We start from the raw sequence: 57,671 nt of genomic DNA on the forward strand, positions 1-57,671 counted from the left end.
TTGTATCTTTGCGAATCGCTACGGTTAACGCTCGAAATCGGAAGTTGCGAACTGCCCTTTATCAATCACTCAAATGCAATTATTTTACATATAAAGGATGGATAGTATGAAAGAACGAATTGAGTATTTATATGTGGGGATAGACCCGCACAAGCATCAGCATACCGCTGTAGGTATGAACTTTTACCGTGAGAAGCTGTTTGAGGTTACGTTTGCAAACAAGCCAGCGGATTTTCCGAAATTGCTTAAGGTCATTGAAAAACAGCGAACTAAAACGGAGTTTACCAAGATCATATTTGGTCTGGAGGATACAACGAACTACGGAAGAACGCTGACCGTGTTCCTCAAGAAAAAGCAATACATAGTCAAGGAAGTCAGCAGCAAGCTTTCGAGTGCCAAGCGTAAGAGTCAAAATACGGTTAAGAAGTCGGATTCATGGGATGCGCAGTGTATCGCTACAGTACTGATGGAGGACTTGGATCGTTTACCTGTTGCGAATCCAATTGACCATTACTGGGCGATCAAGCAATTGGTATCTAGGCGGAATGCGAGTATGAAGGGACAGGCATTTTCCATCAAAAAGCTTCATTCTCAGCTACAGCACCATTACCCTACATATCGCAAATTTTTCTCGGAATTGGATGGCAAGACGGCATTGGGCTTCTTTCACCGTTTCCCTTCACCGAGGCACTTGCAGAGCATTGAATTGGATGAGCTAACCCATTTCTTGCGAAAGTTGAGCAATTACGCGTGTTCTACGAAGAAAGCAGAACAAATAATGTCCCTGATTCAAAGCGATGGGCAGCAGGAGAATGATTTTCAGGACAAGCGTGATTTTATTGTGAAGAGTTTAGTGAAGGAAATTCGATTCCACAAGAAGGAAATCGCGCAGGTAGAGAGCGAAATCAAGCCATTAATGAAGGAATTAGGTTTTAAGCTGGAGAGCATGACGGGGATTGATTTAGTCAGTGCAGCAAATCTAGTGGCTGAAATAGGCGATATTCACCGCTTTGCTTCCGCCAATCAGCTTGCACGGTTCGCAGGAATAGCCCCTGTCGATATCGGCTCTGGGGGCAAAGTCAAGCATGCGAAGACGAGACAGGGCAATCGCGCCTTGCATGAGTTATTCTTTCAACTGGCGTGCCGTCAATTGGCGTTGTCCAGAAGACATCAAGAGCCGCGGAATCCGATCTTTCTGGAGTATTATAACAAGAAACAGGCGGAAGGCAAGACGAAAGGGCAGGCCATTGTTTGTATCATGCGAAAGTTGGTCAATATTGTGTATAAGATGATGAAGAATAAGACGGAATATGTTTTGATTGTTCCTAGAAAAGAAGAAGCTGTATAATATTGGATAGAGCAGCGGTGCAATCTTCTGGTTGCATCGTTTTTGTTTTGAATAGAGCGGTTTATTGACCAAGATACGAACGAGGGACAAGTCAATAATCCCTTAAGTTTGAATTTTTATACGTATGTGCAGAATAATCCTTTAAGATATGTTGACCCTAGTGGGCACGTAGCACAAGAAATGAATGAGGACACCAGTACTTGTGGTTGCATTAAAAATGTAAGGGATATGACACCAGAAGAACAAGCTTATTATCTGAACGATCCTAATACTCCTCCAGAAAGCCGTGCTCAGATAGCTCTATACATGTTTTTTAGCATAGTTTCTCCTGATAAGGGTGGGGCATCTACTGCAACAGAAGCTGCAAAAAATAGCAAAGGTGCATTAGCAGAAACTTGGGATCTTGTTAAAAACTTAGTAAATGGATGCAATTGCTTTGCCCCTGGAACTAAGATTCAAACGGACGAAGGGGAGAAAAATATCGAAGACATTCAAGTCGGAGATAAGGTTCTCTCGAAGGATGAAGAGACTGGCGAAGTAGCATACAAAGAGGTTACGGCTACGTTTAACCATGAGACGGATGAGATTTACAACATCCATGTGGGCGGTCAAACGATTGAAGCTACTTATAACCATCCGTTCTATGTAAAGGATAAAGGGTGGACGTTCGTCAAAGACCTTAAGCCTGGTGACTTGCTTGTTCAAAGTGATGAAAATACACTCAAGGTAGACAGCATCGAACTGGTACACAAGCACGTCACGGTTTACAACATGACAGTTGATGAGTTCCACACCTACTTTGTTAGTGACCTTGGCATTTGGGTGCATAATTCAAATTGTGATTGGAGTAGGGTCAACTGGAAAGGAGAAACTGCCAAAGAACACGTTATGCTTCATGGGCAGGATGACTTAACTAAACCACTTCATGGTGTATTTGCAGACGACCCAATAGCCACGGTTGAAAAAGCAATGGATTATGCAAAACAAAATAACATTCAGGCTGTATATGATAGCAGCAAAGGAAATTATAAGTATGTTATCCCTTATGCAGAAGCAGGACTAGAGGGCGGCTATAATGGCACAGGTGCGATTTTGAATAATATAACAGTTATAGTTGAGGATATCCAAACAAATAAAATTGTTACTGCATTTCCTTCAAATTAATTTTAGGGTGGTGAAAAGTTGGAAAAATATAATACAAAAGTTGACTGGTGTTCATATTGCAATCAAGGATGGATTCTGCTGGTTAAAGATACAACATCAAATGAATTGTTTTATAAGTGTAGTGAGTGTGATGTTGAGTTTGACAACTATGAAGATATTGATACAATTGCAAGACAACCCAGTCGTAATATAAACATCGAATTACCAACCGAAAAAGAAATAAGTGAAAAAGGACTTTCAGGCTTATTGATTGAACACTGGAAGGACAGAAAGTTAATTAACCGAAACGGAACTGTCGTGAAAATTTGGAACGATGAATTAAAGACTTATATAACCCCTTAAAATTTTCTTTCGTATCAAAATCTTTTCCCCAAGCGAGCTAACAACTCTCTTGGGGTTTCTTTTCGTCTGCCGCGGCATCGCTAACAACGAGAAGTACGGCGCAGCAAAGTGTATTTTCCACTGAACTCACAACCTCCCTTCTGTGGAATCTCTACGTTGTGTTGCTCAATCTCTACCGAATTAACTCCACAATGACAGAGATTCATTTTTACTCGTCAGGATTTCAGGGACTGACTATGCAGATGAATATTTTGCAAATATAATAATACATGGTATTATAAAAATAAAATATGTTAAAAGAGTTGATGTTCATGGCAAATGTCATCTATGAAGATCGAATGTTCAATGAAGAAATAAAACGAAAATTCATGATCCAGTATAATGAGGGTAGTCAAAAAGTCATACATCGTTTGTTTAAGGTAGCAGCTTCAATCGAATATACAATAAATCAAGACTTATACTCGTTCAATGAGAAGCAGCTTATCCCTTATTTCTCTCTGCTTATGCCAACTACCGAGCATTCGTCTAAGAACAATGTCCGGTGGATTGATTTGTATATACGGTGGTCAATTGCCATGGGATACTGGAAAGAAAACAATCCGCTTGATGGAGTTTCCACAGAATGGAAAGAACAATTTATCCTTCGACGTAACAAAACGCTTTGGACTGAGGATGAAATTGGTTCAATTATGAATCGATGTGTCAATGCACAGGATGCGGTCATTGTCTCTCTGATTTTCAACGGTGTATACGGGAAACAATACAGCGAAATATTAAATCTTACCAAGGACGATATCGATACGGAGAATAGTCAATTACATGTAGTAGACGACGCTGGAAACGAGTCGAGAATCGTGACTGTTTCAGAAAGTTGTATCCGCTTATGTGACAAGGCACTCCATGAAACTTGTTACGAAAAGAAAAACGGTAAAGCTGTCAATAGTAAGGCTCCTACAGCGCAATTAACTGAAAGTGATTATGTTGTAAGACCCGCAATTACGCAAACTAAAAATATGGATCGAGCGGATAAGCACACGGTTCATCGGAGAATTGCCATGCTTGCGGAAGACATTGGTGAGATGGACTTCATCCCACGAAATATTGCTTATTCGGGCATGCTGGCTATGCTACATAAGTTTTATTTACAGGAAGGCGCGGTTACGAAAAAAGCCTATCCTCATATTTTGAAGCAATTCGGCATTGCTGGAAAAGCTGGAGAAAATCAAACTCTGTTCCGACTCCGGCATGAATTTCTGAATGAAGAGAAGATGAAGGAGATGTACCCTATTTGATTCTTCTCCAAGACAATAAAATAAAAAAAGTTAAAAAATATCTTGACTTGTACATGCACAATTTGTTAGGATAAACTTACCAGCAGGGGGAAGTAAGAGAGGATGATAGGGAGATTAGTCGAAGGATACTCTTATGATTAAACGTAAAATATGTTAAATTTAAAAATAAAATAAGTTAATTTTTTGGAGTGATACATCGTACTCCCACGTCAAGTACAGTAAAAACATTGAAAGGAATGATGCTCTTGATTGTTCTTATAACATGCCGAATCTTTTCTCATTTTTTAGAATCTATCAAACTCTAGGAGGATGCCATTGTTCGATACCATAATTTTAAAAACGAATATCCCTATTGACCGTCAATTACTCTTTACATACGAAAATAAACCGATAACTTACTATGATCATGATACAGGTCTACATAAATCTACATACATCATTCATGACACATATCTGCCGTACATCGAATACAAAGAAAATATTCAACTGCTTAAAATTCAAATTTCCATCCCCAAGTTTCTCTACGGTAACAATGTAGCTCTCCTGAAAGAAAGCGATATCCCTCTTTTCTTCCAAAGGTTGCATCAAAGGTTACACGAATTGTTTGACATTCACGTTAGAACGGAGGACTGGTATTTAACACGAATTGACGTATGCTGGAATTTTCAAGTCCATGAACAAGTATCTGAATATGTGAAGCAGTTAAACGGGATTCAACTTCGCTTCATGAAGCCGCATATGGATGGCTATATGGAAACTGTAACTCATAAAAACAAAAGTAGACGCGTTACATTCTACAACAAACAAAAGGAATGTATCATACGTAAAGCACCGCGGGAAATCATCGAACAAGCTCATGGATTGCTCCGAATGGAAATCAGTCCAAGCTATAGGGAGATGAAGGAATATTCATCGAAAAGACGGGCTATAGACCTGCTGACCAAAGAATTTTTCGAACATACGACGAAGGGGACTTTGAAACATATTAAATTGCCCGAAACTTTAGAAGGTCTTACGATTAGCTGGCTGCAATCCCACTCGCATCAAATTAATCAAATTGAACGCATACTTGGGTTCAAAGTTCTTCACGCTCAGTTCAGTGAAACCGAGCTAAAACAAATTTATGCTACATCTACATACGCAAGCAAAAAGAGTCAGGCAAGGAAATTGCAATTCCCAAGCCAGACTCAGTTAAAACCGCTGTACATAGACTATTCAAAATTGAGTTAGAAGTCATCTACATACACCGTTTTGTTAGCGATACGATTGCGTTTTTAATTTCATCGAAAATGACCATAAAAGCAGCATTTATAAGGCTTTTTCGACTTAGCTTGAACATACATATGAATTGCAAGTAAACATAAGTAAACGTTTGGAATCAATAGTAAACACGAGTAAACAAACGATTTCTACGATTGTATGACCATTAAAATAATAATTTTATTTTCTAATGATAATCGGGGGTAATTTACATTGATTGAAGGCTTGAAAATGGCTGTATATTGCGTATCTGATGCTTACATTCATCGGTGTTAGTAATTGGAGCGATTCAGTTCCTAACAAATAAATTTTAGTATTCCCCTGCTGCACACGTTACTTTTTAAAATGGAAAATTTCACTGGCATCTTGTATCTCAAGGCATTCGGCAATTTTTTCAAGGTGTTCCCGATTAATTGAAGTTCTCTGATTGTTGCATATTTCACTAATGGCTGCTGGTCTAATTCCGGTAAGCTCTGAAAGTTGCTTTTGTGTCATACCGCGTTGCTTAAGAATGTCACTTAATTTAATAATCAGGTGCATCTACCGAGCCCTCCTTCTAACAGTTAATGATAGAGCAAATTAATTTATGGTGCAATAACGCAATGTTGACATTACGAAATAGCGGAATTATAATTGCATTATTACCAAATAACGTTATATCGTAACGAAAATCTCAATTTCTGTAACGGAGGGCAATTTCAATGAATGTCATCGGCTATATTCGAGTGTCTACAGCAGGACAAGCCAAGGATGGTTACAGCTTATCTTATCAGCAAGAAGAAATTGAATCCTATTGCCAGCAACAAGGCTGGAACCTGCTTCATGTATTCAGTGATGAAGGAATTAGCGGCGCAAAAGTAGATGAGGATACTTTGGAGGTTGATCGTCAGGGGTTCCAAGACATGCTATCCCTTATCGCTACTCAATCCGTTCATGCTGTAGTCGTTTTGAACACGAATCGCTTATGGCGTAGCGACATTGTTAAAGTTTTGGTTCATCGGGAGTTTAAGAAACATAACGTCGATGTAAAATCCATTGAGCAGCCAACCTACAGCATCTATAAGAAAGACCCTTCCGACTTCCTGATTAACGGCTTGATGGAATTGTTAGATGCCTACCAACGCTTAGAAATTGCAATGAAACTGGGCAGAGGACGTAACAAGAAAGCCAAGGAAGGCGGTTATGCAGGAGGCCGGGCAGCATTTGGCTATACGGCAAAGAAGGGTTCTAAAGTTATTGAGATTGACGAGAGACAAGCTGCTGTTGTACAACGTGTATTTGAATTAAAGGAATTATACCCGACATGGAGTTTGTCTGAAATTGCAAGTCAACTGAATCTTGAAAACTTAACCACCCGGCAAGGAAGTTCCTTTACCAAAGTCCAAGTCAAACGTATTCTTGACCGCAAAGATTTCTATAGCGGCATGTACCGTTATGCCAATGTTCAAGCGCTTGGCAAGCATCAAGCCATTATATGAAAGGCGGTCACAGGATGGAGGCTTTGGTTGAAAAGTATCGTCAATTAGTGCAGCAAGAAGATACCTATTCCAAGCAACTGAGAACCGCTGAAATGTGTACGTTGGCGATGTATGACCACATTTTTCAGTACGGAGAATATGTTGAAAAACTGTTGATGGAAGAAGTATTGCTTGCTGTTCATCAGATTGAAGCCAATGTGCGTTTGGAACTGCTTCATTTGCGAATGGAAAAAGCCTTTTTGGCTAGTGACATGAAAGCCAGTAGGTAGCTGAAAGATTCATGTGAGGGTTGGCATATTGCTGTAGTATCATTGCGCATCATGTAAGGAACATGGTGAACGCTTGTTTCCAAGTTGCGAATCCAACCTTCCACCTTGTTCTTTGACAATAAAATCCCTGTTGAGTGATTGCTAAAGGGTGGTATTGCTCTTGTATCTTTGCGAATCGCTACGGTTAACGCTCGAAATCGGAAGTTGCGAACTGCCCTTTATCAATCACTCAAATGCAATTATTTTACATATAAAGGATGGATAGGATGAAAGAACGAATTGAGTATTTATATGTGGGGATAGATCCGCACAAGCATCAGCATACCGCTGTAGGTATGAACTTTTACCGTGAGAAGCTGTTTGAAGTTACGTTTGCAAACAAGCCATCGGATTTTCCGAAATTGCTCAAGGTCATCGAAAAACAGCGAACTAAAACGGAGTTTACCAAGATCATATTTGGGCTGGAGGATACAACGAACTACGGAAGAACGCTGACCGTGTTCCTCAAGAAGAAGCAATACATAGTCAAAGAAGTCAGCAGCAAGCTATCGAGTGCCAAGCGTAAGAGTCAAAACACAGTTAAGAAGTCGGATTCATGGGATGCGCAATGTATCGCTACCGTGTTGATGGAGGACTTGGATCGTTTACCTGTTGCGAATCCAATTGACCATTACTGGGCGATCAAGCAATTGGTATCTAGGCGGAATGCGAGTATGAAGGGACAGGCATTTTCCATCAAAAAGCTTCATTCTCAGCTACAGCACCATTACCCTACATACCGCAAATTTTTCTCTGAATTGGATGGCAAGACGGCATTGGGCTTCTTTCACCGTTTCCCTTCGCCAAGGCACTTGCAGAGCATTGAATTGGATGAGCTAACCCATTTCTTGAGGAAATTGAGCAATTACGCATGTTCTACGAAGAAAGCAGAACAAATTATGTCCCTGATTCAAAGCGATGGGCAGCAGGAGAATGATTTTCAGGACAAGCGTGATTTCATCGTTAAAAGTTTAGTGAAGGAAATTCGATTCCACAAGAAGGAAATCGCGCAGGTAGAGAGCGAAATCAAGCCGTTGATGAAGGAATTAGGTTTTAAGCTGGAGAGCATGACAGGGATTGATTTAGTTAGTGCAGCAAATCTAGTGGCTGAAATAGGCGATATTCACCGCTTTGGTTCTGCCAATCAGCTTGCGCGGTTCGCAGGAATAGCTCCTGTTGATATCGGTTCTGGGGGCATAATCAAGCATGCGAAGACGAGACAGGGCAATCGCGCCTTGCATGAGTTGTTCTTTCAACTAGCTTGCCGCCAATTGGCGTTGTCCAGAAGACATCAAGAGCCGCGGAATCCGATCTTTTTGGAGTATTATAACAAGAAGCAGGCAGAAGGCAAGACGAAAGGGCAGGCCATCGTTTGTATCATGCGAAAGTTGGTCAATATCGTGTATAAGATGATGAAGAATAAGACGGAATATATCGCGCCTGTATCGAAACTGAATATAGGGTGATATAATATTGAAATAAGAACCATTCCAAGGGGGGAACTCCCACAATGCTGAAAAAGCTTGAAGGTAATCACGCAGAATTGTTTAAGGCGTGGATTGACGACAATGAGAATACGATTGTAGATATTGAAGGCAAACATTATTTGGTCAAGCCGTTGAAAAATATTGTCCAAGAGGACATTGAGAGCGATGAGGAACTGAAAGCTCTAATTATGCAAGCGAAACAGGATATCGCTAACGGCGAGGTATATTCTACTGAGGACATTATAGAGGCAATTGAAAAAGGGCAGTTATAATGAACATAAAATGGACACTTTCGGCAAGGAAGAGTTTAAAGCAAATCCAAAGCATCCATTTTACCCAAGAAGAAACGAAGCGTTATCAAGTTGATTTGGTTCGTAAGATTGAGCAAAAGATAGCTGTGTTATTGGAGGCTATTCCAGCAAATGAGCCATCTTGGCTAGGAACATACAGGATTTTGGTCGATAAATACAAAGTGTATTATTCGTTTTCGGAAGACAAACGTATTTGTTATATTGAAGCATTAAGACACCAACATCAGCATACAGAATGAATTTATGGGCGGGAGCAATCCCGCCTTAACTATTGGACATTCAAGCCTTATATTCCAAGATACGTATGAGGGGCAATTGGATAATCCGTTGAGTTTGAACCTCTATACGTATGTGCAAAATAATCCTTTGACAAGAATTGATCCAACTGGACACGATTTTTCTTTGCGTGAATTAGATTCTGATGCTGTCCAAATGGGGCAATTAGGTTACAATAGTGATCGCGCTCAAACGGCTGCACTTTATGGACTTTATGCAGGAGTGGTTATGAGAAGTAAAGCTAGTGAGTATGCCAAAGCCCATAACCCACAGTACTACAAAGGTACATTGATTACTTGGGATAACGAAGCTGATGCATACAGACATTTTGGCTGGAATTTCCAAATTTCAAATACTTATGGTGTGAAGGAAGCAGAAGCAATCACAGCAAATCATGAATTTTTAGCTACCGAAAATTATAAAATTATTAGTTCCACAGATGGAAAAGCTACAATTAGCGTACAAATTGCGACCTTAATGGACTTCTACAATAACAACGAGGGAAGATACTTAGGACAGCATTATAATAATTTAGATGAAGCTTTTAAATTTGCTTTAGATAATAAAGCAGTTATCACTTCCCTTGATCAAGTAGCAGATAAATTTGGATTTGATAAATCATTAATTTACACAGGTAGCGATGGAAAGTCATACGTAAATGCTGTTATGAATTTAGTAAACCCACAAGACGGGGTGACTATTGATGATTTTAAACAATATTCATCTTGGACGTATGTATCTAAATAATGGAGGTTAGGATGAAGCTCAGGGTAAAGTACACACTTATTTTTCTTGGTATTCCAATATTATTGATATTGCTGTGGTTCTTAAAAGGGTATTTTTTTGGTTATCAAATTAACGTTTGGTATAAAGACAGTATTTCGAAAGAGGAGGCAGAATCTCATATCGTGACTATTGGAAGTTCCAACCATAGTTGCGAAAAGGGGACGGCATTTCACACAAACAATTATATGTGTCTTATAAACATTAAAAGTAATCCAATTGCTGTTAGGAATTTATTGAATCAGCTAAAAAGTGATCCTCTTGTTTTAAGGGTAGATTTCTTAGATGATTTAATAAGCGAATTCAACGATTAAAAAGCGGGTTGAACCACCTTGCGACTAACCCTCGCAAGGTTTTTTTTCTGCCGCGGCATCGCTAATATATTTTAAGCATAGATTTCATTTGAATGTAAGACAAAGGTTAATGACTCACTTCTTAAACAACTAATCAAAGTTTGGCCTTAGAGAGCCTAATCGCTAGTTTATTGAAGGCAAATAAACTAAATTATGAGCAGACAAGAGCAGACAGAACAAATTGAAGGTATTATTTACTGGAAAAGAGACAAGAAAACAGAGCAGAAACTTCATGACAGGAGTGATGTCCATGATTGTTCTTATAACATGCCCGAATCAATTAGGGATTGCCCCCAACCACCCGGCCTTGATTGACATTTCCTTGTATTTTGTTTAAACTTTGTATAAACATTATTGGAGGCGAGATTTATGCTGCAGGTTCAAAAATGGGGCAATAGCTTGGGTATTCGTATCCCCAAAGCGCTGGCAGTCAAAGTGGGTCTTGAGGAAGGTTCTGAAGTCGATCTTGATATAGAAAATGGTCATCTTGTAATTAAGCCCAAGTCAAAAACGTTAGAAGAATTATTATCACAGGTTACCCCGGATAACATTCATCATGAAATCTCTACAGGTAATCCGGAAGGTCGAGAGTCATGGTAGAACGGTACATTCCAGATCGCGGCGATTTGGTATGGCTGCAGTTCAATCCGCAATTGGGGTATGAGCAAGCTGGAAAGCGACCTGCCTTAGTTATATCGCCAGCATCGTATAATGGGAAGGTCGGTTTATCTTTATTTTGTCCGGTAACTTCAAAGATCAAGGGTTATCCCTTTGAGGTAATCATTCCGCAGAACTTGCCGATCGAGGGGGTCATTCTATCCGACCAAGTGAAAAGTCTTGACTGGCAATCCCGTCAAGCCGCATTCATTTGTAAAGTACCGGAGGAGACCTTGGCCGAGGTCATTTCCAAAATTGAATTATTACTTTCGAAATAACTTCTCGAAGAGATGCTGCCATCTGCCGCTCCCTCAAAAAATATGGTATAATCTTACTATTTATTAAAGATGAACGAAAGGGGGCTTACCTGCAATTCAACTTATTTTAGAAACGTCCAAGACCGATAATTTCATTGAGGGGGAATATTTATATGACCAAGCAGTATGCCATCGACATTGCGAAGAAGCTTTTCAGAGAGAATAGCCAGTCGTACTTTGTCATCCAAGATCCCGCATCGAATGAGTTCAGAATTATAGATAAAGAGGAACGGGATGCAAAAAACTTGAATTATTTCGTTATTTTCAGTATTGAAACGGAGTGAAATGACATAGAGGAGTTAACAAGTGAGAACTGAAGCCCGAATTCGCCTACTTTCATTAGTCATAGTTTTATTGATTTCGATATCTCCACTTGTTATAAACTCAATCTATCTTTTTCAAACAGGCAATACTTCAAGTCATAACCCGGATTTTCAATTTATGTTCAGCATCGTATGGGAAGTGCTTTCGCTAGGATTGCTTTATGTTGTCCTGTACAAGCAAGGCAGAACTTTTAAAGATCTTGGTTTTGAATTTCGCAAAACGGATGTTTTACACGGGTTAGCGCTGTATTTCGGCATCTATATTGTTTACATAATTGCGCTCGTTATCTCTCCGGGCTTTTCTCAAGGGCCTCAAAACATTGATTTTCTAAAATCAAACATATCCATATTTTACTTCACATTCATATTGATCAATCCTTTTTTTGAAGAATTGATTGTCAGGGCCTACACAATAACCGAGTTGAAGTATTTGGCCAAAAAAGAAGAAGTAGCGGTCGTTGCAAGCACTCTGATTCAGATCTCATATCATCTATATCAAGGATTAATACCGGCTTTATATGTCGGGCTAAGTTTCTTTATTTTCTCCATTTATTTTGTCAAAAGCCGGAGGATCGTCCCTGTCATTATCGTGCATTTGTTTTTTGACCTTTTGGCCATGATGAATATTGGCAGTTAATTTCCACACTTATGAAGGCATCACGATGATCGTCGCTTCCGAAAATTTCTGCTCGCCCGAGCATGAACGTACCCAGGCATTTCTCAGCAAAATCTTATAGTCCTGTCCAATTAAAAAAGAAGCCTGTTCAAAACAGCGAAAAGAGCTGAAGTGAACAGGCTTTTTTGCTTTGGTACTTGCCACCTGCAGGGTGATATCGGTTCCGGAGGGCGAGGCCAGAGAGCGGCTTATGGCTGCAGCTTCGCATCCCTTGCCGTTACGTCGAAGTCTCGCCGGAATAGTATTCGTTCGCCGACTTTTAATACTGCGCTTAAACGGTTGACTCCTGATTTCAGCTCCTTATTCAGGGATATTTCATATAATCCCCGGTTGAAATCCAGCGAATACAGATACGCCTCCGATGCCGCAGCTTGCGGATCGTCGGGATTGCCGGAGTCACGGTCGTATACATACAGCACGGGTTTCAGCCGGTGCATGTTTTGATCCGGTCGGTCCTCATCGTAAAGCAGGGCGGACAGATGCAGGCGGTTTCCGTCCACGGCGCTCGGAAATTGGACCGATTCGGGTGTGTAGCCGTTAGCGCCGAGGAGGACTTCGCTGCCGCCTGCGGACACTTCGGTGAAAGCGCCGAAAAGGGTCCGCAAATCGTCGATGCGCAGAGCAGGGGGATTCCCTGCGCCTGCATCGGCGGAGGCGGCGGCCGGCGCGGCATGCAGAAGCACGGTGCGGCTGCTGCCGCCGTTCCATGAGGTCGTGACCTGGTTGTCGCCGGCTTTTAGCCTGAACGAATATCCCGCGCCGCTGTCAAAGGTCCACCAGCCCTTCGCATCGGGGCCTGTCACCGTGAATCGGTACATTTTCGCTAAAAAGCCGGAATCGAAATATATTTGATTGTCCTTCATAAATCCGGCTTTCTCGTTTCCAAATGTATAGATGCCGTCCTGGTTATAAATAGCTCCTTTGTAGCTATTTTGGACGATAAGCTGCATATTCTGCCCGCGGTCGGGGAGCACAATCCGGTCTTTATCCGGACGAATCGTGATCCAGGCCTGACCGAGGAAGGTCTCGATCCGGTACCAGCGAGTGTCGTTCGGATCGGTCCAGGCGGCCGCGGGGCGGACCTTTTGCGGTCCTATTTGGCCGTAATGCAGCAAAATCCCGGTCCCGGGGTAGCGGTATAATTGCGTAACATCCGCGTTCAGCCGGAGCTCGGCGGTTTCGGGCTTGGCATCTTCGGGATCGGCATAATGCCCGTTGATCCAGCCTTCGCCTTTATTCGTGGCGACATGATACCAAACGCTTTCCCTCATGTAAGGTTCGGGTTCCGCTTTTTCCAGCGCGGTTACGGTTTGCGGTTCGATCATGACAGGATCTTCCTGCCCGTAAGGCCACGGGTATGGATAAAGCGGCGTTCGGATGCGACGCGTGATCGTTTCGCTCGTTTTCGCAATAACCATGCCGGTTTCCCTTGTCCATTTCGGTCCGCTCCCGGTCTCTACCCGGTAGGTCGTACCTTCGGGAGAAATAAACTCGGCGGTTTGACGCAGGAATTGGGCAGTGTTCAAAGGGACATAATTCGTGTAGTCGGTTATCGGCGTTTCGAATACTTCCGCATATAAATAAAACGATTTCCGGTCTACGGGTCGAATGAGGCCTATCTTTTGGCGAGGTAATTGAATCCATTGGTCACCGAGCCATGTCGTGCTGATTTTCAGCCATTTCATTTCGCTGCCGATATAGGTTGAGCTGTAGAACCACTGTTTTTCCGCGCCGACAACGTTGACATCCTGAGGAGAAAGCGCTGCTGTCGGCTGCCCGGAGCTGTCCGGCTTGGCGTATAGGGGCGTGTTTTCAAGCAGCGTTACTGCGGCGGGAGGCGGTACGTCAATGCTGCTCGGAAAGGTCTTGACCCACCTGTCGCCGAAGGAGGTGCGGATTTTCCACCAATTTCCTGATTGCGCCCAATAGGGCTCTGCCTCTATGACTTCGACTTCCTGGGGGGCAAAAGTCCCTTCCGGTTGGTTAAGAGACACGTTGGGAATTTTGTAGTACGGCGTTTCTTCCAGCAAAGTCAACGTCTTAGGGACGCGCAAGCCGTCCGCCGGCTCCGACGGAGTGTCCGCATACTCCGAAGCCGTAACGGCAGCGGAGCATATCGCCAAATTAAGGATAATTCCCGATATGAACATAATAACGTTTTTTTTCAACATTGGTTGTTGCACCACCCTTTAACGAGTCGTTTCAAACTATTTTACCATATCATGGATACCGCGGGCCTGCAATCTCATCTTCTTCCGCAAAAAATGATATAGTTAATTAGAAGGCAAGCTAATCAAATGCGCGAAGGAGAAGTCCAAGATATGATACGATTTGCTATTATCGGCACCAACTGGATTACGGAGGAGTTCATTCAATCGGCCAGGCAGACGGGGGAGTTTGTGCTGGCTGCTTTATATTCACGTACGGAGGAGAAGGGGCGGGAGTTTGCCGAAAAGTACGAGGTTCCGCACGTGTTCACGGATCTGGCGGCGTTCGCGGGGAGCGGTGAGTTCGACGCGGTTTATATTGCCAGCCCGAATTCGTTTCATGCGGAGCAGGCCGTTTTGCTCATGAATCATGGCAAGCATGTGCTGGTCGAGAAGCCGGCTGCTTCCAATGCCGCCGAGCTGGCCTTAATAATTGAGGCTGCGCGCAAGAACAACGTCGTATTCATGGAAGCTCTCAAATCGACGCTGCTGCCGAATTTCCGGGCTATTCGGGACAACCTGCACAAGCTGGGGCCAATCCGCCGCTTTTTTGCAAGCTACTGCCAGTATTCCTCCCGTTATGACGCCTATAAGCAAGGTAAAGTGCTGAACGCTTTTAATCCCGCTTTTTCCAACGGCTCTTTGATGGACCTTGGCGTTTACTGCATTTATCCGTTGGCTGTTCTGTTCGGCAAGCCTGAGCGCGTTCAGGCGAGCGGACTGCTGCTGGAATCCGGTGTCGACGGAGAGGGAAGCCTCCTCCTGAGCTATAAGGATATGGACGCGGTGCTCATGCATTCGAAAATTAGCAGTTCGTATGCCCCTGTAGAAATTCAAGGGGAGGACGGGACGATGATCATTGATCAGATCAACACCCCCGGCAAGGTGGAAATCCGCTATCGGAACGGAAGCGTGGAGGAGTTGACGCAGGCGCAAACCGGCAAAGCGATGATGTACGAAGCTGCGGAATTTATCGGCCTGATCCGAAGCGGCAGGCTGGAATCCGCTACGAATTCCCATGCGAATTCTTTAATCACTTTGGAAATTATGGACGAGGCCAGGAGGCAAATAGGGCTTGTGTTTCCGGCGGACAACAGCATACATGCATGAGCGTTGCTTTGAGACTGACAACTGCATAAAAAGGACCCCGGGGAGCAAATGAGGCTCCGGGGTTTTTTGTCTTTTTGCAAGCGCTGTTTTGACATGATTTGATGACGAATTTATACGGTTTTTTACATGTCTGTCTTCCAGTATGATGAATACATACATAGCGGAGGCTTGAGAAAAGCGGGCCGCACAACCAGGGGGAGGGAAGTTTATGAAAACGCTGCCTGCCGATCGGGAACTGCTTCTTGCGGGGCGAAAGCCGTCTTCGCGGTTTTTTCGGAAAATGGTTCAGCAGCGGTATTTGTACATGATGTCCGTGCCTTTCGTCATATGGATCGTCATATTCAGCTACGTCCCTTTGTGGGGCTGGCTGATGGCTTTTCAAAAATTTAAACCGGGCAAGCCGATTCTCAACCAGCAGTGGGTGGGGCTCGACAACTTCAAGGAGCTGTTTGCCGACGAGCGCTTTTATCTTGTGCTGCGCAACACGCTGGGCATGAGCGTCATGGGGCTGATCGTAAGCTTTACGGTTCCGATCGTATTTGCGGTCATTTTGAACGAGCTTCGCAGCCAGTTGTTCAAGCGTTCGATGCAAACGATTTCGTATTTGCCGCACTTCGTATCGTGGGCGGTCGTCGCGAGCATCGTCACGAAGATGCTTGCCGTCGAGAACGGAGCGATCAACGAATTGTTGATGGCGCTGCATGTGATCGACCAGCCGATTCAGTTTATGGCCAAGCCGACCTGGTTCTGGGGCATCGTTACCGCTTCGGACATGTGGAAGGAAACGGGCTGGAACTCGATCATTTTCCTTGCGGCGATGGCGGGAATCGATCAGGAGCAGTACGAAGCGGCTACGGTGGACGGCGCCGGCCGTTTCCGGCGGATTTGGCATATTACGCTGCCGGGCATCCGCGCTACGTTCATGGTGGTGTTCATTCTCTCGATCGGCAATCTGATCAGCATCGGCTTTGAAAAGCAGTTTCAGCTGCAAAACTCGCTCGTTACCGACTATTCGGAAGTGCTCGAATTGTACGCGCTGAATTACGGGATCAAGCTCAGCCGCTTCTCTTACGGCACGGCGATCGGCATTTTCAGCTCCGTGGTCAGTATCGTTTTGGTGCTGACGGCCAATACGATTTACAAAAAAGTGACCAAAGAAACGATTATTTAGGAGGTACGCTCATGCCAGTGCGCGTAGGGAGAAGCAAAACCGAATCGGCCTTCGATCTGCTTCTCTACGTCATCATGCTGTTAGCGGCCGCCGCCACCTTGTACCCTTTTCTCAATGTGCTGGCGATCTCGCTCAACGACTCCTCGGATACGGTAAAAGGCGGCATCCACATATGGCCCCGCGAGTTTACCTTGCAAAACTATGAGCAAATTTTCCGCTTCCCGGGACTTATAATCGGCTTTCAGAACTCGGTGCTGCGCACGATCCTGGGCTCGATCCTGGGCGTAGCAAGCGCTTCGATGGTTGCTTTCGTGCTGTCGCGCACGGACTTTCAGGCGCGCAGGCCGATGTCGATGCTGTTTGCGCTCACCCTTTACTTTTCCGGCGGGCTGATTCCCGTCTACATGCTGATGCGCAACCTTCATTTGCTCAATTCTTTCTGGGTGTACATCATTCCAGGGCTGCTCGGCGTCTGGAACGTATTCGTCATCCGCTCCTATATGGACGGCCTGCCTTATGCGCTTCAGGAGTCGGCCAAGCTCGACGGGGCCAACGATTGGACGATTTTCTGGAAAATCATTTTGCCGCTGTGCAAGCCCGTGTTGGCGACGATTGCTTTATTTATCGCGGTCGCGCATTGGAATTCGTGGTTTGACACGTTTTTGTACAACAGCACGAACATCAAATTGACGACGCTGCAATATGAGTTGACGAAGGTGATTCAAAGCACGCAGACGGGCAATGAATCCCGCAATCCGAACGCCTCGCAAAGCATTGCCAAAGTTTCGCCCGAGTCGGTTCGCATGGCGATAACGATGGTCGTGACTTTTCCGATTTTGATCGTGTACCCGTTCCTGCAAAAATATTTTGTCAAAGGCGTCACGTTGGGAGCCGTAAAAAGCTGACGTAACTTGGAAAAATCGAGAAAACCACAATAGAGGGAGGATTTTTGTTCATGAAGAAAGCGTTAAAAACTACGACGGCACTGTTTGCCGCAGTAATGCTGTTCGCAGCAGGCTGCTCCAAGGACGCTTCGCCGTCCTCATCGGGCGCGCCGGAGGGCAGCTCCACGCCGAACAGTACGGCGGCAGGAGCGAAAGGGGCGGCTCCTATTACTTTCACGATGTTCGCCGCGGATCAGAACCCGGACTGGGACGATATGCAGAGCCGGGTCGGCAAGGTGATTAAAGAAAAAACGGGCGTCACGCTGAAAGTGGAATTTCCGGTGGGAGCAGCCGATCAGAAAATCGCCCTGATGGCATCCAGCGGGGAATACCCGGATCTCATTATGGGCAAAGGCGACACGCAAAAGCTGATCGATGCCGGAGCCATGGTCGACCTCGCGCCGCTAATCGACAAATACGGCCCGAATTTGAAAAAGGTGTATGGCGACTACATGAAACGTCTGCGCTACAGCCAAAACGACCATGCGATTTACGTACTGCCGTTCGTCGGGGTGAATCAGAAATATTTTGACTCGGAAGGCGGCTTCGAGCTGCAGCATCGCCTGCTCAAAGAGCTTGGATATCCGAAAATCAGAACGGTTCAGGATTATGAAAACGCCATCAAAGCTTATAAGGATAAGCATCCGATGATGGACGGCCAGCCGACGATCGGCTTGTCCCTGAATGCGGACGATTGGCACATGCTCATCTCAGTGACGAACCCTGCATTTTACGCTACGGGGGCGCCGGACGACGGGGAGTTTTATATCGATCAGAGCACGTACGAAGCCAAGTTCCATTACCAGAGACCGGAGGAAAAGGAATATTTCAGGTGGTTGAACCACATGAACAGCATCGGACTCATCGATCCCGAAAGCTTCGTGCAAAAATACGACCAATATAAAGCCAAAATCGCCTCCGGCCGCGTGCTCGGTCTGATCGATCAGAAATGGGATTACGTTGAAGGGGAGAACGTGCTGAAAAAGGACGGCAAGTTCGATCAAACTTACGCGCATTTTCCGGTAACGATGAACGAAAATATAAAGGATCACGCCTTCCAGGACACCGGTTATATGGCCGGATGGGGGACCGGGATTACGACCAAATGCAAGGACCCGGTTCGGGCGATTCAATTTCTGGATTGGCTCGCTTCCGGCGAAGGCCAGGTGCTGGTCAACTGGGGAGTCGAAGGCATCGACTACAAAATGGACAACGGCAAACGCATCGCCACTGTGGAAACGCAAAACAGACAGACCAACGATCCGAGCGGTTACAAAAAGGACATCGGCATCGGCAACTATTGGATCTCCGCCCGTTATGGCGACGGCGTGAAGGATCCGACGGGCAACTACTATACGAAGAACTTCACGGAACAGTACCTGAAAAACTATTCACAATCGGACCATGACACGCTTAAGGCGTACAATGCGATCACTTATTTGGACCTGTGGCCGAAGCCGGAAGAATTCCCGGTGCGCAAATACGGCGCGGCATGGGGCATTCAAATGGAAACAGGCTCGGACGTGCAGGTCACGTACCAAAAATGCCAGGACATTATGAAAAAGCGCATTCCGGAAGCGGTTCTCGCCAAACCGGAAAATTTCGATAAAGTGTGGGATGCGTTCATGGCCGACCTCGACAAAGCCGGCGTGAAAAAAATGAACGAGCAATGGACACAGCTTGTCAAAGACAGAGTGAAGCTCTGGAACGAGTAGTGTGGGGCACGCCCCGCCAGTGTATCTCTGGCGGGGCTGGAGAAACCGCGCCCCGCCGGCTTAGCTTGGCGGTGCTAAGAAAGCATTACGCCCGTCGGCTAGGCCTTGGCGGTGCTGAGAAAGCATTACGCCCGTCGGCTAGGCCTTGGCGGTGCTGAGAAAGCCTACGCCCGTCGGCGTCCCCCCCTCCCTGACGATGCGAGGAAAGCCTTCCGCGCCGGCAATTCTTTGGCCACGCAAGGAAAACCTGCAAAAGGCTTTGCTGCTAGCACTTAGGGCTCAGGCCCCCTCGTGAAGGGGAATTCCTGCAGCACTTGCAGGCATTTTTCGCCAAATGGGCCGTTTCCAGCGGAAAGCCTGCATTTTTCAGCTTCTCAAGAAACTTGTCCGCCAGGAGATAGCACTTCTGCATGGCAAGGGGGAAAAACCTGCAAAAGTACAGTTTTTTGCCCGCAGACACGCTTGCTTCGAAATATTCCTGCAAAACTGCAGGTTTTTTCGCCAAAACTCACGCTTGGTGCCACAATGACTGGAAATTCCTGCACAATCGCAGGCTTTTCGCCAAAACGAGTCACTTTCGCGGAAAAAGCCTGCACTTTCGCAGGTTTTGTCGGGCGCCAGGTACGGGTCGTCTATGAAACGGTCCTAACAGCGTGTGGAGACTTTTTCAACGTTGTGACTTTTGCAGGCTTGCGGGCTGACGAGCGGTCGAGCCGCTTCACGAACGGCTGCGCCGTCCTTCGCTGCAAAGCCGAACCCGCGGCTTCGCTTCGGGGCAAAAAAACAGAGTGCCGAGATTTTCTCGACACTCTGTTCGCGCGTCTGCGCGCTGCTGCCTGCAGGCTGACGGCGTCAGGCCAGCTTCAGCAGCACTGCGCCGTGCGGCGGCACAGTCCGGGCGATGGCGCCGCCGAAGCTGCCGAGATCCTCGCGCTTCCACAGGTCGCGCGCCTGGACCGGGCCGGACAGCCCGAGCTGCTCCGGCGTCACCTGTACGTCCGCAGGCTCGTCGCCTGCGTTGAACAGCGCGACGTAGACGCCGCCCTGCCGGTCTTGCGCGGTCCAGGCGATGCGGTCGCCGTCTCGGTAGAGCGGCTTGCCGCCGAAGCTGTCGCGGTGAACGGCCAACACTTCGTCGTTGGTCAGCAGCGACAGCGTCCAGTCGTCATTGTCGCGCAGCTCGCCGCCGAACATGAGCGGGGAGCGGAAGATGGACCACAGGGTCATCATCGTGACCTGCTCATCCCGCGTGAAGCGAGTGAAGCGGTCGCTGCCGCCCCCGTCCACGGAGCGGATGCCGAGATGGCCGAGCGGCAGCATGTCGCAATCCGGCCAATGGCCGGGTCCGACATGCGGGTACCATTTTTCGCAGCGCTCGAACATGTTGTACAGCAGCGGCCACAGGTCCCAGTAGTCGTCCGTCATCCGCCACATGTTGGCGTTGGCCGTCAAATGCTCCGCGTGTTCCAGCGGAGCGGGGCCAGGCGACAGGCTCAGCACCATGTCGCGGCCGCATTTATCGATGGCGTTGCGGATCAGCGTGATTTCTTCCGGGTGGATGTGGTACAGACGGGAAGCGGCGATATCGTCCACCTTGACGAAATCGACGCCCCACTCCGCGTACAGCTGGAACAAGGAATCATAGTAAGCTTGCGCGCCTTCCTTGGAGGCATCCACCCCATACATGTCCGTGTTCCACGGACAGATGGAATTCGGATGCGCGATTTCGCGCGCGGTCCGGTCCGTGCCCAGGAGCGGGGTATCGGCATGGACGGCCTGGCGCGGAATGCCGCGCATGATGTGAATGCCGAATTTTAGGCCGAGCGCGTGGATTTGCTCGCCCAGCGGCTTGAAGCCTTGTCCGTCCCGGGCGGACGGAAACCGGTTGACCGCCGGAATGAGCCGCGAGTACGCGTCCATTTCGAGCGGTGCGAAGTTCCGGTAACGGGAAGAATTGGCTCCCGGTTCGTACCATTGGATGTCGACGACAACATATTCCCATCCATACTGTTTTAAATGTTCGGCCATATAGCGGGCATTGCCGAGCACTTCTTCCTCGGTGACGCTGGCGCCGTAGCAGTCCCAGCTGTTCCAGCCCATTGGCGGAGTCTGTGCGGTCCGGTGATGCTGCATAGGATCAGTTCCTTTCATTGGCGAGAGATAGGCGAAATAAGCGAGCTTCGCAAAATAAGCGTGTTCTCTCGTATGATAAAAGAACCCGGCGCATTCATCCACAATAATGTTTTGCTGCCGATTGTAAAATATTGCTGTCTCGGCGCTGCCCTAACGGTTTCCCGACGTTGCCCTAACAGCTCTCGGCGGCGCTCCAACGGCTCCCCGGTCTGCATGCCGGACACACCTGCCGCGCTTTGCCTGTTCAGTCGAACTGCAGGCGGCTGACGGCGGCGAATTCGGACCTCGTGCGGAACTCGCCCGGCGAGGAGCCGACCCATTCCCGAAACACTTTGATCATATAGCTGCCGCTTGCGTAGCCGATCATTTGCGCAATCTGCTCCACGCTGTGCGTAGTACTGTGCAGAAGTTCTACGGCTTTTTGCATGCGGATTTTAGTCAAATAGGCAATCGGCGTGTAACCGGTCAAAACATGGAACGAACGCGTAAAATGATACTTCGACAAGCCGGCCACATGCGCGATTTCCTCCAGGCTTTGCAGCGAGGCGTAGCGGGTTTCGATCGCTTCTATCGCCAGCCGGATGCCGTCCGGCCAGGCCGACTTTTCTTTTTTGGCGGCGCGGTTATGTCTGGACAGCTCCATCATAAATTGATACACCAGGGATGATGCCTGAAAAGCGTCGGCGATCCGGTCTTTCCTGGCTGTGTGGTACATATCCCGCAGCGTGCGGATAACGGGGCTTTCGGGCGGGATTTGCGGCACGAAGCCGTGGCTTTGGACGAAATCGGACCAGTGCTTTTCCAAATGAAACGGGCGGATTTGCACAAAATAAAATTCCCAATGCGAGCTATGCTCAGGGAGATAGTATTTGTGCTTGCTTGGAATTTCCACCATCAGCGCGTGTCCGGGCCCGACGTCGAAGCTGCGGCCGTCCATATCCAGGCAGCCGCAGCCGGACACGGTATATTGAAACAGAAAAAGCGGGCCGTCGATCCGCTCCATGCCGTCCCATTCGTAGGACTGCTCTGCGGAGACATACTGGCAGCCCACGGCATAGAGCTGGTGCAGAGCGCCCTCAAGCGGATCGGAGAACCGGTAGCCGTAGACGCCGTAAGGGGATGCGCCATTCATGACGTTTCCGCTCCTTTGCTTGTGAATGCTCTCCGGTATTCCGTCGGTGTCATGCTTTTGAGCGCTTTGAACGTTTTAATAAAATAACTCGGACTTTCAAAGCCGGCCTCGCTGGCGACGTCGATAATTTTGAGATGCGGGTTTTCCAGGCATTTCATCGCTTTCTCCACCCTGAGGAAATTTAAATATTCGACAGGCGTCTTTTTCACGATCGATTTGAAAAAGCGGCAAAAGTGCCCTTCGCTCATCGGAATCAGGGAAGCGAGGTCCTGAATGAGAATACGCTCCCGGCAGTGGTCGTGCATGTATTGCAGGACGGGTTTGATCCGCTCGATTTTGTCGGAATCCGAGGAGCTGCGGGGCAGGTCGGAAGACCGCTCGCCGTGCGGCAGGAGTTCTGCGAAGAACGCCAGCAAATCCGCTTTTATTTTCAGCTCGAAGCCCCTCGGCCTTGCCTTGTACTGTTCGATGATATCGCTCAGAAAGAACAGCACGCGCTGCTCCCAAGGGCTGGACGGACGGAAAATGTCCGGCAGAACAAGCCTGCGCTCCAGCCAGGGCTCGATGTATTTGCTCTGGATGGCGTCATAGACGCCGCTGCCGAGAAGCTGCGGATCAAAGACGACGGCGTGAAAATAGGCGGGCCGTTCATCCAGCGGATAGCTCGCATGCAGCTGGCCGCTCGGAATGAGCAGAGCTTCGCCCTGCCGCAGTTCCACGGCGGAAGCTCCGATATGGAACAGGGCGCTGCCCTCCGTCATGTAAATCAGTTCGATTTCCCGGTGCCAGTGGTAATTGAAGAACGTTTCGTTTATTTTTTCCACCTGGTACACGCTCAGCGGAAACATCAGATCGCCGTGAATCCGGCCTTCTCTCAGCGCTTCTAAGTTCATAGGCGGAGGCTCCTCGATTATCAAAATTGTTATATGCCGATATCAGCATTCTGCAAGACAAATATATAGGAAAGCTATTACTATTTTACTTAAGGTACCCCATTTGGATCAATATTTTTATAAGCATAATTGACGAGGAGATGACTTCTTTGAAGTTTAGTGACGGCCAGTGGATGACCCGCAAAGGGTATCAGATTATTAGTCCGGTTGAAGTTCATGACGTATATGCAACCGATCGTTCGCTCACGCTGTTCGGCCCGCCCAAACCGATCGTTAACCGCTCCGGCGAGCTGGATACGCCTTTGATCGAGGTGAAGCTGTCTTCGCCGCTAGAAGACGTGATTCGCGTGCAAATTTTTCATCATAAAGGCAAGCGCCAGGTCGGGCCGTTTTTCCAAATTCACTCGGATGACCAGGCGGCAGTTGAGGTTCGGGAGGATGTGCAAGAGGCCAGCATTACGAGCGGAAGCTTGCGCGCCAGCATTCGCCGGGATACGCCGTGGAATTTGAAATTCGATTACAAGGGCCGCAAACTAACTTCCAGCGGCTTTAAGAATATGGGTTATGTCATCTCCGAAAATGAAGGGGCTTTCGTCAGAGACCAGCTCGATCTCGGCGTCGGAGAAAGCGTTTACGGGTTGGGCGAGCGGTTCACTTCGTTTGTGAAAAACGGCCAAAGCGTCGACATCTGGAACCGGGACGGGGGCACGAATTCCGAGCAGTCGTATAAAAACATTCCTTTTTATATCACGAACAAAGGCTACGGAGTTTTTGTCAACCATCCGGAAAATGTGTCCTTCGAAGTGGCTTCGGAAAAAGTGTCCAAAGTGCAGTTCAGCGTAGAAGGCGAATACCTGGAGTATTTCCTCATCGGCGGCGCCGATTTGAAAGAAGTGCTCGGCAATTATACGACGCTGACCGGCAAGCCGGCGCTGCCTCCAGCATGGACATTTGGCCTCTGGTTGACGACTTCGTTCACGACCAACTACGACGAATCTACGGTGACAGGTTTTATCGACGGGATGGCCGAGCGGAATTTGCCGCTTCACGTTTTCCATTTTGACTGCTTCTGGATGCGGGAGTTCCATTGGTGCGACTTCGAGTGGGACAAACGGATTTTCCCGGAGCCGGAGCAGATGCTGCAGCGCCTCAAAAATAAAGGGCTGAAAATTTGCGTCTGGATCAACCCTTATATCGCCCAGCGGTCCCCGCTGTTCGAAGAAGGCATGCAGGGCGGTTACCTGCTGAAGCGGCCGAACGGCGACGTCTGGCAGTGGGATATGTGGCAGCCGGGCATGGGCATCGTCGACTTTACGAATCCGGCGGCCTGCGAGTGGTATGCAAGCAAGCTGAGAAAGCTAGTCGATATGGGCGTCGATTCGTTCAAGACGGATTTCGGCGAGCGGATTCCGACAGATGTCGTCTACCATGACGGCTCCGATCCGGTCAAGATGCACAACTACTACACGCAGTTGTACAATAAGGTTGTGTTCGAAGTGCTGGAAGAAAAGCTCGGCAAAGGCGAGGCGGCTTTGTTCGCGCGTTCCGCGACGGCCGGCGGCCAGCAGTTCCCGGTTCATTGGGGCGGCGACTGCACGGCGACGTACGAATCGATGGCTGAGAGCCTGCGGGGCGGACTGTCGCTCGGCTTATCCGGCTTCGGCTTCTGGAGCCACGATATCGGCGGCTTCGAGAGCACGTCCAGCGCGGATCTGTACAAACGCTGGGCCGCATTCGGCCTGCTCTCCAGCCACAGCCGCCTGCACGGCAGCCGCTCGTACCGCGTACCGTGGCTTTACGACGAGGAAGCCGTCGATGTGCTGCGCTTTTTCACGAAGCTGAAATGCAGCCTGATGCCTTATTTGTTCGGCACGGCGGTCCAGGCTTCGCAGCAAGGTCTGCCGCTTATGCGCGCGATGGTGCTGGAGTTCGCGGGCGATCCGACCTGCGACGTTTTGGACCGCCAATACATGCTCGGCGGCTCCTTGCTGGTCGCTCCGGTGTTCGACGAAGCGGGCACGGCTTCCTACTACCTGCCAGCCGGCACATGGACGAATTACTTGACCGGGGAGATTGTGGAGGGAGGCCGATGGTTCAAGGAGCAGCACGGCTACTTGAGCATACCGCTCTTCGTCCGTCCGAACACGCTGCTTGCCGTCGGCACGGTGGACGATAAGCCGGACTACGACTACACGGAGCATGCGGAGTATCACCTCTTCGAGCTGGAAGACGGCCAGGAAGCGGTGTCCCGCGTCTATCATCCGCAGACGAAGGCGGAAGTGAAGCTTGCCGCCGCACGCAGCGGCAATGTGATTCAAGCGGCCGCTTCCGGAGCGGCGCAGGGCAGCCGTTGGAGCATCGTCCTCAGAGGCGTAACGTCTGTCGCCAAGGTGGAAGGCGGGATGCAGGAGCCGCATGAATCGGGCGTGCGGATCACGGCGGAAACGGCCGGTGCGGCAGTCCGCATAACGTTGTAATAAAATATCCCCCTCGCTCTGTTGCAGAAGCGTGGGGGATATTTTATCCTATAGAGCATAATAGACAATATCGCTTCAGGGCCGGGAGGCAATTATATGCGGAGATTAGGGCTGGAGTCGATTTCCCGCACCATTAACGGGCGGCTGCGCAACAAGCTCATCGTCGTTTTTTCGCTGATCGTAGCATTGATCGTCATCTTGCTTTCCTATTTGTCGTACCGGCAATCTTCGCTGACGAACGAAAACAATTTTATCGCGAGCAACCAGAAGATTATTAAGCTGGTGAACCAAAATCTGGAAAGCTATATAAGCAGCATCGACGAGTTTTCGCTTTCGCCCCGGAAAGACGCCATGTTCATGGATTCGATCATTTCGACCGAATATTTGGCGCAATTTTATATCCAAAATCAGATGAAGAACATGTTTTACTCCCGCGAAGATATTGAGGAAATCAGCATTTATACGCCGATTAATCATGTGCAGTACCGGCTTTCCCGCTCGACCGTCAATTTGTCCCAGCAAAGCGATTGGCAGACCGAGAATGAGCTGTGGTACAAGGAGGCGGCGGGCAGCCCCAAATTCCGCAGCATGGAGCCTGCTCTTGCGTCGCAGGGGGCGGACGTACAGCCTCAGCATTTTCTCGTGTTTCACCGTATTTTGATCAATGTCGCGGACAAAAGCCCGCTGGCCGTCATTTCGATCACGCTGAATTTCCGCGAGTTGAACCGGATTTTCGGCGATTTGCCGGACCAATCCGGGGAGATCGTCGGGCTGTTCGACAGCGGCAATCAGCTGTATTATACGAACCGTGGCGGGCTGTCCGACCGGCAGTGGCGGGTGCTGGGGGATTTAGTCAGCTTGCAGGGCGATAACGCATCCGGCTACGCGGAACAAAAGATCGACCACGCCGCTTACCTGACGCTTTATAACACGTCTCCCCGGGACGGATGGAAGCTGATCAAGCTGACGCCCATTGCCGAGCTGAACAAGTCGGCGGCGGCCGCTAGAATCGTCAATCTGCTTGTTGGCAGCGGGTTCGTGCTCTTTTTTATTATCGTCGTGGTGTTCGTCTCCAATGCGATTACGGGAAGGCTGAAAAATTTTTCCCGCCGCATCGAGCAGTTGGGCGAGGGGAATTTCGAGCTGGATTACGAGTTCAAAGGCACGGACGAAATCGCGCACTTGTCGCGGAAATTCAATCAGATGGTTGTCAAAATCAACGATTTGATCGCCGAGCGCTACGAAATCAAGCTGAACGAGAAAAATGCCCGTCTGAAAGCGCTTGAGGCGCAAATCAATCCGCATTTTCTGTATAATTCGTTGCAAGCGATCTCGACGGAGGCGATTATCCATGAAGTCGGCACGATTCAGCAAATGGTGGATGCGCTTGCTTCTTCGCTGCGTTACTGTTTTAAAGGCGGTGAAACCGTCAGCCTGCTGCATGAGCTGGAGCATATTGAGAACTATTTGATTTTGCAAAAAGCGAGATTCGGTGAGCGGTTGACCGTAACGTTGGATATTCCCGACGAAACGAAATCGTGCCTCATTCCCAAAATGACGCTGCAAATACTGCTTGAAAACGCAATTGAGCATGCTTTGGAGCAAATGTCGGATGCGATGTATATGGAAATCCGGGTCAGCCTGGAGGACGAATGGCTCGTTCTGCAAGTCGCCGACGACGGTCCGGGTATGACGGAAGCGCGATTGAGCGAGGTGTTGGCCGGGATGAACGACAATTATTTGGATGTGCAGGAGGAAATCGGCCTGAAAAATTTGTATTCCCGGCTAAAGCTGATGTTTGGCAGCGAGGCGTACGTGACGATTCGCAGCCGGTTGCACCAAGGGACGGAAGTGGAAATCGGGCTGACTGCCATGAGGGAGAGACGACATGTATAAAGCGCTGATCATTGATGATGAAGAACCTGCCAGACGCGCGATTCACGCATTGGGCGCATGGCGGGAACACCGGGTCGCGGCCGTGCTGGAAGCGCGGGACGGCAAGGAGGGGCTGGAGATGCTGGCGGCCCACAAGCCGGACCTCGTGTTCGTCGACATGCGCATGCCGCTGGTTGGCGGCGTCGAATTTTTGCAGCTCGCGAAGACGGCGTCTTCAGCCAAATGCATTGTCGTCAGCGGCTACGACGACTTCGAATTTGCCCGCGGCGCGATCACTTCGGGTGCGCTCGACTATATTTTGAAGCCGATTAAAAAAGCGGAGCTGAATCAGGCGATTGCCAAGGCGGTCGCGCAGTTGGACAGCGAGCGGAACGAGCGCGACAGCCAGCTTTCCGGCGCGATTTTGCACAATATTTCCCTGCCGCTTGTGAAGGAGAAAATTTTTGCGTCGATTATCGGCCAAAGCGGCAAGTTTCACAAGATCAAGGAATTGGAAAACCTGATCGAAGCGAAGCCTGCCGACGCGTTTCAAATCGTCGTCGTGACGGTGCTGAATCTTGCCGAGGTCAGCCGCGGCAAGTTCGGCGGCGATATGCACGCCTGCAACTACTCGATCACGAATGCGCTGGATGAGCTGTTGTCCGTCTCCGGCAGCGCATTCAGCTTCAAGAGCGGCAAAGAGGAGCAGGAGTTCATCATCGTCCTGTCCGCACCTGAGTCTGCGCCGGAGAGCGGAGCGCGGGAAGCGGCCGAGCAGGCCGCAGCGCGTCTGCGGGAAGCTTTTGGCGTCGAAAGCATAACGGCGCTAGGCTGCAAAACCGGCCGCCTTGATCAGTTGGACGCTTCGTATCAAACGGCGAAGGCCGCTTTGGCGCAGACGAACATGCTCGATCCGCTGCATGCATGCGGGGATGCAGGTCAGACAGGCGCGCGGTCGTCGATTTTGGCCAAAAAAGATTTGCTCCTGCACGGCCTGGAAATCGGCAGTACGGTGTACGCCGAAAGCATCCTGAAGCAGTTTTTCGACGATATCCGGCGCTCGGGCTACTTCAGCCTCGAATCGATGCGCCAAAACGAAACGGAATTTCGCATTTTGCTGAAGCAGCTTGCCGAGGAGAGCGGCGCGGCGGCTTCCCTGCTGCCCGTGGCGATGGAACGCTTCGACCTGCAATTCGGCCATCAGGTGACGGACTTCGCGCGGTTCGAGCTTACGATGACCGCTTTTATCGCGGAGTGGTTCGCGCAAATTCAACAAATCCAGCAAAGCCACAAGCTTGCCGACAAGGTCAACGTCGAACAGATCAAGGCGTTCATCGACCATCATTATTTTGAGGAGATTTCAATTGCTCTCTTCACCGAAAAATATTTCATCAGCAAGGAGCATCTGCTCCGCCTGTTCAAGCAAAAATACGGCTGCGGCATTTATGAATACACGTTGAATGTCCGCATGGAAAAGGCGAAGGAGCTGCTGCGCGACCCCGAGCTGAAAATTCAGACCGTGAGCGACAAAATCGGCTACCACGATACGAATTATTTCAGCAAAGCGTTCAAAAAGCATTTCGGCGTCTCGCCGCTGGAATTTAGAAAAGGCATGCAGCCTGAACGCTCATAAGGCAGGGGACGGGCCCTTGCGCGAGCGGAGGAGGGGAGGCACTGCCGGTGGCTAGATGTGCGCCTCTCCCGGCGCGCATCGTTGCGCTGCACGGCAGGCATCTGCGGCTCGCCATACGCGGATGGAGGAGGGGAGGCACCGCCGGGGGGCCACTGGGCCACCGCCAAGTATTTCCGTTTAGCGTCTTTACAACGTTTACCAAATGATTTTATAATGTGCATGTTTAGCCGCCCTCTTGGGCAAGTATGGCTGAATCCACCAAAGGAGGAGTAATTGTGACCATTTCTCAAATGACCGCGGCCGTCATGGATCGGCCTCATTCTATCGCCATCCGGCAGGTGCCCCGCCCCGAGCCGAAGGCTGACGAGGCGCTTGTCAAAGTATACTGCATCGGAGTTTGCGGGTCGGATGTACATTACTACGAGCACGGCAAAATCGGCAGGTACGAGGTGAAAAAGCCGATCATTCTCGGACACGAGCTGGCGGGCGAGGTTGTCCAGGTGGGCCGCGACGTCTCGAATGTGGCGGTGGGTGATCGCGTCGCCGTTGAGCCGGGAGTGACTTGCGGACGCTGCGAATATTGCAAGGCGGGGCGCTATAACCTGTGTCCTGACGTAGTATTTATGGCGACTCCTCCGGTAGACGGCGCATGGGCCGAGTATGTGGCCGTGCGGAGCGATTTCCTGTTCAAGCTGCCCGATTCGATGTCTTTTGAAGAAGGCGCTTTGCTGGAGCCGCTGTCCGTCGGATTTCATGCCATGAGACGGGTGAAAATTCAGCCTCAGGATCGCGTTCTCGTGCTCGGTCTGGGCCCGATCGGTTTGCTTGCGATCGAAGCGGCCAAGCTGTTCGGTGTGACGGAAATTTACGGCAGCGATGTCGTTGGTTTCCGCCGGGATATGGCGAAAGATCTGGGCGCCGCGAACGTATTGAACCCGCTGGACGGCGGCATGCAGGAACAATTGCAGCAATGGACGGGCGGCAAAGGCATCGACGTCATCATCGAAACTTCCGGCAATGCGCGGGCCGTTGCGGATTCGATCCGCACCGTGAAGCGCGGAGGCCGCATCGTTTTGGTCGGTCTGCCGGTCAGCGATGCGATCCCGATAGACATTCCGCTGCTGGTCGACTCCGAGCTGGACGTGTACGGGCTGTTCCGTTACGTGAACACGTACCCGGCGGCGATCCAGGCGTTAAGCGGCGGCAAGCAGGATATCCGTAAAGTCATCACACACAAGTTCCCTCTAAGCTCGATTGGCGAGGCGCTGGAAACTGCGATCAACCAAAAGGACACGAGCATCAAAATCATGATATACCCGGATGCAAACAACGCGGGATAGCTCCGCGCCGGAGCCTTGCGCAATTGGCGGCAAGGCTTTTTTTGTACTTCGCGCAGCTCCCAGCGCGGGGTGCTGCGCTGCATGACGGCGGTCGGGCGGCTACATTTGGGTTTTTGGGGCAACTGGGAGGACATTGCGCAGGCTGTTGAGCATCTCACACGCGTGGGCCGATCGCCCGGCTGCCTAGCTGCCGGCGGAGAAAGCCTGCAAAAGTGCAGTTTTTTTGTTCGTTGAGGCGCTGGCAGCGAAACATTCCTGCAAAAGTGCAGGCTTTTCACCGGGCACATGGGCCCAGATTCATTTTCATCAAAAATTCCTGCACAATCGCAGGCTTTTCGTCAAAATGAACAAGTTTCATCGAAAAAACCTGCATTTTCGCAGGCTTTTTCTACGAACCGGCTTATCACAAGCTGCCTCATGATGTTCCGCCGCGCATCACCGTCGCCCCCGCGGCGCCTGCGGACCTGCCGGCTCCGGGCGTTCCCGCCTTTTGCGCCGCTCCAGGCGGTTGTTTGCCCCTGCGTTCTCCACGGCAAATGCCATTTTTTTACCCGCAACAAGCCACGATATTGCATAGACCCTGCACATGAAATCCGGTTTAATAAAGGTAGCGATACGATAAACGCTTTCAAAACAAAGGGAGGCTATGAACCAAATGACCAAGAGATACGTGAGTATGGTTGGCGCCGCAGCGATGTTGGCATCTGTGCTTTCCGGCTGTGCCGCAGGCTCCAAGCCCGAGACTGCCGCTTCCAGTCAAGCGCCCAAAGAGAGCGCCGCGGCAACTCCGGGCGACGCCAAAAAGGACGCCAAACCGGTGACGATCAGCATTTTGCAGTATGCGCCTGAAATGAGCGATGCGATGCACAGATTGGCTGAGGAGTACAACAAGCAGTTCCCCAATGTGAAGCTCGATATTACGATTCATCAGGACGATTACCCGACGCTGCTGAAGACGCGGATTAATTCCGGCGATATTCCTGATATTTTTATGTCGAGCGCTTACAATGACAACAACGTGTACAAAGATTACTCCTACGATTTGACGAACGAGGGTTTTATGAAAAACATCGTCGATTCGGCCAAAACCGGCGTGACGCTGAACGGCAAAGTGATCGGGTATCCGCTCATTTTGCAGGCGCACTCGTTCATTTACAACAAAAAGCTGTTCGCCGAGGCAGGCATAACGGAGCTGCCGAAGACGTTCAGCCAACTGGAAGATGCGGCCAAAAAGCTGCAGGATAAAGGCATCACGCCTTTTGCCAACGGGTACAAAGAGTGGTGGGTGATGGAGCAGACGTTTACGCAGGTTATGGCCTCGATGGGCGGCAACTACGCTCAAACTTTTGCCGATATCAACGCAGGCAAAAAGAAGCTGAGCGACATTAAAGAAGCGATGAATGTGTTCGATCTTCTGGATCTGACCAAAAAATACAGCAATCCGAAGCCGCTGGAGACGGATTTTAACGCACAGGTCAGCCTGTTCGCGCAGGGCAAGGCAGCCATGATGCATCAAGGGACGTGGGCGGAGGAATCGATCCGCAAAATCAACAAGGATCTTGACATCGGCTTCCTCGCCGGACCGGTCGGAGAGGACCCGTCCAAGGCCGGGCTGATGGTCGATTCCAACATTATTTACCGCATCAACAAAGATTCCAAAAACCTGAAAGAAGTGCTGCAATTTTTCAACTGGCTGACCACCTCCGATTACGGCAAAAAATTCATTCCGAACGAAACGAAGCAAATTTCTACGATTAAGGACGCACCATTCCCGGATGCCCAACTGGCGAAAGCGACGTCCGAGTTTATTAAAAGCGGCGTGACATACCCTTGGGTGAAAGGCTACTGGCCGGACGGATTCGAGCAAAAAGCGGGTGAGCTGCTGCAAAAATACGTCGGCGGCGCCTCGACCCGCGATCAAGTGAAGGATGAGCTGGACAAAACCTGGGCCAAACTCGCCAAAGCCGCTGATTGACGCATCAGTTCCCAGCAGTTTGCTGTTCGAGCCGGAAGTGTTCTTCCGGCTTGATTCAGGCAAAAAACCACGGATACCGGAGTGAACGTGATGAAAGTATTAACGAAATCGGTCAAAAATTACACGGAATTTTTTGTTTTTGTAACACCGGCTCTCGCCTTTATTGTGCTTGCCGCCGTCGCTCCGTTTCTCATGTCGCTCTATTATTCGCTTACCAAATGGAATGGAGTCGGCAAAAACATCCGGTTCATCGGGCTCGATAACTTTACCGAGCTGTTTACGACCGATACGGGGGCGCTGAAAGCGCTGCTGTTCACCTTGCTGTACGCCGTATTGAACGTGGTGTTGACCAACGTGATCGCGATTGCGTTAGCCGTTGTTTTAACAAAAGCGCTCAAGTCTAGAGGCGTGCTTCGCGCGGCCTTTTTCGTGCCGAACATCATAAGTCTGGTGATTATTGGATTTATTTGGAAATTCATATTTACGCGTGTTTTTGACGCTCTTTATGCGGTTACCCATCTGGAGCTGCTGCAATGGAGCTGGCTCGGCGAACAGCATCTCGCTTTTGTCTCGATTGTGCTCGTCAGCATCTGGCAATCCATCGGCTTCTACATGATGATTTATATAACGGGGCTGCAGTCCATTCCATCGGAGTTGAACGAAGCGGCTGCCATCGACGGTGTGGAAGGATTCGAACGTTTTTTCAAAATTACGCTGCCTTTGCTCATGCCTTCCTTGACCGTCGCCTTCTTCCTGACAATTGCGAACTCGCTCAAAGTGTTCGATATCATTTATACGCTCACCTACGGCGGGCCGGGCGGGACGACTACCAGCATAACGCTCGACATTTATAATGAAGCGTTCGTCAACAACCGTTTCGGTTATGCGACGGCCAAATCGCTGCTTTTTGTCCTCCTCATCCTGTTCATTACCGTCGTCCAGGTGAAATATTTTAAAAGCAAGGAAGTGGAAGCATGACCAGGCGCAACAAAAGAAATTTGCTGCTGCTCGAAATCGTCGTCATCCTGCTCACCTGCGTTTTCCTGTATCCGCTGTTTCTCGTCGTCATCAATACGTTCAAGGATTACACCGAAGTCGTGACGAATGTGGTCAGCCTCCCGCGCCATTTCAGCCTGGACAATTATGCGCAGGTGTGGGATTTGATGAATTATCCGAAGCTGTTCCTGAACACCTTGTTTATAACGGCCGTAAGCGTAATCGGCATTCTCATTTTCGGCTCGATGGCCGGCTACAAGCTGTCCCGCACAAAAAGCAGGCTCAGCACATTCCTGTTCTTCCTGGCGATCGCGCCGATGATGCTGCCGTTTCAATCGTTCATGATTACGCTGACCAAGCTGTCCAAAGAACTGCATCTCATCAACAGCCTGAACGGTCTCAATGTGATCTACTGGGGACTGGGCTGCCCGTTGGCGATTTTCATGTTCCACGGTTTCGTCAAATCGATACCGCTGGAGCTCGAAGAGTGCGCATCCATCGACGGCTGTTCGTCGTACCGCATCTTTTACCGGATCGTGTTTCCGATCATGGTGCCGGTCATCAGCACGGTGGCGATTTTGAATGTGATGTGGATCTGGAACGACTTCCTGCTGCCGCTCATCATGCTCAACGGCAAAGAAGCGACTTTGCAGCTTGCTTCCTACAAGTTTTTCGGACAGTACAAAAGCGAATGGAACTACGCCTTGACCGCAGTCGTATTTACAACGACACCGCCGATCCTATTTTTCCTGTTCATGCAAAAATACATTATTAAAGGCATGGTCGCGGGAGCGGTCAAAGGCTGATGAGTTTTGGGGCAACCTTCAGGGTTGTCCTTTTATTTATGCCGTGTAATTTTATATACCGATCCGCATAATCTGCCTTTTACCTGTACGGTATCTCCAATCGATAGATTTGGAACAGCAACTCCTTGAATTAAAACTTCCTGTTTCAGCGTTTCAATATACAAGGGGAAAGCATTTTGCCCCATATCATATTTAAAAAGCCTGTTAACCTGCCCGCTCACGACATGCTCGGACCTATTCCCGATGAGTTTTATTTGCTCAATAGAATCCAGAGTCGTATTATTCTCCAGCTTTACGAGCTCCAAAGGACTGTACGATTTATGCTCCATGTATAAGGAGACTACTAATTTGTCGTTGATTTGAGTTAATTCGGAATACCCGCCTTCCCGCACAAAATCATTTGGACAGAAAAACTCAAACTGGAACTTAACACCGTTTTGTACCTTTTTCACCTCTAAATCTCTAACATTTCCGCCCAGCTTTATTTTGGTAATGATGCATTCAAATCGATCGTTCTGTTCCAAATAAGCGGATCGCTCCGTGATTTTACGATTAAGCCATTTCACATAATAATCTTCAAACGAATCGCTAACTTTATATACACCTTGTCCGTGACATGTATCTATGTAAAACAATTTTCCGGCCAATTCACCTGATACAACCAGAACTATAAAGTAGCCGCAACCGTCGTTATGTAAAGTGATTGTGCCTTGCAGTGCCTCTGCGACTGTCCTTTCGTATTCTTCATCTGTAACATCGTCATCTTCATCGTTAAAGTTATCATCAAAATGCTTGCTGCAGGTTTCCAAACTAAATGGCAGACTCATGTATTCAAAGCCGGCAGACTTACGTAAACAAGTTTCCATACACTCTTTTGCATGCGATAAGGACAAAGGGAACTGTCTTTCATATCTCCCACCATCCCCGATGTTTAGTAAGAAATCTTTGTAGTCTTGAGGCAATACAACGTTTGCCGAGGCTTCAAACTGCTTGATTTGTCTCTCGGATAATCTGTCATTAAGCACATAAGGGCAATCATCGTCAAAAAGACTCTTGTATTGATCTAATAAGCTTTTTATCTTATTCGTGAACTCTTTACTTTGTGGCGATCCTGCATTTTTTCTGAAAATTTCCGTCATTTTGTTAATCGATCTTTTCATATTAAAACACCTCGTTTTGGAATCTGAGATGTGAAAACGTCAATCTCGCCCCCGCCCGGTTGACTGATCCGGGATGAACATCGTCACAGTGGTGCCGTGACCCGGTTCGCTGCGGACGTTCAGGCTTTGGCCGAACAACTGCTTGAGGCGGCGATCCAGGTTGTACAGGCCGACCCCTTGGCGTTCATCCGTAGTTCTGTTCAGCACCTCCTGTAGTCGCTCCTCGGTCATTCCAACGCCGTTGTCCGATACGGCAATTTTCGTTCCGTCCGCTTGCTCGATGACCCGTATCCAGAGGGTTCCCCCTTTCGCGTGCCCCATGATGCCGTGGCGGACGGCGTTTTCTACGAGAGGTTGAACCGATAGCGGCGGCACCAGCAGATGCTGCCCTCCGTTCAGCTCCCAAACGGTCTCGAGCCGGTCCTCGAACCGCTCTTTTTCAATGGACAAATAAGAACGTACATGTTCCAATTCATGCTCCAGAGGAATGAGCTGGTCCTGGTTGTGGAAGTCGAAGCTTGCGCGCAAATACTGGGTGAACGCTTCCAGCAGGTCCCGCATGCGCGCCATATCGAATTCGCTGAGCGCGGCAATCGAGTTCAAGGCGTTAAAGAGAAAGTGCGGTTTGATCTGAGCTTGCAGCCACGCGGCTTCCAGATTGAGGCGTTCGCGGAACGAGCGGTTCAGGTTCGTCAAGGTGCTGACCCTGAATTTAAGCTCCAACGCATCCAGCGGTTTCGTAACGTAATCGTTGGCCCCGGATAAAAAGCCCATCGACACGTCCTCCGGCCGATTTCTCGCGGTGAGCAGCAGAACCGGAAGCTCCGAGATGGAGAAGCGCTCGCGAACAGCGCGGGTCAGCTCGTAGCCGGACATGCGGGGCATCGTCACGTCGGATATGACGAGATCCCAGTAGCCCGCATGCAGCAGCGCCAACGCTTCGCGGCCGCTCGTCGCGGTGACGACGTCGTACGACTCGGCGGAAAGCAGGTTGTGCAAAATTTTCAGGTTGACCGCATCGTCGTCTACGACCAAAATCCTCGATTTTCCAAACATGTGCCCGATCGGCAAAAAGAAAGGCTCTTTGGCGGGAACGGATACGGCGGCTGCGGCTGCGGCTGCAACTGCGGTTTCCCGGCCCGAATGAGCTGCAAGCAGCTCTTCGTCATCGGAGGCGACCGGTTGATCGGCAGCTTCCGCCAGCGGCAGCGTGAACGTAAATACCGAGCCGAGACCCGGCTGCGAGCGAACCGTCAAGGTTCCGCCATGCATTTCAATTAGCCGGGTACAGATGCTTAATCCGAGACCGAGGCCCCCTTCCGAGTCCGTAAAGTTGGCGTCGCCGCGCTCGTAGGGCTGGAAAATTTTTCGCTGCATCTCTTCGTCCATGCCGCTCCCGGTATCGTGGACATGGATATGTGCCATTCCGCCCCGCAGCTCCGCGCTGACCGAAATCGATCCTTCATGCGTATATTTGACCGCATTGTGGATCAGATTGAACAAAATTTGCTGCAGCCGGTTTTCGTCGGCTTTTACGGCCGGGAACCCGGCGGGTATTTCATTTACCAGGCGAATGATTTTGCCTTCGGTCATAAATTGCAGCATGTCCAGGACGACCGAGGCTACCGGCTGTACGCGGGTGCTCGCGATTTCAAGCCGGACGTCGTTCGCTTTCAGGCGGTCCAGGTCCATAAGGTCGTTCAGCAGAAAAGACATCCGCCGCCCGACGGAGATGAGCAGTTCCAAATCTTTGATATGCTTGTCGTCCAGCAAATGCTTGGCGGTATCGATGACGGTCCGGGCAATATTGATCATTCCGTGAAGCGGATTGCGCAGTTCATGAGAAGTAACGGCGAGAAACTCGTCCTTGTTGCGGTCCGCTTGCTGGAGCGCTTCCGCTAGCTGTTTCGTGTCCGCGGTGGCCCGGAAAAATTTGACGGACCAGAATAAGGCCAGGCTGAAGAAAGAAACAATCAAGTCGAACGGGTAATAAGCGGTCTCGTTCAATCCCACGTTGGCCACTACGCTCCATATCGTATGGGAAAGGGTGCCGCATGCTCCGAGCAGCATATAGAAGGAGCCTTCGTTTCTTTTCCAGGCTTCGCGGATATAAAAGACGGGAACGATGATTGCCGATGCCGCGGTCAGCAATACGAACAGCGGTCGGACCGCGATCACGTACGAGCCCGGAACGAACAAGCAGAGCAGCGTGATTGCGCCGCATACCGCAATGGACCGGGAGATGTATCCGGCTTTCCCGTACTCCGGAAACAGATGCTTCAAAAAAAGAATGACGGACAGCGCCGTGCCGCAATAAGAAAGATACTGGAGCTTCATGGACCATTCGAAACTGAGGGAGGGTACTGCGGCCAGCAGCAGCTTCTCATAGTTCGTCATGATCGTGCCTGCCCCGCTGAACAGAAGCAGCGAGAAATAAAGCAGCACCCTGACTCTGTTGCGGAGCAAATACAGGATGAAGGCGCAGAATCCGTACAGAAACATAACGATGGCGGCTATCATGTTTGTGGAGATGTAGAACAGCGATTGGCGCTGAATGGCTTCGGCCGTGCCGAATTTCACCGAACCGACGAGGCCTCCGCCGCGCGCGAACTCGTAATTGGATACATGCATGAGGATCTCGATCGTATTTCCGTTCGCCGTGAAATATACGGAATAAGGCGCGTTTCCGGCTTTGTGCAGTGCTTGCGACGCGGCCGGCCGCCCGTTGCCGCCGATCAAATGGCCGTTCACGTAAATGTCGGAGGCGCTGGCCTCTTCCAATACCCGGATACCGTACAGCGTATCCCGGTTATCGCGGGTCCGGACGAGCAGGCGGTACGTTCCGTAGCCGCGTGCGCCGGCGCCGGACGAGATCGCGCTGTCCCATTTGCCCGGGACGCGAAGGTATGTCGGATTCGCAGCCGGTGCGGGTCCGCCGCCCTCGCCGGGCATCAACCATTGCTGCGGGTAAAACTCCCATTCGCCTTCCAGCGGAATGGGGGCGGTGACGTCGGCGCTCATGCTCCGGAGATCCAGGACGCCATGTGCGGCAAGCGGATGCGCAGGTACTGTCTGAAAGGCGATCCACAATAACCGGAAACCGGTCATGACCGCGCAGATTAGTCCGATCAGCAGAATCATTTGCGTATTGGTCATCTTGCTCATTGAGTTCGGCATACTCTTTTTTTCGACAGCCCTTTCGAATGCATGGTAGTGTATATAGTAGATTAGAGTATGTTTTCGCAAGATTGATTCTCCACGTGCAGCTCAAAACCGTTTATAGTGGATTCATTTCTATATTTTAACAGGGGGGCGAGTCTATGGATACTTATAATTTTCAATACGGCATCCGCCAAACAACGCGCAGCGGTATCGTAGAAGGTGTGGAAGACGCGGAGCGCGGGATATGGGCATGGCTGGGCATCCCTTACGCCAAACCGCCGGTCGGCGAGCTGCGGTGGCGAGCGCCGCAGCAGCCGGACGCTTGGGAAGGCGTGCGGGAGGCAAAGCGGTTTGCGTCCTGTTCGCTTCAACTGCAATGGCCGGACGGGACAGCCATCGGCAGCGAAGACTGCTTGTATCTCAATCTGTGGAGACCGGCCCACGACCGCGTGCATTTGCCCGTTCTCGTATTTGTTCACGGCGGCGGGAACATGAATGCTTCGGGCGAAGAGTTCAAAGGCGATGTGTTGTGCCGGTGTACGGACAGTGTCATTGTGTCGATCAATTACCGCCTGGGCGCGATGGGCTGGTTTCGCAGCAAAGCTTTGGCGACGGGCGATCCGCTCGACGATTCCGGCAATTACGGGCTGCTGGACATCATTCAGGCGCTGCACTGGGTGCAGGACCATATTCGTTCATTTGGCGGCGATCCCGGCAATGTGACGGTGGCCGGCCAATCGGCGGGTGCGCGGAACATTATGGCGCTCACGATTTCTCCGCTGGCGGCGGGCCTGTACGCGAAGGCCGTATGCCTGAGCGGCGGCATGACGCTGGCCGAAACCGGGCCCGGCGAGCGGTTTGCCGACGAAGTCGCCGGCCTGGCGCTCCTCAGGGACGGCCGGGCGGACTCGCCCGCGGAGGCCGAGCGGTGGCTTCGCAGCAGCGATGCGCGGGATGTCGCCGCCTATCTGAGAAGCCGGAGCGGCGAGGAGTTTTTGCCGCTCGTCGGTCCCGGGCAAATCAGGATGAACCGGTTCCCGCATCTGTTCAAGGACGGCTATGTCATCCCTGAAGCGGGATTTCAGCTGCTTAAGGAAGAATCATACCGTAGAGTTCCGATGATCGTCGGCTCGACGCTGGACGAATTTTCCGGATTTTTGTCCTTCGATCCGGCTTTTCTGAGCGATCTCCAGACAGGCAAGCTGCTGGAAGATCCTCACAAGCTCGCGCTGTACACTCTCGCCAAGACTTTCGGCAGCAAGCTGTATGCGGGCTTTAACGCCGACGCTGTCGCCGAGGCGCTTCACGAGTCCGCGGCTCCGCCTCCGGTGTATGTTTTCCGGTTTGCCTGGGGGGCGAACAGCGAAGTCGTCGCTTCGCCGCTGCTGGAACTGTTCGGTTCTTCGCACGGAGCCGATGTCGATTTTTGGACCGGCCATGAAGAAGGCATGCTGAACAGGCTGCATCCCGGAGCTTATTACACGCCTCGCAATAAGCCCGGAAGAATGGAATTGTCGGAACGCATGATGACATATTTGGGCAATTTATTGCATACCGGAGATCCGAACGGAGAGCAGTCCGGCCTGACCCCGTGGCTGCCGTGGCATAGCGATCGACAAGAGCGGATTCTGCTGCTTGATGCCGACAATCACCATGCCCGCATTCGCATGTCCGCGGATATGTATCGGCGGCAGCATATTTTGCAGGAGATGCACGATACGCTGGACCCGCACACGATCCAATATTTGACGGGCGTTCTTTTCAAGGACCGCTTTTTTTGGCAGATGCCCCAATAACAGGCTTCACCATACAGACATAAGGGAGGGATCGGGTTGTTCGAAGTGCTGGTTGCGGAAGATGAAGTATGGATTCGCGATGCCGTCGTGGAAATGATCGAGGAGTTGAATCCCCGGTTTACGGTTATTGGCGCTGTGGACAACGGCGAGGAGGCGTGGAATTTCATTCAGCAAAGCTGGCCGGGGATCGTGGTCACCGATATTATGATGCCGAAGAAAAACGGGCTCTGGCTCAGCGAGCAGATTTATGCGCAGCAGCTTCCGGTCATGGTCGTCATTTTGAGCGGCTACGACAATTTTCAATATGCGAAACAGGCGATGCGCTTCGGTATCTCGGAGTATCTCCTCAAGCCGGTGGACAAGCAAGAGCTGCACGATGCGCTGCAGCGCTCCTTGCTTCGTCTGGAGAAGACGGCCGAATACCGCGAGTACATTTTCAAAATTCAGCACTTTATCGATCAATTTCCCGGGCTCAATCAGCAGAGGCAGCTCCAGGAGACGCAAAGTCTCGTGGCGAGTCTGCTAAGATTAAAAGCCCGCGAGCCGGGAATCGGCAAAAACGCGCTGTCGCTGCTGTCGTTTAAAATGAACGAGCTGCTGCAGGGCATCCAGCCGTCCCGGCCCGCCGTTCCTTTTGCGGAAAAAGAGGAGAAGGGCGTGCATAAGCACTTTCGCGAGCTTGCGGAAGCCTGGATTTTGAGCTACACGGAGTATGCCAACCACAATGTGAATGCGGCGGTGCTGAAGGTATGCGAACATATCAAGGCCAATTACTATGACGACTTTTCGCTTGCCCGGCTTGCGGATATGGCGCATTTGAGCGTTTCTTACTTCAGCACGTTGTTTAAAAAAGTGACCGGCAAAACCTGCCTCCATTATTTGAACGAGGTGCGCATGGAAAAGGCGAAGCAGCTGCTGCAGGAGGCCGATTTGAAAATATACGAGATCGCCGGCATGGTCGGCTACAATTCGATGCCTTACTTCAACCGGATGTTCAAAGAGCTGGTAGGGATGACCCCGGCCGAATACCGGAAAAAACTGGGTGTGTAATGATGAAAGCGCTCTTGCCGAAACTGTCGATCCGCGCGGTCATGGTGCTCGCCTTTTACGGAATCAGCGTCATTTCGCTGCTGCTGGTAGTTCTTTTCTCCAATTATTATTACGGCAAAGAAGCCAAGAAGCAGTTCGAGAACATTTCGTACGAAGCCATTGTCAGGCTGAACTATCATTTGGATTTTTATTTCCGGGGCTTCGCCCAATCCGTCCAAAGCCTGGCGGGCAGCGATGTCGTGCAAAAGTGGCTCGTCTCTGGAAACGCTACCAATCTGGACGATCAGGATGCGGAGCATGAATTGAGGCGGTACATGGCCTTGAATTATCCCGAAATCCGCAACATTTTTCTCGTTTCCGGCCAAAAGGCGGTCATCTCGATGTCCCAATCGACGGGGAAACCGCCGCAATACGATCTGGAGCCCTGGTACGGCCTGCCGCTTACGGACAAAATGCAAGTGTTCGAAACGCATGCAGCGCATTACGACGAGGCCAACGGCCAGCCTGTGCTGTCCATCCGGCTTCCCGTTTACGATAAAGTCAACTTGACATTAATCGGCAATTTGATCATCGACATTTCGTTGGCCGAACTGCAGGCGGCTTTTCAAAGCTCCAGGCTCGGCGAGTCGGGCATGTTTTTTATTTTATCGGCGGACCGGCAAAAGGTGATTTATTACCCGAAGGATGCGTGGAACGGGGCGGCCGTCAGCCGGACTCCCTTGAAGGAGGTGGCGCTGCCGGAAGGGCAGCACATGTTTCTCGGGCAGTATCAAGGCAAACAATATTTGATCGCCCATTATCCTTCGAGCTTGACGGGCTGGGAAACCGTCTCGATGGCGCCTTTCGAAGAAATGGCGGCAGGGCTGAGCGCGGCCCGCTCATCGGTGCTTCTCGTGCTGGCGATCATTACGCTGGTCATTTTGCTTGCCGTTCCGATCGTGTCGAACCGCCTGATCCGGCCGATCCTGACTTTGAAAAAGCTGATGAACCAGGTGGCCAAAGGAATGCTCGATGTGCGCTCCGACGGGCCGCCGAGCCGGGACGAATTTCAGCAGCTGTTTCACAGCTTCAACAACATGGTTTACAGGCTGAACGAGCTGATGGAAACGAACACGCTTTTGAAGGTGAAAGAGTACCAGATGCAGCTGCAGCAAAAGGACGCGCTCATTAAAGCGCTGCAAAATCAAATCAATCCGCATCTCCTCTACAATTCGCTGGGCATCATCAAAAGCATCGCTTACCTGGAGCAGGTGCCGGTCATCGAGCGCATGGCGCAAAACTTGTCCGACGTATACCGCTATACGGCCCGGTTCTCCGACCTGGAGGTGACGCTGGAAGAGGAATTGTCGATTCTGCGCAAATATTTGGAAATTATCCATATCCGGTTTCCGAAGCATTTTCAAAGCAAAATTTACGTGAACGAGAAGTTTTTGCAGGGGCGGATTATTAAGCTGACCTTGCAGCCGATTGTGGAAAATGCGGTGAAATATGCCGTCGAGTCCCAGGGCGGGACAGGCTGCATTCTCGTTAGCGCTTACATGGAGGAGCGGGATTTGGTGCTGGAAATCGCCGATAACGGGATGGGCATTGACGAGGCGGATTTGCATGAGCTGGAAGGACACTTGAGGCGCATTTCGGAACATGCGGGCGAGTCGTACGTTCAACCGCATTCCCTCGGCTTGTCCAATGTGCACGCCAGGCTGGTGCTCAAATACGGAAGCAGATACGGGATCGCGCTCACCTCCTTCCACAGCAGGGGAACCGTCGTTTCGATCCGCATTCCGTTTCATATTCAGCCTTTCGAACCGTAAAATAAGTTCGGAAATCGAAAGATTACGTAAGGCTATTTCCCCCGTGACTCGCTATAGTTGTGGCTGTAAGGATAATTTTATATATGGGGGTAGATCCATGAAAATGTTGAAAAGTTCCGCGGCCGTCATGCTGTCCATCGCCGTGTTGTCGGGCTGCTCGCAAAAGCAGGCGGATACGGCGCCAGGCAATTCCGCAGCGCCTTCGTCAACAGCGGCGGCCTCGACGGCTCCGGCGGGGGATAAAAAAGAGAAGCTCGACCTCAAAGTGATGACGATCAGCTATGAGGGCGGAGGCTGGCCGGAGAAATTTTCGGTGCTCGACGAGCTGGGCAAGAAGCTGAACATCGATTTGAAAATGTCGTGGATTCCCGCCGACAACTACAAGGAAAAGCTGGGCGTGCTGGCCGCTTCCAACGATTTTCCCGATGCGTTCATGATTGCCGGCGACGATTTTCTCAAATGGCGCGATAAGGGCATTTTTCTGGATATAGCCCCGGTGCTGGACAAATACCCGAATTTGAAAAAATATTTGAGCGACGAAGCGATCAAAGTGGAGAATCCGAAAGGCAAAGCTTACGGGCTGCCCTACTATGTCGCCGAAACCCGCGATTCCATGGCGATCCGCAAAGATTGGCTGGACAAGCTGCACCTCAAAATGCCGACGACCGTGGACGAATTGTACGAGGTGGCCAAAGCTTTCGCCAAGCAGGACCCGGACGGCAACGGCCAGGCGGACACGGTCGGACTGTCTTTCAGCATGCAAACGTTTACGACCGACGTGTTTATGGATCAGCTGAAAGCTGCGTTCGGCGTCGCCAACGGCTGGAAAGAGGCGAACGGCGCGCTCGTGCCGTGGCAGACGCAATCGGCCGAGCTGAAAGGCTTGCTGGCGTATTTGCGCAAGGCGTACGAGGAGGACGTGCTCGATAAAGATTTTGCCGTCAACAAAATCAAAGATCCCGACTTCAAGTTCGAGTCCGGCAAGCTGGGGATCGGGCACGTGCTGCCGACCACCGTCTACAGCCAGGCGGTTCCTTCCATTAAAAAGATTTCCCCGGACGCCGAAGTGGTGCAGCTGACGCCGTCCAAAGGCCCGACAGGCCTGCAGGGCACAACGACGTCAGTGCCGCTGAACAAAATCGTGATCAATGCCAAGATCGATAAAAAGAAACAGGAACGCCTCTTGGAGATGTTCGATTACATGCTCTCCGACGAAGGCTTCACGCTTATTAAAAACGGCGTGGAAGGCATTCATTACAAGAAAACCGCCGACGGCAAGTATGAGAAGCTCCCGGCCTTCGACACGGACAGAGCGTACCTGCTTTCCTTCTGGCTGATCCGCCGCTTCGATCCGTATATTTCGGTTCGCCTGTGGGATAGCGAGGAAGTGCGCAAAAAGATGGAGCCCTGGTTCGAGCTGAACGCCAAATACCGCAATCCGAACAAGGGAGCGGGCATTTCTTCGGAGACGATGAACAAGTCGGGGCAGACGCTGGACAAAAAAATGATCGAAGCGATGACGAGGATCATTATCGGCAAAGCTTCCGTAGATTCGATCGACGACGCTATCGCGGATTGGAAGAAAAACGGCGGCGACAAAATGATCGAGGAAGTCAATGCGGAGTATAAAAAGTAACGGCAGCCCATATACGGAGGAAGCAGCATGGGAAAAATAGTGGAGACAAGCGCTAATACGGCAGTCGCCGCTTCGCCCGGACTTGGGAAAAGCGTATCGGCGGGCGCCTGGAAACGGGGATTGCCTTTATATGCGATGATTATCCCGGGGTTTTTATATTTTATGATTTTCAAGTATGCGCCGATGTTCGGCGTACTGCTCGCCTTTAAAGAATACGATCCGTTTGGCGGATTTTTCGGGAGCGATTGGGTGGGCTTCGCCCATTTTGCCAAATTGTTTCACGATCCGGATTTTTGGACGCTGTTTTCCAATTCGTTGTATTTGAGCGGATTGAACCTAATCTTGTTTTTTCCCGCACCGATCATCATTGCGCTGCTGCTGAATGAAGTCCGCAAATCGTGGTTCCGCCAAGCGGTGCAGACGATCATCAACATCCCGCACTTCATGTCCTGGGTCATCGTCGTCAGCGTTACGGTGCTGCTATTCGCTACGCAGGACGGCGGGATCAATCAGCTTCTGGTCAAGTTGGGCTACCCCCGGCTGGAGCTGCTCACCGATCCGGGCTATTTCCGCTTTCTCTACAATTTGCAAAGCGTGTGGAAAGAAGCGGGCTGGTCGGCGATCATTTTCTTTGCCGCCCTGGCGACCGTCGATCCGACGCTGTACGAAGCGGCGGTGATGGACGGGGCCGGACGCTGGAGGCAAATGTGGCACGTCTCGCTGCCTGCGCTGCGGACGACCATTATCGTCCTGTTTATTCTCCGCATCGGCTACGTGCTCGATCTAAGCTTTGAGCACATTTTATTGATGCAAAATCCGGCGAACATGGAAGTGTCGGAAATTTTCGACACCTATATGTACCGGAACGGTATTTTGCAGGGCGATTTCAGCTATCCGACGGCTGTCGGTTTGTTCAAATCGGTGATCGGCTTCGCGCTCGTCGTCATCGTGAACCGCATCGCCAAACAATTCGGTGAGGAAGGGGTGTACTAGCATGCGCCGTCATGACGCCAGAGGCAGCGATTGGGTGTTTCATACGATCGTCTACGGGCTGCTTGTTTTATTCGTGCTGTGCATTTTGTTCCCGCTCGTGTACGTGTTTCTGACTTCCTTCGCCAGCAAGCATGAAATTCAGACCAGGGGTTTCTTTCTGATCCCCGGCGAATGGACGATCAACTCCTACGGCTATTTGTTCATGAACCCGGCTTTTATGAAATCGTTCTTGAATTCGCTCTATATTACGGGCGCCGGCACTTTGCTCAATATGGTATTCACGACGCTGATGGCTTACGGGCTGTCCAAGTCGTGGCTCAAAGGCCGAAAATGGATGAACCTGATGATCGTATTTTCCATGCTGTTTAACGGAGGCATGATTCCGCTCTACCTTGTGGTGAAAAATTTGCACCTGCTGAACTCCATGTGGGCGCTGTTCCTGACCGTGGCGATCGCGCCTTTCAACCTGATCGTGATGCGCACTTTTTTTACGGGCGTTCCCGCGGAGGTGGAGGAATCGGCGCGAATGGACGGGTGCCACGAGTTCAGGCTGCTGTGGAGCATCATGATCCCGCTCTCGATGCCGGTCATCGTCACGATTACGCTGTTTTACGCCGTGGAGCATTGGAACACATATTTCAATGCCGTGCTGTACTTGAGCGATCAGGACAAATGGCCTTTGCAGGTATTTCTGCGGCAAATGCTGAACCAGCCCGACGAAACGATCGCCGCGATGGGCAGTTTCGAATACAGTCCCGGCGTCCGCATGGCCGGCGTCGTGCTGACGGCGCTGCCGATGCTGCTTATTTACCCGTTCCTGCAAAAATATTTCAACCAGGGCATGCTGGTGGGCTCGGTCAAAGGCTGATTCGCCGCAAAAAAAACGTCGAAACCGGAAAATGAAATCCGGCTCGACGTTTTATTTTTTTCAGGATGCAGGCTTCACGCTGCCCATCATTTTGGTATTTTTCCACTTGCCGAATCGATAGTAGAGCACATTCAGGACGACGGCGACGATAAAGCCGATGGGGAAGCTCCACCAGATGGCGTCGAATCCGTACGTATGCCCAAGGAACACGGCCAGCGGATTGCGGATCAGCAGCAAGGCGATAAAGGCGACGACCAGCGGGAAGACGACGGCCCCGGCGGACCGGACGACTCCGGCTACGACGTTGAAGATGCCGAAGATGATGAAGGACCATAGCGTAATGTTATTGATGTGCACGCCGAGCTCGATCGCTTTGCCTTCCATCGGCAGGAACAGCCCGACCGCTTGACGGTTAAACAGATGGAGCAGGCCGACAAGCACGCCCGTGAGCACGATGTTGGTTCCTACGCCTATCCAGGTAATCCGCGATACGCGGTCCCACTTGCCGGCTCCGATGTTCTGCGCGGCCATAGAGGTAACCGCTCCGCCGATCGCCATCGCCGGCATCTGCACGTAGCTCGATATTTGCATAGCTACGCCGAAGGCGGCGGCCGCTTCCGATCCGTAGGAGTTGACGAGATGAATCAGAATCAAGTTGCTGAGCGACACGACGACCATATTCAAGCCCATCGGCAGCCCCTTTTGAATGAGCACCCGGATGATCGTCCAGTCCATTCTCAGCATGTGCGTGTCGTTCCTCGTAATGCGCAAAAAATATTTCGTCCGGTACAAATAAAGCAGAAGCAGGACGAAGCTCAGCAGTTGCGCGAAAAAGGTGGCGACCGCCGACCCGGATATGCCGAGCTCCGGAAAAGGCCCGATCCCTTTTATCAGCAGCGGGTTCAGCAGGACGTCGAGGAATGCCGACAACAGCAGGAAGTAAAAAGGGGTTTTGGCGTTCCCCGATCCGCGCAGAACGGCCATAATCAGGTTGAAGCCGAACATGAACGGCACGCCGGCGAACATGATGCGCGTATACGGCACGGCGAGATCCTTCACATCCGCGGGCGTGTTCATCCAATCGAGAATAACTGGGCTAAAAATAAGCCCGATCAGGGCGACAACAATCGAAAGAATAAAGAAAAATACGGAGCTTGTTCCGACGACTTTTTTCGCTTCCTCGACCTTTTTGGCCCCCAGATTTTGCCCGATCAAAATGACCGCGGCCATGGCGATGCCGAATATGGCGCTGATTAAAAAGAACATAATGATGTTTGCGTTGGAGGTTGCCGCAAGTGCCTGCTCGCCGAGAAAATTGCCGATCCAGATGGAATTGATCGATCCGTTCAGCGTTTGCAGCACATTTCCGAGCAAAATGGGCAGTGAAAATAAAATCAGCGTTTTGCCGATCGGCCCTTCCGTTAACGAAGGACGCGGCGCTTTGGGACTGTCTAAACTCATGCAAGGACTCCTTTTCAGAGTAATGATAGGGGATACATGGTAACCATTATACCAAGAACTTCATCCGACTACGAAATTTCATCCGGGAGCGAATGAAAAAGGGAGTATGCCATTGGACACTCTCTGTTTTTTTTAGTACGATATTCGTAGATACATATATTTGAAAGATTCGACATTTACATGGTCGGCTTCTTGCGGTTGGGGGGGATTCCAATGCTTCGTCTTGGTGAAAAAATTATTGTTATTGCCGATAGTTTGGAGCAAAACCTGCCTGTCGGGCAATACGGATATATTATTGCATACGACCGGAATGCGGATAACGTGTTCGATTACGTGATTCGCATCCCGAAGGAGAACAAGCATTATTATGTGCCGGCTGCGGACATCGAACTGGAAGAGGTGCTGCTGCAGCAGGAAGCGGAGCGTATCGAGAAGGAGACGCTGATCGATTTTGCCCTGGCGACGAAGAATGCCGAGCTGTTCCGCAAAATTATGAACGGCGATGCGGCGGACGTGCAGGTCGAGAGCGGCAAGGACGTGCAGTCGCGGGAGGACTTCATTAAGCAAGTCAGCTTGAAAGCGTGGATCTAAGCGGGTATTGCCGCCGGAAAACCTGGCCCCTGGAGCTTGAACAGGGGTCAGGTTTTTTTCTGTTGATAAAATCGGAAAGGCATGGTAAATTAGAAATCGAACATAAAACTAAATTAGTATTTTAGTTCTGAGGTGCGAATGATGGATGCCAAACAATTGATGATTATGGAATCGGCCAAAAAATCTTTTTCGCTGTTCGGCTATAAAGGAACGACGATGGATCAGATCGCCAAAATTGCCGGGGTGGGCAAGGCGACCATCTACACGTATTTTGAAAATAAAGAAGTGCTGCTTCATGAAATCGTCATGTCGCTGATAGCGGAGATGAAAGCAGTCGCCGAGAAGTCGTTCGAAGAAGGGAAGACGACCTCCGAACGGATTCACGGCGCGATCTATGGCATCCTCCTGTTTCGCAAGGAGCACGAGCTGCTGATTCAGCTGTCCCACGAGGTTCAGCAGTACGGCAATCAGGTGGCGCAGCAAGCTCTGGCGAGCGTCGAAACGGAAGTGATCGATTTCATGACCCGGCAAATCGAGCGGGCGATTGCCGGCGGCACGATGAAGCCGTGCGATCCGAAAATTACCGCATTCGTCATTTTCAAAATGTATGTCGCGCTGGTGTTTGATTGGGAAAAGCACAATCCGCCGCTCACCGACGACAAAATTTCCGAAATGCTGAATCTGTATATCATGAACGGCTTGACTGCTTCCTAACCACTTTCACTTGTTTACTTCAACTATGACGGAGGGGTTTTTTATGCGATTTATTCGACCCGTGGTTTATTCGGTGATGGCGCTCGTCATCGGCGCAAGCGTATTTCTGTTGACATCCAGGCAGGCGGTCAGCCAGACCGATCCGGCGAATCAGGCCCGTCCGACTGCTTATATAGAAGCGAATGAAATTAGCGCCAGCTTCAAAGTGGGCGGACGCATTACGGAGGTTCTCGTGAAAGAAGGAGAAACCGTCAAGAAAGGCCAGGTGCTGGCGCGCCTGCAAAGCGGCGAAATCGCCGCGAAGGTGGACCAGGCCAAGGCGGCCGTCTCGCTGGCCCAGGGCAAAATCGCCGAAGCGCAAGGGGCTGCGGCTACGGCGGAAGCGAAGAAGCAGCAGGGCATTGCCGGCGTCGCCGTGACGGCCGATACGGCCGAGCAGCAGGTCGCCCAGGCGAAGGCAGCGGTCGATGCGGCGCAGGCGAAGGTGGACGCGCTGCATAACGGCGCGCGCCCGGAAGAGAAGAAGCAGGCCGAGATTCAGTACAAGGCGGCGCAAGAGGTATTCACCCTCGCCGAGCAAAATCTGGACCGGATGAACGCGATGCTTGCGCAAGGCCTTGTCGCCAAAGCCGACGTCGACAAAGTGAAGGTGAGCTACCAGGAAGCGAAGACGAAGCGCGACCTTGCCGAGCAGCAGCTCAACATGGCCAGCGAGGGCCCGCGCGAGGAAGAGGTGCGGGGAGCGGAAGCGCTTCTTGAGCAGGCGAAGGCGGCGCTCGGGCTTGCCGAGGCGAACCGCGAGACGGTGCAGGTGAGGCAGGGCGATGTGACAGCCGCCGAAGCGGCTGTGCGGCAGGCTCAGGGCGCGGTCAAATCCGCGCAGTCCGGGGAGCAGCAGGCGAAGGCGGCGCAGCAGGAAGCCGAGACGTATTTGAGCTATACCGAGCTGCTCGCGCCGGGCGACGGTATCATTTTATCCCAGTCCGCGCAGGTCGGCGAGCTGGTCGGCTCGGGCTTTCCGGTGTTTTCGCTGGAAGCGGCGGAGAAGCGCTGGGTTAAGTTCTACATGCCGGAAACCGCCGTCGCGGGCCTAAAAGCAGGCGACAAAATCAGCATGACGATGCTGGCGACAGGCGAGAAAATCGAGGGCGCCGTCACTTCCGTGGCCGCCGCACCCGATTTTGCCGTGAAAAAAGCGACCCAGAGCGCAGGCGAAACGGATATCCGTTCGTTCGGCGTCAAGGTGGAGCTGAGCAGCCTGCCGGACAGCGCCGCAACGGGCATGACGCTCGTGTGGAACGGCAAATCGGAAGGGTGATGAGCGCATGAATCTGCGGGTCGGCCGAATTATTGCGGAAGAATGGACGCACATCATGAAAGACCGTCGTCTGTTCGCCATTTTGTTCATCGTTCCGATTATGTACACACTGCTTTTCGGATCGATTTATATGCATCACAAAGTTACGGAGATGGCTACCGTCGTCATCGACGAGGATCAAAGCCCGCTCAGCCGCCAAATTATTCAGGCGTTCGAGCAGAGCGAGTCGTTCCGGATTACGAAGGAATATCATTCCGAGGACGAGGTGAAGCGGGCGCTGGCATCGGGCGAAGCGAAGGTCGGGCTTGTCATACCTTCCAATTTTGAAGCGAAGCTGAAGCACGGGGAGACGCTGCCTTTGCTGACCTTGATCGACGGCAGCAACATGATGATCTCGAATGCCGCGACCAAAGGCGCGAACGAGGTGATCACGACGTTCAGCATGGGATATTCGGCGAAAAAGCTGCAGCTCCAGCAAGGGCTGCAAAGCGAGCAGGTGCTGAACACCCTGTCGCCGATCCCGTACCGCTACCGCATTTTGTACAACTCGACGTTTAATTACAGCGACTTCATGCTTTACGGCTTGATGGGCGCGATTTTGCAGCAGGTATTGTTTCTTGGCATCGCTCTGACGATCACAAGAGATAAAGACAGCGGAACCTGGCACAGGTTCGCCGAGTGGAAGCTTAATCCGTGGCGGATCGCTTACGCCAAGACGGCGCCGTATTTTCTCATCAACCTGTTTAATACCGCCGTTGCTTTCGTCGTCGCGCTGTACGTGTTCGAAGCCCCGCTGTTCGGCAGCTTGCCGGCCGGGCTTGCCATCATACTCAGCTTTACTTTCGCCGTCAGCGGCATCGGTTATCTGATCAGCCTGTTTTCGGGCAATCAGCTCGGCTCCACCCAGACGGCGATGCTGATCGCGGTGCCGTCATTCATGCTTTCCGGCTTCACCTGGCCGTTCGAAGCGATGCCGAGGGCGCTTCAGATCGTCGGGCATATGCTGCCGCTCACTTACTTTTTGGACGGCGTCAGAAACATTTTCGTCAAAGGGAACGATTTCGCCGCCATTTGGCGGGACTGCGTCGCCCTGGTGCTGACTGGAACGCTCACTTATTTCATCGCGATGCTGCTGACGCGGTTTGTCGTATTTTCCGGCAAAAAGACGGCGCAAGCCGCAGCGGGCGGCAAGCCTGCGCTGCCGCAAGGATCGAATCTGACAGCCTGAAACCTTTTCGAAAGGATGCGAACATCATGAAAAAAACGATCATCGTGCTATCTTCGGCACTTCTCCTTGCTGCGGGACTGCAGCCGGCCGCTTACGCGGATACGACGGTCACGACGACGGTCGAGGACCCTGTGCAGAACGTATATGTGTACCCGGAGACGCTGGACACCGCAGCTTCGTTGGATTTGAATTATGTGCTGGACAAAGCGCTGAAAGACTCGCATAATCTGACTCTGCTGGCGCTGAAATATTCGGCTCAGGGCACCAAGAAGGGGGATCTCGAGGCCCAGATGGACCAGATGGCCGGCCCGTCGTTCACGCCCGGGCACCTGCCCGCCACAGCGGCGGAGATCGCGAACACGCCGGGCATGCCGGCGATTAAAGACCCGGTCGATCTGCAGTGGACGATCGTGCAAAATTCGGCCATGAACCAAATGCTTCAGGGCATGGGGGCGCTTGCCGGCGGGATGAACACGATCATCAGCTCGCAGCGGGCGCAGATGCGTTCGGCCGCCCATCAGCTCGGCACCGACCAGCGCAATTCGCTGCTGCAAAGCGATGAGGCCGAGGCCGGCATCCGGCTGCAAATGATCGCGCAGTACGCGCAATTGCTCGGCCAGAAGAAGCAGCTTGAGCTGATGCGCGAGTACCAGGCCGTGATCGAGAAGGACGTGCAGAAAGCGGTCATGTTCCGGCAGCAGGGGCTGGCCTCGGCCGACGACGTCCAGACGGCGCAAAAGGCGCTCGCCAAACAGAAGGACGACATCGTTCTGCTGACGAACAATTACCGACTTGCTCTCGTTCAGCTGTGCACGGATATCGGCATCGCCTATAACCCCGATCAGGTTATTCAGGATATCGCGCCGATCACCCCGCAGCCGGTCGTCGAGACGGACACGCTGACATTGCTGAAAGGCTCCTACCAGATGAAAATGGCCGGAAACAATATCGATGAAGCGGTGTGGGAAATGGGCAATACGGTTACGCAAAACACGTACGGCGGCCAATACCTGATGGCGAATGAGGGCATCGCCGGTCAAAAGAACGCGCAAACGAAGCTTGAGCTGACCAAAAAAATCGAAGCGACCTATAACGACGCCCGCAACGCTTACCAGGCTTGCCTGACGGAGCAGCGCAATTTGAGCGACATTCAGGCGGATTTGCAAAAGGTTCGCTTCCGCTACGCGGCGGGTGTCATTTCCAGGCATGATCTCGATAAATTCATGCTTAAGGTTCACCAGAACGAAACTGCGCTGGCTGCCGCCAAGCTGAAATATTATGTGTTGAATGAAAAAGCGAAGGCGCTGGATTCGGGCTTTATCCAGTAACCTTTAAGAAGCAAGCCGCAAATTCGTATCGGCAGACTGCGCCAAGCGTCCGCCGGTACGGCTTGCGGCTTTTGCTGCGCCCCGGCGCAAAGGCCGCACAAAGACGGCGCAAAGACGGCGCAAAGACGGACCAAAGGCTCGCTTCACTTTTGGGGGATGGTTGGGCTATAATGAAAAGAATGACTATATGCAACAAAGGTAAAGGGGTGGACTATTGTGAGCATTACAAAATCAGATGTCGAGCACGTTGCCAAGCTGGCCAGATTGGATCTCACGGACAATGAGATGGAGCAATTCACAGGGCAGCTGAATGCGATTTTGAAATATGCCGAGCAGCTGAATGAGCTGAATACGGACGATGTGGCTCCGACGAGCCATGCGATGCCGCTTGTGAACGTGATGCGCGAGGATGTGACGCAGCCTTCGCTGCCGATCGAGAAGGTGCTGTTGAACGCGCCGGATGAAGAAGACGGCCAGTTCAAAGTTCCGGCCGTATTGGAGTAAGAAAACGTATATTAAGGAAGGGAGTGCCTGTCGTTGTCTTTGTTTGATCTTACCTTACAACAAATCCACAATAAGCTGCACGGCAAGGAACTGAAAGTATCCGATCTTGTGGATCAATCGTATAAGAGAATCCGGGAAGCGGATGCGAAAATCCAGGCGTTCCTGACGCTGGATGAAGAGAACGCCCGGGCGGCTGCAGAGCAATTGGACGAGCAGCTCGCTGGCGGCGGCGCAAGAGGGATTTTATTCGGGCTGCCGATCGGCCTCAAGGATAATATCGTGACGGAAGGTCTCAAGACGACCTGCGCCAGCAAATTTTTATCCAACTACAACCCGATTTACGACGCAACGGTTGTACGCAAGCTGAAAGAGGCGCAGACCGTCACCATAGGCAAGCTGAACATGGATGAATTCGCGATGGGCGGCTCCAACGAGAACTCCGCGTTTCATCCGACCTACAACCCGTGGAACACCGCGCACGTTCCGGGCGGCTCCAGCGGAGGCTCGGCCGCTGCTGTTGCCGCCGGCGAAGTATATTTTGCGCTCGGTTCGGACACCGGCGGATCGATCCGCCAGCCGGCCGCCTACTGCGGCATCGTCGGGTTGAAGCCTACATACGGCCTCGTGTCCCGTTACGGGCTGGTCGCATTCGCGTCCTCGCTGGACCAGATCGGACCGCTGACCAAGAACGTGGAAGATTCCGCCTACTTGCTGCAAGCTATTGCCGGGTACGATCCGAAGGATTCCACTTCCGCCAAAACGGACATTCCCGACTACGTGAGCGCCTTGACAGGCGATATCAAAGGCTTGCGCATCGGCGTGCCGAAAGAATATATGGGCAAAGGCATCGACCCTGCCGTGAAGGAAAAAGTGCTCGAAGCGCTGAAAGTGCTGGAAAGCCTCGGCGCCGTCTGGGAAGAGGTCGACATGCCGCATTCCGAACATGCCGTCGCCACTTACTATCTGCTCGCTTCGTCCGAGGCCTCCTCGAACCTGGCCCGCTTTGACGGCGTTCGCTACGGCGTCCGTTCCGACAACGCGCAGAGCCTGCTCGACGTGTACCACATGTCCCGCAGCGAAGGCTTCGGCCCCGAAGTCAAGCGCCGCATCATGCTGGGCACCTACGCGCTGAGCTCCGGCTACTACGACGCTTACTACCTGAAAGCGCAAAAAGTGCGCACCCTGATCAAGCAGGACTTCGATCGGGTGTTTGAAAAATACGACGTCATCGTCGGCCCGACGGCTCCGACGCCGGCATTCAAAATCGGCGATCAGGTGGAAGATCCGCTGACGATGTACCTGAACGATATTTTGACGATTCCGGTCAACCTCGCGGGCGTTCCGGCAATCAGCGTGCCCTGCGGCTTCGTGAACGGGCTTCCGGTCGGGCTGCAGATTATCGGCAAAGCGCTTGACGAGTCGACGGTACTGCGCACGGCTCATGCCTACGAGCAGAACACCGACCACCACAAACAGCGTCCGCAGCTATAATGGCGGCTAATCAAGTCCAAAGGAGGCATATTCATTTTGACGGCAACGACGGATACCCAATTTGAAACCGTGATCGGTCTGGAAGTCCATGTGGAGCTTCACACCGCATCCAAAATATTTTGCAGCTGCGCGACTTCATTCGGTGCGCCTCCGAACACGAATACGTGTCCCGTCTGTTTGGGTCATCCAGGCGTGCTGCCTGTGTTGAACCGCCAGGCGGTGGAGTACGCGATGAAAGCGGCGATGGCGCTGAACTGTACGATTGCGACGAACAGCAAGTTCGACCGTAAAAATTACTTTTACCCGGATTCGCCCAAAGCTTACCAAATCTCCCAGTACGATCAGCCTATCGGCGAGCACGGCTGGATTGATATCGAAGTGGACGGCGTCGCCAAACGGATCGGCATCACCCGCGTCCATCTGGAAGAAGACGCCGGCAAGCTGACGCACGTGGACGGCGGCTACGCCTCGCTCGTCGACTTCAACCGCGTTGGCACTCCGCTGATCGAGATCGTCTCCGAGCCGGACCTGCGCTCGCCGGAAGAAGCGCGCGCTTACCTGGAGAAGCTGAAAGCGATCATGCTGTACTGCGACGTGTCCGACGTCAAGATGGAGGAAGGCTCGCTGCGCTGCGACGCCAACATCAGCTTGCGTCCGTTCGGGCAGGAGAAATTCGGCACGAGAGCCGAATTGAAGAACATGAACTCGTTCCGCGGCGTGCAGAGAGGCCTCGAGTACGAAGAATACCGCCAGGCGGACATTCTCCGCAGCGGCGGCGAAGTCGTACAGGAAACGCGCCGCTGGGACGACGCGCAGGGCAAAACCTTGACGATGCGCGGCAAAGAGCAGGCGCACGACTACCGCTACTTCCCGGACCCGGATCTGGTCAGCCTGTACATCGACGATGCGTGGAAGGCCGCTGTCAAAGCTTCGATTCCGGAGCTGCCGGACGCGCGCAAGGCGCGGTATGCGAGCGAGCACGGGCTTCCGGGCTACGACGCCGAAGTCATCACCGCCTCGATGAAGCTGGCCGACTTCTTTGAAGAGAGCCTGCAGTACACCAAGGACGCCAAAGCTGTCTCGAACTGGATCATGGGCGATCTGCTCGGATATTTGAATGCGGGCAACCTTGAACTGGGTGATGTGAAAATTACCGGCAAAGGACTGGGCGAGATGATCGGCCTGATCGAAAAAGGCACGATCTCCAGCAAAATCGCCAAAACCGTGTTCAAGGAGCTGATCGAAACCGGTAAAGATCCGCAGAAGATCGTTGAGGAGCAAGGGCTCGTGCAAATTAGCGACGAAGGCGCGATCAAGGCGGTTGTCGAGCAGGTCGTGAACAACAATCCGCAGTCTGTCGCCGATTTCAAGGCCGGCAAAGAGAAGGCTGTAGGCTTCCTGGTCGGACAAGTGATGAAAGAAACGAAGGGCAAAGCCAACCCGGGGCTCGTCAACAAATTAATCGTCGAGTGCCTGAACGGCAAATAATAAAAACAGAAAGTGGTGATCCCGCAATATGGGCACCACTTTTTTTCAATCGGGGAGGGTGGCGGCACTATGACCATCAAGCAGCTTCCTTTGGAGACGAACGAGGAGATTTTGCAGCTGTTGTCGCTGCAAACGGCTTCCTATCGCGTGGAAGCGCAATTAATCGGCTTCGAGGACATTCCTCCGCTCAAGGACGGCATAGCTTCGATCCGGGCGGCGGAGGAAACTTTCCTCGGCTATTATACGGAAGAGGCCGGAGCAAGCAGGCTGGCTGGCGCAATCTCGTACAG

50 protein-coding genes (1 of these 50 running past the window's edge) are annotated in these 57,671 nt (G+C 51.3%); 42 read left to right on the top strand and 8 right to left on the bottom strand.

The window, feature by feature from the left end; all coding sequences use genetic code 11:
- The first annotated feature begins 106 nt into the window (after positions 1–106).
- The 5 genes from AC0LWT_RS35165 (at position 107) to AC0LWT_RS35185 (ending at position 5,376) form a co-directional block, all read left to right on the top strand.
- Positions 107–1,348: an IS110 family RNA-guided transposase gene (locus AC0LWT_RS35165; RefSeq protein WP_474686375.1), complete on the top strand. Its 1,242-nt coding sequence runs from the start codon at positions 107–109 to the stop codon at positions 1,346–1,348.
- 180 nt (positions 1,349–1,528) lie between these two features.
- Positions 1,529–2,512, top strand: coding sequence for a polymorphic toxin-type HINT domain-containing protein (locus tag AC0LWT_RS35170; protein WP_474686377.1), 984 nt, complete (start codon positions 1,529–1,531; stop codon positions 2,510–2,512).
- Between the two features lie 18 nt (positions 2,513–2,530).
- Entirely contained in the window at positions 2,531–2,854 is a 324-nt protein-coding gene (locus AC0LWT_RS35175; RefSeq protein WP_474686379.1) for a hypothetical protein, read from the top strand.
- 311 nt (positions 2,855–3,165) lie between these two features.
- Entirely contained in the window at positions 3,166–4,146 is a 981-nt protein-coding gene (locus AC0LWT_RS35180) for a phage lytic cycle repressor MrpR family protein (RefSeq protein WP_474686381.1), read from the top strand.
- A 315-nt stretch (positions 4,147–4,461) separates the two neighbouring features.
- Positions 4,462–5,376 (top strand): hypothetical protein, encoded by a 915-nt coding sequence (locus AC0LWT_RS35185; RefSeq protein ID WP_474686383.1) that lies wholly within the window; start codon positions 4,462–4,464, stop codon positions 5,374–5,376.
- A gap of 363 nt (positions 5,377–5,739) precedes the next feature.
- Here the strand turns inward: AC0LWT_RS35185 and AC0LWT_RS35190 are convergent, their stop codons facing one another.
- On the bottom strand, positions 5,740–5,946 hold the full coding sequence (locus AC0LWT_RS35190; RefSeq protein ID WP_474686385.1) for a helix-turn-helix domain-containing protein: 207 nt from the start codon (positions 5,944–5,946) through the stop codon (positions 5,740–5,742).
- A gap of 161 nt (positions 5,947–6,107) precedes the next feature.
- Here AC0LWT_RS35190 and AC0LWT_RS35195 point away from each other — a divergent pair, with 161 nt between their 5' ends.
- From AC0LWT_RS35195 to AC0LWT_RS35245, 11 genes are all read left to right on the top strand, one after another.
- Positions 6,108–6,884 (top strand): recombinase family protein, encoded by a 777-nt coding sequence (locus AC0LWT_RS35195; protein ID WP_474686387.1) that lies wholly within the window; start codon positions 6,108–6,110, stop codon positions 6,882–6,884.
- Positions 6,885–6,898: 14 nt separating this feature from the next.
- Entirely contained in the window at positions 6,899–7,153 is a 255-nt protein-coding gene (locus tag AC0LWT_RS35200; RefSeq protein ID WP_474686389.1) for a hypothetical protein, read from the top strand.
- 266 nt (positions 7,154–7,419) lie between these two features.
- Positions 7,420–8,658, top strand: coding sequence for an IS110 family RNA-guided transposase (locus AC0LWT_RS35205; RefSeq protein WP_474686391.1), 1,239 nt, complete (start codon positions 7,420–7,422; stop codon positions 8,656–8,658).
- Positions 8,659–8,702: 44 nt separating this feature from the next.
- Positions 8,703–8,951, top strand: a complete 249-nt coding sequence (locus AC0LWT_RS35210; protein WP_474686393.1) for a hypothetical protein — start codon at positions 8,703–8,705, stop codon at positions 8,949–8,951.
- On the top strand, positions 8,951–9,229 hold the full coding sequence (locus AC0LWT_RS35215; protein WP_474686395.1) for a type II toxin-antitoxin system RelE/ParE family toxin: 279 nt from the start codon (positions 8,951–8,953) through the stop codon (positions 9,227–9,229). Before AC0LWT_RS35210 ends, AC0LWT_RS35215 begins: the two co-directional genes overlap by 1 nt.
- A 76-nt stretch (positions 9,230–9,305) precedes the next feature.
- Positions 9,306–10,013 (top strand): DUF6973 domain-containing protein, encoded by a 708-nt coding sequence (locus tag AC0LWT_RS35220; RefSeq protein ID WP_474686397.1) that lies wholly within the window; start codon positions 9,306–9,308, stop codon positions 10,011–10,013.
- 11 nt (positions 10,014–10,024) lie between these two features.
- Positions 10,025–10,363, top strand: a complete 339-nt coding sequence (locus AC0LWT_RS35225) for a hypothetical protein (RefSeq protein ID WP_474686399.1) — start codon at positions 10,025–10,027, stop codon at positions 10,361–10,363.
- A 408-nt stretch (positions 10,364–10,771) separates the two neighbouring features.
- Positions 10,772–11,002, top strand: a complete 231-nt coding sequence (locus AC0LWT_RS35230; protein WP_474686401.1) for an AbrB/MazE/SpoVT family DNA-binding domain-containing protein — start codon at positions 10,772–10,774, stop codon at positions 11,000–11,002.
- The gene (gene mazF / locus AC0LWT_RS35235; RefSeq protein ID WP_474686403.1) at positions 10,996–11,337 is read left to right on the top strand and encodes an endoribonuclease MazF; all 342 of its coding nucleotides are present in this window, start codon (positions 10,996–10,998) and stop codon (positions 11,335–11,337) included. Before AC0LWT_RS35230 ends, mazF begins: the two co-directional genes overlap by 7 nt.
- Positions 11,338–11,489: 152 nt before the next feature.
- On the top strand, positions 11,490–11,660 hold the full coding sequence (locus tag AC0LWT_RS35240) for a hypothetical protein (RefSeq protein WP_474686405.1): 171 nt from the start codon (positions 11,490–11,492) through the stop codon (positions 11,658–11,660).
- Between the two features lie 22 nt (positions 11,661–11,682).
- On the top strand, positions 11,683–12,336 hold the full coding sequence (locus AC0LWT_RS35245; RefSeq protein WP_474686407.1) for a CPBP family intramembrane glutamic endopeptidase: 654 nt from the start codon (positions 11,683–11,685) through the stop codon (positions 12,334–12,336).
- A gap of 227 nt (positions 12,337–12,563) precedes the next feature.
- Here AC0LWT_RS35245 and AC0LWT_RS35250 read toward each other — a convergent pair whose 3' ends face one another.
- Positions 12,564–14,546, bottom strand: coding sequence for an SH3 domain-containing protein (locus tag AC0LWT_RS35250; RefSeq protein WP_474686409.1), 1,983 nt, complete (start codon positions 14,544–14,546; stop codon positions 12,564–12,566).
- A 150-nt stretch (positions 14,547–14,696) separates the two neighbouring features.
- Between AC0LWT_RS35250 and AC0LWT_RS35255 the strand changes: the two genes are divergently transcribed.
- The 4 genes from AC0LWT_RS35255 to AC0LWT_RS35270 all read left to right on the top strand — a co-directional run bounded on the left by AC0LWT_RS35255 (position 14,697) and on the right by AC0LWT_RS35270 (position 19,522).
- The gene (locus AC0LWT_RS35255) at positions 14,697–15,692 is read left to right on the top strand and encodes a Gfo/Idh/MocA family protein (RefSeq protein WP_474686411.1); all 996 of its coding nucleotides are present in this window, start codon (positions 14,697–14,699) and stop codon (positions 15,690–15,692) included.
- A gap of 280 nt (positions 15,693–15,972) precedes the next feature.
- The gene (locus AC0LWT_RS35260; protein ID WP_474686485.1) at positions 15,973–16,863 is read left to right on the top strand and encodes an ABC transporter permease; all 891 of its coding nucleotides are present in this window, start codon (positions 15,973–15,975) and stop codon (positions 16,861–16,863) included.
- A gap of 11 nt (positions 16,864–16,874) precedes the next feature.
- Positions 16,875–17,768, top strand: coding sequence for a carbohydrate ABC transporter permease (locus tag AC0LWT_RS35265; protein WP_474686413.1), 894 nt, complete (start codon positions 16,875–16,877; stop codon positions 17,766–17,768).
- A gap of 50 nt (positions 17,769–17,818) precedes the next feature.
- Positions 17,819–19,522 (top strand): ABC transporter substrate-binding protein, encoded by a 1,704-nt coding sequence (locus AC0LWT_RS35270; protein WP_474686415.1) that lies wholly within the window; start codon positions 17,819–17,821, stop codon positions 19,520–19,522.
- Positions 19,523–20,374: 852 nt separating this feature from the next.
- Here AC0LWT_RS35270 and AC0LWT_RS35275 read toward each other — a convergent pair.
- The 3 genes from AC0LWT_RS35275 to AC0LWT_RS35285 form a co-directional block, all read right to left on the bottom strand.
- Positions 20,375–21,655: a glycoside hydrolase family 27 protein gene (locus AC0LWT_RS35275; RefSeq protein WP_474686487.1), complete on the bottom strand. Its 1,281-nt coding sequence runs from the start codon at positions 21,653–21,655 to the stop codon at positions 20,375–20,377.
- A gap of 244 nt (positions 21,656–21,899) precedes the next feature.
- A complete protein-coding gene (locus tag AC0LWT_RS35280) occupies positions 21,900–22,787 on the bottom strand; it encodes a helix-turn-helix transcriptional regulator (RefSeq protein ID WP_474686417.1) in 888 nt (295 codons plus the stop codon).
- Positions 22,784–23,680, bottom strand: a complete 897-nt coding sequence (locus AC0LWT_RS35285) for an AraC family transcriptional regulator (protein WP_474686419.1) — start codon at positions 23,678–23,680, stop codon at positions 22,784–22,786. Before AC0LWT_RS35285 ends, AC0LWT_RS35280 begins: the two co-directional genes overlap by 4 nt.
- A gap of 149 nt (positions 23,681–23,829) precedes the next feature.
- Between AC0LWT_RS35285 and yicI the strand changes: the two genes are divergently transcribed.
- From yicI to AC0LWT_RS35320, 7 genes are all read left to right on the top strand, one after another.
- Complete coding sequence (yicI, locus tag AC0LWT_RS35290) at positions 23,830–26,157, top strand: alpha-xylosidase (protein WP_474686421.1); 2,328 nt, start codon at positions 23,830–23,832, stop codon at positions 26,155–26,157.
- Between the two features lie 96 nt (positions 26,158–26,253).
- Positions 26,254–28,053, top strand: coding sequence for a cache domain-containing sensor histidine kinase (locus tag AC0LWT_RS35295; RefSeq protein WP_474686423.1), 1,800 nt, complete (start codon positions 26,254–26,256; stop codon positions 28,051–28,053).
- Positions 28,046–29,665, top strand: coding sequence for a response regulator (locus AC0LWT_RS35300; RefSeq protein WP_474686425.1), 1,620 nt, complete (start codon positions 28,046–28,048; stop codon positions 29,663–29,665). Before AC0LWT_RS35295 ends, AC0LWT_RS35300 begins: the two co-directional genes overlap by 8 nt.
- Positions 29,666–29,955: 290 nt before the next feature.
- Positions 29,956–31,005: an NAD(P)-dependent alcohol dehydrogenase gene (locus tag AC0LWT_RS35305; protein ID WP_474686489.1), complete on the top strand. Its 1,050-nt coding sequence runs from the start codon at positions 29,956–29,958 to the stop codon at positions 31,003–31,005.
- A gap of 655 nt (positions 31,006–31,660) precedes the next feature.
- Positions 31,661–32,980 carry an ABC transporter substrate-binding protein gene (locus tag AC0LWT_RS35310; protein ID WP_474686427.1) on the top strand — a complete coding sequence of 440 codons (1,320 nt, stop codon included), beginning with the start codon at positions 31,661–31,663 and terminating at the stop codon, positions 32,978–32,980.
- 90 nt (positions 32,981–33,070) lie between these two features.
- Complete coding sequence (locus AC0LWT_RS35315; protein WP_474686429.1) at positions 33,071–33,958, top strand: carbohydrate ABC transporter permease; 888 nt, start codon at positions 33,071–33,073, stop codon at positions 33,956–33,958.
- Complete coding sequence (locus AC0LWT_RS35320; RefSeq protein ID WP_474686431.1) at positions 33,955–34,782, top strand: carbohydrate ABC transporter permease; 828 nt, start codon at positions 33,955–33,957, stop codon at positions 34,780–34,782. The genes AC0LWT_RS35315 and AC0LWT_RS35320 overlap by 4 nt, the downstream gene beginning before the upstream one ends.
- A 32-nt stretch (positions 34,783–34,814) precedes the next feature.
- Here the strand turns inward: AC0LWT_RS35320 and AC0LWT_RS35325 are convergent, their stop codons facing one another.
- Both AC0LWT_RS35325 and AC0LWT_RS35330 read right to left on the bottom strand, forming a co-directional pair.
- Entirely contained in the window at positions 34,815–35,942 is a 1,128-nt protein-coding gene (locus AC0LWT_RS35325; protein ID WP_474686433.1) for an SMI1/KNR4 family protein, read from the bottom strand.
- A gap of 39 nt (positions 35,943–35,981) precedes the next feature.
- Positions 35,982–39,107 carry a hybrid sensor histidine kinase/response regulator gene (locus AC0LWT_RS35330; RefSeq protein ID WP_474686435.1) on the bottom strand — a complete coding sequence of 1,042 codons (3,126 nt, stop codon included), beginning with the start codon at positions 39,105–39,107 and terminating at the stop codon, positions 35,982–35,984.
- Positions 39,108–39,262: 155 nt separating this feature from the next.
- Here AC0LWT_RS35330 and AC0LWT_RS35335 point away from each other — a divergent pair, with 155 nt between their 5' ends.
- The 6 genes from AC0LWT_RS35335 (at position 39,263) to AC0LWT_RS35360 (ending at position 47,258) form a co-directional block, all read left to right on the top strand.
- Complete coding sequence (locus AC0LWT_RS35335) at positions 39,263–40,900, top strand: carboxylesterase/lipase family protein (protein WP_474686437.1); 1,638 nt, start codon at positions 39,263–39,265, stop codon at positions 40,898–40,900.
- Positions 40,901–40,945: 45 nt separating this feature from the next.
- Positions 40,946–41,950, top strand: coding sequence for a helix-turn-helix domain-containing protein (locus tag AC0LWT_RS35340; protein ID WP_474686490.1), 1,005 nt, complete (start codon positions 40,946–40,948; stop codon positions 41,948–41,950).
- Positions 41,950–43,761, top strand: coding sequence for a sensor histidine kinase (locus AC0LWT_RS35345; RefSeq protein ID WP_474686439.1), 1,812 nt, complete (start codon positions 41,950–41,952; stop codon positions 43,759–43,761). The genes AC0LWT_RS35340 and AC0LWT_RS35345 overlap by 1 nt, the downstream gene beginning before the upstream one ends.
- A gap of 97 nt (positions 43,762–43,858) precedes the next feature.
- Positions 43,859–45,397, top strand: a complete 1,539-nt coding sequence (locus tag AC0LWT_RS35350) for an extracellular solute-binding protein (RefSeq protein ID WP_474686441.1) — start codon at positions 43,859–43,861, stop codon at positions 45,395–45,397.
- A 27-nt stretch (positions 45,398–45,424) separates the two neighbouring features.
- Complete coding sequence (locus AC0LWT_RS35355; RefSeq protein ID WP_474686443.1) at positions 45,425–46,390, top strand: ABC transporter permease; 966 nt, start codon at positions 45,425–45,427, stop codon at positions 46,388–46,390.
- 1 nt (position 46,391) lies between these two features.
- A complete protein-coding gene (locus tag AC0LWT_RS35360; protein ID WP_474686445.1) occupies positions 46,392–47,258 on the top strand; it encodes a carbohydrate ABC transporter permease in 867 nt (288 codons plus the stop codon).
- 60 nt (positions 47,259–47,318) lie between these two features.
- Here the strand turns inward: AC0LWT_RS35360 and AC0LWT_RS35365 are convergent, their stop codons facing one another.
- Positions 47,319–48,719, bottom strand: coding sequence for an MATE family efflux transporter (locus tag AC0LWT_RS35365; protein WP_474686447.1), 1,401 nt, complete (start codon positions 48,717–48,719; stop codon positions 47,319–47,321).
- 213 nt (positions 48,720–48,932) lie between these two features.
- Between AC0LWT_RS35365 and AC0LWT_RS35370 the strand changes: the two genes are divergently transcribed.
- From AC0LWT_RS35370 to AC0LWT_RS35410, 9 genes are all read left to right on the top strand, one after another.
- On the top strand, positions 48,933–49,310 hold the full coding sequence (locus tag AC0LWT_RS35370; RefSeq protein ID WP_474686449.1) for an ATPase: 378 nt from the start codon (positions 48,933–48,935) through the stop codon (positions 49,308–49,310).
- A 138-nt stretch (positions 49,311–49,448) separates the two neighbouring features.
- Entirely contained in the window at positions 49,449–50,024 is a 576-nt protein-coding gene (locus AC0LWT_RS35375) for a TetR/AcrR family transcriptional regulator (RefSeq protein WP_474686451.1), read from the top strand.
- Positions 50,025–50,067: 43 nt separating this feature from the next.
- On the top strand, positions 50,068–51,342 hold the full coding sequence (locus AC0LWT_RS35380; protein WP_474686453.1) for an HlyD family secretion protein: 1,275 nt from the start codon (positions 50,068–50,070) through the stop codon (positions 51,340–51,342).
- Between the two features lie 7 nt (positions 51,343–51,349).
- Positions 51,350–52,570: an ABC transporter permease gene (locus AC0LWT_RS35385; RefSeq protein ID WP_474686455.1), complete on the top strand. Its 1,221-nt coding sequence runs from the start codon at positions 51,350–51,352 to the stop codon at positions 52,568–52,570.
- Between the two features lie 26 nt (positions 52,571–52,596).
- A complete protein-coding gene (locus tag AC0LWT_RS35390; RefSeq protein WP_474686457.1) occupies positions 52,597–53,898 on the top strand; it encodes a TolC family protein in 1,302 nt (433 codons plus the stop codon).
- A gap of 216 nt (positions 53,899–54,114) precedes the next feature.
- Positions 54,115–54,402, top strand: coding sequence for an Asp-tRNA(Asn)/Glu-tRNA(Gln) amidotransferase subunit GatC (gene gatC, locus AC0LWT_RS35395; RefSeq protein ID WP_474686459.1), 288 nt, complete (start codon positions 54,115–54,117; stop codon positions 54,400–54,402).
- A 33-nt stretch (positions 54,403–54,435) separates the two neighbouring features.
- Positions 54,436–55,893, top strand: a complete 1,458-nt coding sequence (gene gatA, locus AC0LWT_RS35400) for an Asp-tRNA(Asn)/Glu-tRNA(Gln) amidotransferase subunit GatA (protein WP_474686461.1) — start codon at positions 54,436–54,438, stop codon at positions 55,891–55,893.
- A gap of 36 nt (positions 55,894–55,929) precedes the next feature.
- Positions 55,930–57,381, top strand: coding sequence for an Asp-tRNA(Asn)/Glu-tRNA(Gln) amidotransferase subunit GatB (gene gatB / locus AC0LWT_RS35405; RefSeq protein ID WP_474686463.1), 1,452 nt, complete (start codon positions 55,930–55,932; stop codon positions 57,379–57,381).
- Positions 57,382–57,450: 69 nt separating this feature from the next.
- A protein-coding gene (locus AC0LWT_RS35410; RefSeq protein ID WP_474686465.1) for a GNAT family N-acetyltransferase crosses the window boundary here: on the top strand, positions 57,451–57,671 show its 5' end (the start). 259 nt of this gene lie beyond the right edge of the window; only the first 221 of its 480 coding nucleotides appear in the window; its start codon is at positions 57,451–57,453; its stop codon lies off the right edge, out of view.

It is taken from the genome of Paenibacillus sp. sgz302164, from assembly GCF_056120505.1.

Coding starts and splice junctions, on each gene's coding strand:
- AC0LWT_RS35165 (WP_474686375.1), top strand. CDS start 107: ATGAAAGAACGAATTGAGTATTTATATGTGGGGATAGACCCGCACAAG.
- AC0LWT_RS35170 (WP_474686377.1), top strand. CDS start 1,529: ATGAATGAGGACACCAGTACTTGTGGTTGCATTAAAAATGTAAGGGAT.
- AC0LWT_RS35180 (WP_474686381.1), top strand. CDS start 3,166: ATGGCAAATGTCATCTATGAAGATCGAATGTTCAATGAAGAAATAAAA.
- AC0LWT_RS35190 (WP_474686385.1), bottom strand. CDS start 5,946: ATGCACCTGATTATTAAATTAAGTGACATTCTTAAGCAACGCGGTATG.
- AC0LWT_RS35195 (WP_474686387.1), top strand. CDS start 6,108: ATGAATGTCATCGGCTATATTCGAGTGTCTACAGCAGGACAAGCCAAG.
- AC0LWT_RS35200 (WP_474686389.1), top strand. CDS start 6,899: ATGGAGGCTTTGGTTGAAAAGTATCGTCAATTAGTGCAGCAAGAAGAT.
- AC0LWT_RS35205 (WP_474686391.1), top strand. CDS start 7,420: ATGAAAGAACGAATTGAGTATTTATATGTGGGGATAGATCCGCACAAG.
- AC0LWT_RS35210 (WP_474686393.1), top strand. CDS start 8,703: ATGCTGAAAAAGCTTGAAGGTAATCACGCAGAATTGTTTAAGGCGTGG.
- AC0LWT_RS35215 (WP_474686395.1), top strand. CDS start 8,951: ATGAACATAAAATGGACACTTTCGGCAAGGAAGAGTTTAAAGCAAATC.
- AC0LWT_RS35225 (WP_474686399.1), top strand. CDS start 10,025: ATGAAGCTCAGGGTAAAGTACACACTTATTTTTCTTGGTATTCCAATA.
- AC0LWT_RS35230 (WP_474686401.1), top strand. CDS start 10,772: ATGCTGCAGGTTCAAAAATGGGGCAATAGCTTGGGTATTCGTATCCCC.
- mazF (WP_474686403.1), top strand. CDS start 10,996: ATGGTAGAACGGTACATTCCAGATCGCGGCGATTTGGTATGGCTGCAG.
- AC0LWT_RS35240 (WP_474686405.1), top strand. CDS start 11,490: ATGACCAAGCAGTATGCCATCGACATTGCGAAGAAGCTTTTCAGAGAG.
- AC0LWT_RS35250 (WP_474686409.1), bottom strand. CDS start 14,546: ATGTTGAAAAAAAACGTTATTATGTTCATATCGGGAATTATCCTTAAT.
- AC0LWT_RS35255 (WP_474686411.1), top strand. CDS start 14,697: ATGATACGATTTGCTATTATCGGCACCAACTGGATTACGGAGGAGTTC.
- AC0LWT_RS35260 (WP_474686485.1), top strand. CDS start 15,973: ATGGTTCAGCAGCGGTATTTGTACATGATGTCCGTGCCTTTCGTCATA.
- AC0LWT_RS35265 (WP_474686413.1), top strand. CDS start 16,875: ATGCCAGTGCGCGTAGGGAGAAGCAAAACCGAATCGGCCTTCGATCTG.
- AC0LWT_RS35270 (WP_474686415.1), top strand. CDS start 17,819: ATGAAGAAAGCGTTAAAAACTACGACGGCACTGTTTGCCGCAGTAATG.
- AC0LWT_RS35275 (WP_474686487.1), bottom strand. CDS start 21,655: ATGCAGCATCACCGGACCGCACAGACTCCGCCAATGGGCTGGAACAGC.
- AC0LWT_RS35280 (WP_474686417.1), bottom strand. CDS start 22,787: ATGAATGGCGCATCCCCTTACGGCGTCTACGGCTACCGGTTCTCCGAT.
- AC0LWT_RS35285 (WP_474686419.1), bottom strand. CDS start 23,680: ATGAACTTAGAAGCGCTGAGAGAAGGCCGGATTCACGGCGATCTGATG.
- AC0LWT_RS35295 (WP_474686423.1), top strand. CDS start 26,254: ATGCGGAGATTAGGGCTGGAGTCGATTTCCCGCACCATTAACGGGCGG.
- AC0LWT_RS35300 (WP_474686425.1), top strand. CDS start 28,046: ATGTATAAAGCGCTGATCATTGATGATGAAGAACCTGCCAGACGCGCG.
- AC0LWT_RS35305 (WP_474686489.1), top strand. CDS start 29,956: ATGACCGCGGCCGTCATGGATCGGCCTCATTCTATCGCCATCCGGCAG.
- AC0LWT_RS35310 (WP_474686427.1), top strand. CDS start 31,661: ATGACCAAGAGATACGTGAGTATGGTTGGCGCCGCAGCGATGTTGGCA.
- AC0LWT_RS35315 (WP_474686429.1), top strand. CDS start 33,071: ATGAAAGTATTAACGAAATCGGTCAAAAATTACACGGAATTTTTTGTT.
- AC0LWT_RS35320 (WP_474686431.1), top strand. CDS start 33,955: ATGACCAGGCGCAACAAAAGAAATTTGCTGCTGCTCGAAATCGTCGTC.
- AC0LWT_RS35325 (WP_474686433.1), bottom strand. CDS start 35,942: ATGAAAAGATCGATTAACAAAATGACGGAAATTTTCAGAAAAAATGCA.
- AC0LWT_RS35330 (WP_474686435.1), bottom strand. CDS start 39,107: ATGAGCAAGATGACCAATACGCAAATGATTCTGCTGATCGGACTAATC.
- AC0LWT_RS35335 (WP_474686437.1), top strand. CDS start 39,263: ATGGATACTTATAATTTTCAATACGGCATCCGCCAAACAACGCGCAGC.
- AC0LWT_RS35345 (WP_474686439.1), top strand. CDS start 41,950: ATGATGAAAGCGCTCTTGCCGAAACTGTCGATCCGCGCGGTCATGGTG.
- AC0LWT_RS35350 (WP_474686441.1), top strand. CDS start 43,859: ATGAAAATGTTGAAAAGTTCCGCGGCCGTCATGCTGTCCATCGCCGTG.
- AC0LWT_RS35355 (WP_474686443.1), top strand. CDS start 45,425: ATGGGAAAAATAGTGGAGACAAGCGCTAATACGGCAGTCGCCGCTTCG.
- AC0LWT_RS35360 (WP_474686445.1), top strand. CDS start 46,392: ATGCGCCGTCATGACGCCAGAGGCAGCGATTGGGTGTTTCATACGATC.
- AC0LWT_RS35365 (WP_474686447.1), bottom strand. CDS start 48,719: ATGAGTTTAGACAGTCCCAAAGCGCCGCGTCCTTCGTTAACGGAAGGG.
- AC0LWT_RS35370 (WP_474686449.1), top strand. CDS start 48,933: ATGCTTCGTCTTGGTGAAAAAATTATTGTTATTGCCGATAGTTTGGAG.
- AC0LWT_RS35375 (WP_474686451.1), top strand. CDS start 49,449: ATGATGGATGCCAAACAATTGATGATTATGGAATCGGCCAAAAAATCT.
- AC0LWT_RS35380 (WP_474686453.1), top strand. CDS start 50,068: ATGCGATTTATTCGACCCGTGGTTTATTCGGTGATGGCGCTCGTCATC.
- AC0LWT_RS35385 (WP_474686455.1), top strand. CDS start 51,350: ATGAATCTGCGGGTCGGCCGAATTATTGCGGAAGAATGGACGCACATC.
- AC0LWT_RS35390 (WP_474686457.1), top strand. CDS start 52,597: ATGAAAAAAACGATCATCGTGCTATCTTCGGCACTTCTCCTTGCTGCG.